The 57,671-nt window shown below is 41.6% G+C and carries 52 protein-coding genes and 1 tRNA gene; 36 read left to right on the top strand and 17 right to left on the bottom strand.

What is annotated here, in order from left to right; translation table 11 throughout:
• Positions 1–194: 194 nt before the first annotated feature.
• From H5163_RS07930 to H5163_RS07910, 5 genes are all read right to left on the bottom strand, one after another.
• A complete protein-coding gene (locus H5163_RS07930) occupies positions 195–1,490 on the bottom strand; it encodes an ATP-binding protein (protein WP_145239220.1) in 1,296 nt (431 codons plus the stop codon).
• 28 nt (positions 1,491–1,518) lie between these two features.
• Entirely contained in the window at positions 1,519–2,223 is a 705-nt protein-coding gene (locus H5163_RS07925; protein WP_145239217.1) for a response regulator transcription factor, read from the bottom strand.
• 13 nt (positions 2,224–2,236) lie between these two features.
• Positions 2,237–2,629 (bottom strand): DUF3019 domain-containing protein, encoded by a 393-nt coding sequence (locus tag H5163_RS07920; protein ID WP_145239213.1) that lies wholly within the window; start codon positions 2,627–2,629, stop codon positions 2,237–2,239.
• Positions 2,619–3,476 carry a MipA/OmpV family protein gene (locus H5163_RS07915; RefSeq protein WP_145239210.1) on the bottom strand — a complete coding sequence of 286 codons (858 nt, stop codon included), beginning with the start codon at positions 3,474–3,476 and terminating at the stop codon, positions 2,619–2,621. The genes H5163_RS07920 and H5163_RS07915 overlap by 11 nt, the downstream gene beginning before the upstream one ends.
• Before the next feature lie 104 nt (positions 3,477–3,580).
• A complete protein-coding gene (locus H5163_RS07910) occupies positions 3,581–4,384 on the bottom strand; it encodes a hypothetical protein (RefSeq protein WP_145239591.1) in 804 nt (267 codons plus the stop codon).
• Between the two features lie 116 nt (positions 4,385–4,500).
• On the opposite strand from H5163_RS07910, the gene H5163_RS07905 reads away from it, so the two are divergent.
• Positions 4,501–5,679: a serine hydrolase gene (locus H5163_RS07905; RefSeq protein WP_145239207.1), complete on the top strand. Its 1,179-nt coding sequence runs from the start codon at positions 4,501–4,503 to the stop codon at positions 5,677–5,679.
• Positions 5,676–6,152 (top strand): histidine phosphatase family protein, encoded by a 477-nt coding sequence (locus H5163_RS07900; protein ID WP_145239204.1) that lies wholly within the window; start codon positions 5,676–5,678, stop codon positions 6,150–6,152. Before H5163_RS07905 ends, H5163_RS07900 begins: the two co-directional genes overlap by 4 nt.
• Positions 6,153–6,245: 93 nt before the next feature.
• Here H5163_RS07900 and yhbY read toward each other — a convergent pair whose 3' ends face one another.
• The gene (gene yhbY, locus H5163_RS07895; protein WP_016707974.1) at positions 6,246–6,542 is read right to left on the bottom strand and encodes a ribosome assembly RNA-binding protein YhbY; all 297 of its coding nucleotides are present in this window, start codon (positions 6,540–6,542) and stop codon (positions 6,246–6,248) included.
• An 88-nt stretch (positions 6,543–6,630) separates the two neighbouring features.
• Between yhbY and rlmE the strand changes: the two genes are divergently transcribed.
• The 27 genes from rlmE to H5163_RS07760 all read left to right on the top strand — a co-directional run bounded on the left by rlmE (position 6,631) and on the right by H5163_RS07760 (position 41,868).
• The gene (gene rlmE, locus H5163_RS07890) at positions 6,631–7,260 is read left to right on the top strand and encodes a 23S rRNA (uridine(2552)-2'-O)-methyltransferase RlmE (RefSeq protein WP_145239201.1); all 630 of its coding nucleotides are present in this window, start codon (positions 6,631–6,633) and stop codon (positions 7,258–7,260) included.
• Positions 7,261–7,326: 66 nt separating this feature from the next.
• On the top strand, positions 7,327–9,270 hold the full coding sequence (ftsH, locus tag H5163_RS07885; protein ID WP_145239198.1) for an ATP-dependent zinc metalloprotease FtsH: 1,944 nt from the start codon (positions 7,327–7,329) through the stop codon (positions 9,268–9,270).
• 102 nt (positions 9,271–9,372) lie between these two features.
• Positions 9,373–10,227: a dihydropteroate synthase gene (gene folP, locus H5163_RS07880; protein ID WP_145239195.1), complete on the top strand. Its 855-nt coding sequence runs from the start codon at positions 9,373–9,375 to the stop codon at positions 10,225–10,227.
• A gap of 2 nt (positions 10,228–10,229) precedes the next feature.
• Positions 10,230–11,579, top strand: a complete 1,350-nt coding sequence (gene glmM, locus H5163_RS07875) for a phosphoglucosamine mutase (RefSeq protein WP_145239192.1) — start codon at positions 10,230–10,232, stop codon at positions 11,577–11,579.
• Between the two features lie 72 nt (positions 11,580–11,651).
• Positions 11,652–12,401: a triose-phosphate isomerase gene (gene tpiA, locus H5163_RS07870; RefSeq protein WP_145239190.1), complete on the top strand. Its 750-nt coding sequence runs from the start codon at positions 11,652–11,654 to the stop codon at positions 12,399–12,401.
• Position 12,402: 1 nt separating this feature from the next.
• Positions 12,403–12,753: a preprotein translocase subunit SecG gene (secG, locus tag H5163_RS07865; protein WP_169019853.1), complete on the top strand. Its 351-nt coding sequence runs from the start codon at positions 12,403–12,405 to the stop codon at positions 12,751–12,753.
• Positions 12,754–12,835: 82 nt separating this feature from the next.
• Positions 12,836–12,920 (top strand) — tRNA-Leu (locus H5163_RS07860).
• Between the two features lie 215 nt (positions 12,921–13,135).
• The gene (locus H5163_RS21465) at positions 13,136–13,855 is read left to right on the top strand and encodes a Crp/Fnr family transcriptional regulator (protein WP_182734903.1); all 720 of its coding nucleotides are present in this window, start codon (positions 13,136–13,138) and stop codon (positions 13,853–13,855) included.
• Positions 13,856–14,058: 203 nt separating this feature from the next.
• A complete protein-coding gene (locus H5163_RS07850) occupies positions 14,059–22,650 on the top strand; it encodes a GH36-type glycosyl hydrolase domain-containing protein (protein WP_182734902.1) in 8,592 nt (2,863 codons plus the stop codon).
• 97 nt (positions 22,651–22,747) lie between these two features.
• Entirely contained in the window at positions 22,748–24,466 is a 1,719-nt protein-coding gene (locus H5163_RS07845) for a diguanylate cyclase domain-containing protein (RefSeq protein WP_182734901.1), read from the top strand.
• Positions 24,467–24,932: 466 nt separating this feature from the next.
• Complete coding sequence (locus H5163_RS07840) at positions 24,933–25,643, top strand: Crp/Fnr family transcriptional regulator (protein ID WP_182734900.1); 711 nt, start codon at positions 24,933–24,935, stop codon at positions 25,641–25,643.
• A 164-nt stretch (positions 25,644–25,807) separates the two neighbouring features.
• A complete protein-coding gene (locus H5163_RS07835) occupies positions 25,808–25,981 on the top strand; it encodes a hypothetical protein (RefSeq protein WP_182734899.1) in 174 nt (57 codons plus the stop codon).
• Between the two features lie 302 nt (positions 25,982–26,283).
• Positions 26,284–27,483, top strand: a complete 1,200-nt coding sequence (locus H5163_RS07830) for an acetate/propionate family kinase (RefSeq protein WP_182734898.1) — start codon at positions 26,284–26,286, stop codon at positions 27,481–27,483.
• Between the two features lie 171 nt (positions 27,484–27,654).
• Positions 27,655–28,470 carry a PRC-barrel domain-containing protein gene (locus H5163_RS07825; protein ID WP_182734897.1) on the top strand — a complete coding sequence of 272 codons (816 nt, stop codon included), beginning with the start codon at positions 27,655–27,657 and terminating at the stop codon, positions 28,468–28,470.
• A gap of 2 nt (positions 28,471–28,472) precedes the next feature.
• Complete coding sequence (gene corA / locus H5163_RS07820; RefSeq protein WP_182731034.1) at positions 28,473–29,672, top strand: magnesium/cobalt transporter CorA; 1,200 nt, start codon at positions 28,473–28,475, stop codon at positions 29,670–29,672.
• A 311-nt stretch (positions 29,673–29,983) separates the two neighbouring features.
• On the top strand, positions 29,984–30,220 hold the full coding sequence (locus tag H5163_RS07815) for an SHOCT domain-containing protein (protein ID WP_182731035.1): 237 nt from the start codon (positions 29,984–29,986) through the stop codon (positions 30,218–30,220).
• Positions 30,221–30,294: 74 nt separating this feature from the next.
• The gene (locus H5163_RS07810) at positions 30,295–32,688 is read left to right on the top strand and encodes a phosphoketolase (protein ID WP_182734896.1); all 2,394 of its coding nucleotides are present in this window, start codon (positions 30,295–30,297) and stop codon (positions 32,686–32,688) included.
• Positions 32,685–34,205, top strand: coding sequence for a F0F1 ATP synthase subunit beta (gene atpD / locus H5163_RS07805; protein WP_182734895.1), 1,521 nt, complete (start codon positions 32,685–32,687; stop codon positions 34,203–34,205). Before H5163_RS07810 ends, atpD begins: the two co-directional genes overlap by 4 nt.
• On the top strand, positions 34,189–34,584 hold the full coding sequence (locus tag H5163_RS07800) for a F0F1 ATP synthase subunit epsilon (protein WP_259398191.1): 396 nt from the start codon (positions 34,189–34,191) through the stop codon (positions 34,582–34,584). The genes atpD and H5163_RS07800 overlap by 17 nt, the downstream gene beginning before the upstream one ends.
• Positions 34,585–34,608: 24 nt before the next feature.
• A complete protein-coding gene (locus H5163_RS07795) occupies positions 34,609–34,965 on the top strand; it encodes an AtpZ/AtpI family protein (protein WP_182731038.1) in 357 nt (118 codons plus the stop codon).
• Positions 34,955–35,323: an ATP synthase subunit I gene (locus tag H5163_RS07790; protein ID WP_220494558.1), complete on the top strand. Its 369-nt coding sequence runs from the start codon at positions 34,955–34,957 to the stop codon at positions 35,321–35,323. The genes H5163_RS07795 and H5163_RS07790 overlap by 11 nt, the downstream gene beginning before the upstream one ends.
• Positions 35,313–36,005, top strand: a complete 693-nt coding sequence (locus tag H5163_RS07785) for a F0F1 ATP synthase subunit A (protein ID WP_182734894.1) — start codon at positions 35,313–35,315, stop codon at positions 36,003–36,005. The genes H5163_RS07790 and H5163_RS07785 overlap by 11 nt, the downstream gene beginning before the upstream one ends.
• Before the next feature lie 78 nt (positions 36,006–36,083).
• Positions 36,084–36,365 (top strand): F0F1 ATP synthase subunit C, encoded by a 282-nt coding sequence (locus H5163_RS07780; protein ID WP_145242870.1) that lies wholly within the window; start codon positions 36,084–36,086, stop codon positions 36,363–36,365.
• Positions 36,366–36,368: 3 nt separating this feature from the next.
• Positions 36,369–37,274 (top strand): F0F1 ATP synthase subunit B, encoded by a 906-nt coding sequence (locus H5163_RS07775; protein ID WP_182734893.1) that lies wholly within the window; start codon positions 36,369–36,371, stop codon positions 37,272–37,274.
• A complete protein-coding gene (locus tag H5163_RS07770) occupies positions 37,267–38,907 on the top strand; it encodes an alternate F1F0 ATPase, F1 subunit alpha (protein ID WP_182734892.1) in 1,641 nt (546 codons plus the stop codon). The genes H5163_RS07775 and H5163_RS07770 overlap by 8 nt, the downstream gene beginning before the upstream one ends.
• Positions 38,904–39,821: a F0F1 ATP synthase subunit gamma gene (locus H5163_RS07765; protein ID WP_182731042.1), complete on the top strand. Its 918-nt coding sequence runs from the start codon at positions 38,904–38,906 to the stop codon at positions 39,819–39,821. Before H5163_RS07770 ends, H5163_RS07765 begins: the two co-directional genes overlap by 4 nt.
• 421 nt (positions 39,822–40,242) lie before the next feature.
• Complete coding sequence (locus H5163_RS07760; RefSeq protein ID WP_182731043.1) at positions 40,243–41,868, top strand: methyl-accepting chemotaxis protein; 1,626 nt, start codon at positions 40,243–40,245, stop codon at positions 41,866–41,868.
• Between the two features lie 70 nt (positions 41,869–41,938).
• Here the strand turns inward: H5163_RS07760 and H5163_RS07755 are convergent, their stop codons facing one another.
• The 3 genes from H5163_RS07755 to H5163_RS07745 form a co-directional block, all read right to left on the bottom strand.
• On the bottom strand, positions 41,939–42,346 hold the full coding sequence (locus tag H5163_RS07755) for a phosphate ABC transporter substrate-binding protein (RefSeq protein ID WP_145242880.1): 408 nt from the start codon (positions 42,344–42,346) through the stop codon (positions 41,939–41,941).
• 10 nt (positions 42,347–42,356) lie between these two features.
• A complete protein-coding gene (locus H5163_RS07750) occupies positions 42,357–43,502 on the bottom strand; it encodes a porin (RefSeq protein ID WP_182734891.1) in 1,146 nt (381 codons plus the stop codon).
• Positions 43,503–43,798: 296 nt separating this feature from the next.
• On the bottom strand, positions 43,799–44,167 hold the full coding sequence (locus H5163_RS07745) for a hypothetical protein (protein WP_182734890.1): 369 nt from the start codon (positions 44,165–44,167) through the stop codon (positions 43,799–43,801).
• Between the two features lie 95 nt (positions 44,168–44,262).
• Between H5163_RS07745 and H5163_RS07740 the strand changes: the two genes are divergently transcribed.
• Together H5163_RS07740 and ggt are read left to right on the top strand one after the other, a co-directional pair.
• Positions 44,263–44,799 carry a GNAT family N-acetyltransferase gene (locus H5163_RS07740; RefSeq protein ID WP_145242886.1) on the top strand — a complete coding sequence of 179 codons (537 nt, stop codon included), beginning with the start codon at positions 44,263–44,265 and terminating at the stop codon, positions 44,797–44,799.
• A gap of 92 nt (positions 44,800–44,891) precedes the next feature.
• Entirely contained in the window at positions 44,892–46,562 is a 1,671-nt protein-coding gene (gene ggt, locus H5163_RS07735) for a gamma-glutamyltransferase (protein WP_182734889.1), read from the top strand.
• A 429-nt stretch (positions 46,563–46,991) separates the two neighbouring features.
• Here ggt and H5163_RS07730 read toward each other — a convergent pair whose 3' ends face one another.
• Together H5163_RS07730 and H5163_RS07725 are read right to left on the bottom strand one after the other, a co-directional pair.
• Positions 46,992–47,327 (bottom strand): hypothetical protein, encoded by a 336-nt coding sequence (locus tag H5163_RS07730; RefSeq protein WP_182734888.1) that lies wholly within the window; start codon positions 47,325–47,327, stop codon positions 46,992–46,994.
• A 114-nt stretch (positions 47,328–47,441) separates the two neighbouring features.
• A complete protein-coding gene (locus H5163_RS07725) occupies positions 47,442–47,768 on the bottom strand; it encodes a hypothetical protein (protein WP_310736642.1) in 327 nt (108 codons plus the stop codon).
• Positions 47,769–47,929: 161 nt separating this feature from the next.
• Here H5163_RS07725 and H5163_RS07720 point away from each other — a divergent pair, with 161 nt between their 5' ends.
• Positions 47,930–49,084: an IS110 family transposase gene (locus tag H5163_RS07720; RefSeq protein ID WP_182734884.1), complete on the top strand. Its 1,155-nt coding sequence runs from the start codon at positions 47,930–47,932 to the stop codon at positions 49,082–49,084.
• A gap of 409 nt (positions 49,085–49,493) precedes the next feature.
• Here the strand turns inward: H5163_RS07720 and H5163_RS07715 are convergent, their stop codons facing one another.
• The 6 genes from H5163_RS07715 to H5163_RS07690 form a co-directional block, all read right to left on the bottom strand.
• Positions 49,494–50,042, bottom strand: coding sequence for a hypothetical protein (locus H5163_RS07715; RefSeq protein WP_182734882.1), 549 nt, complete (start codon positions 50,040–50,042; stop codon positions 49,494–49,496).
• Positions 50,043–50,169: 127 nt separating this feature from the next.
• A complete protein-coding gene (locus H5163_RS07710) occupies positions 50,170–50,601 on the bottom strand; it encodes a hypothetical protein (RefSeq protein WP_182734880.1) in 432 nt (143 codons plus the stop codon).
• Positions 50,579–51,058, bottom strand: coding sequence for a hypothetical protein (locus H5163_RS07705; protein WP_182734878.1), 480 nt, complete (start codon positions 51,056–51,058; stop codon positions 50,579–50,581). Before H5163_RS07705 ends, H5163_RS07710 begins: the two co-directional genes overlap by 23 nt.
• 266 nt (positions 51,059–51,324) lie before the next feature.
• Positions 51,325–51,537 (bottom strand): hypothetical protein, encoded by a 213-nt coding sequence (locus tag H5163_RS07700; RefSeq protein ID WP_182734876.1) that lies wholly within the window; start codon positions 51,535–51,537, stop codon positions 51,325–51,327.
• A 929-nt stretch (positions 51,538–52,466) separates the two neighbouring features.
• Complete coding sequence (locus tag H5163_RS07695; protein WP_182734874.1) at positions 52,467–53,018, bottom strand: hypothetical protein; 552 nt, start codon at positions 53,016–53,018, stop codon at positions 52,467–52,469.
• 141 nt (positions 53,019–53,159) lie between these two features.
• Positions 53,160–53,489: a stress response translation initiation inhibitor YciH gene (locus H5163_RS07690; protein WP_145240330.1), complete on the bottom strand. Its 330-nt coding sequence runs from the start codon at positions 53,487–53,489 to the stop codon at positions 53,160–53,162.
• A gap of 157 nt (positions 53,490–53,646) precedes the next feature.
• Here H5163_RS07690 and H5163_RS07685 point away from each other — a divergent pair, with 157 nt between their 5' ends.
• From H5163_RS07685 to H5163_RS07670, 4 genes are all read left to right on the top strand, one after another.
• The gene (locus tag H5163_RS07685; RefSeq protein WP_145240332.1) at positions 53,647–53,952 is read left to right on the top strand and encodes an STAS domain-containing protein; all 306 of its coding nucleotides are present in this window, start codon (positions 53,647–53,649) and stop codon (positions 53,950–53,952) included.
• Positions 53,952–55,610, top strand: coding sequence for a fused response regulator/phosphatase (locus H5163_RS07680; protein WP_182734873.1), 1,659 nt, complete (start codon positions 53,952–53,954; stop codon positions 55,608–55,610). The genes H5163_RS07685 and H5163_RS07680 overlap by 1 nt, the downstream gene beginning before the upstream one ends.
• A gap of 53 nt (positions 55,611–55,663) precedes the next feature.
• Positions 55,664–56,323, top strand: a complete 660-nt coding sequence (locus H5163_RS07675; RefSeq protein WP_182734871.1) for a histidine kinase — start codon at positions 55,664–55,666, stop codon at positions 56,321–56,323.
• A 79-nt stretch (positions 56,324–56,402) separates the two neighbouring features.
• The gene (locus H5163_RS07670; RefSeq protein ID WP_149983417.1) at positions 56,403–57,593 is read left to right on the top strand and encodes an amino acid aminotransferase; all 1,191 of its coding nucleotides are present in this window, start codon (positions 56,403–56,405) and stop codon (positions 57,591–57,593) included.
• Positions 57,594–57,671 lie beyond the last annotated feature (78 nt).

Below are 57,671 nucleotides of genomic sequence, written 5' to 3'. Positions count from 1 at the left end.
AGTGACGGCGCTGACAATCTACTGTAAATGTTAAAAAATAAAAAGCCCTTATTTTTAGCTGCAGCCGTGCAGAATTAACGCATGACTGTATTTACAAAATTTAGAATGCCAATGCTGTTAACATTGTTTGTTTAAGTTATTGTTATCTAATCATAATGAGGTGGTTTATGATGCTGTAAACTGTAACATAAAAGTTACAACTGTTCCGGGTTATGTATTTTAAGGGTAAGGCATGCCCCCGTTAGGTGTTTACTACGATTTACGCTTACACTGCCATGATGCCAATCAGCTACTTTAGCAACAATGGCAAGTCCTAGGCCATAACTTTGATCGGCCCGATTGCGATGACTCTGTTCTTGAAAAAAAGGGCTAAAAACTTTGTGCCAATTTTGCTCTTCGATACCTGGGCCATCATCCTCAACGGTAATAATAAGTGTTTGCTCTTTAATCGATGCCGTGAGAATAATTTTTTGTTTGGCAAAGTCACAGGCATTGCTAAGCAGATTAGTGATTGCGCGAGCTAACCAATGTAAATCTGCATAAATATGAGAATTATCATGACAGATAAGCTGTAAATCAAGTTGTTGCTGTACTAACTTAGGCTCTAGTTGCTGTATTAGGGTGCTTAGGTAGCTGTTTAACTCAGTGTGTGAGTAGGTCAGTTGGTTGGCTTTTTGCTCAAGCGTGGCAAATGCTAAATAACTTTTCAACATTGATTCCATTTGGTCTAAATCAGCTTCCATACGATTTAAATAATGTTTTATTTTTTCTTCGTTATGACTATCTAGTGCCGCATCTAAGCCAAATCGTAGGCAGGCAATGGGGGTGCGTATATCATGAGATAAACTCGAGGCCATCAGTTTATTTTCATCGAGTAATTTTTCGATTTGGCTTGCCATGCGGTTAAAAGTAAGCTCAACATCTTTAATGTAAGTGAAATGGGATACCCGAATGCGAGCATGTAAGTCGCCACTGGCAAACTTTTTAGCTGCGTCATTAACCACGCCTAGTCGTTTAGCTAATGGTGCAATAATAAACCCCATAAACACACATAACCCAGCGTAAAACATTAAGGTAAGTAACATATCATTTTGTTGATCTTGTTCGTGGGATTTTTCCAAACGTAATTTAAGATGAAAAGGCGCAAGCAAATCATTACTGTAGAGTAGGTAATACCCTTCTTGATCTTCTAAAATCAGTCCGCCTTCAGCATTGATCTCTTCTAGCAGTGATGGTGGCAGCGCTAAAGATTGCGTGGCTCGATAACTTAATCCCAACGAAAACTGTTGTGCAAGTAAGGCGGTGTAGTCTGCTCTTTGCATGAAGGGTTGGCTGGCAATTTGCTGGCTGAAGCCCATTAAAAGTTTACTTTGAAAGCCAAACTCATCCTGCGAGGTATGAGTTTGCTGACTAAAAGCATCAATTAACCAACCTAATATTACGATCGAGAGCAGGGCACTGGCTAATAAGGAGAGATAAAACTTTTTCATAGCATTTGCCAGTATACCTTAGCGGCGATCACCAAGCGCTTGCGACGAGTAAATAGCCTCGCCCCCAAATTGTTTTAATTTTTTCAGGTTGCTGCGGATCATCATTAAACTTTTTGCGCAGTGCAGAAATAAGCACATCGACACTACGATCAAGGCCATCGTATTCACGACCCTTGGTTGCTTTGAATACAGCATCTCGCGACACAACCTGCCCGGCGTTACAGGCTAAATAATGCAGTAATAAGTACTCGGCGCTGGAAACTCCTTGATCAATATTATTAATAAAAACGTTGCGAGATTGTGTATCAATTTTTAAAGAGCCAACTTGAATAATGGTATCATCCGTTTGCGACTCCGAATTGTCGTTATTGGCGCGCAGTGCCGCTTTGATCCGCGCAAGCAATGCACGCGGCCTGACCGGTTTCATTATGTAATCACTGGCACCGACTTCAAGACCAATCACTTCGTCCATTTCTTCGTCTCGAGCGGTTAGCATAATAATAGGGCTTTGGTAAAATTGACGTAGTTCACGACAGACACTAATACCGTCTTGGCCGGGGAGCATAATATCGAGTAAAATTAAGTCAGGCTTGAGCTCTTTTACATGACTGACAACTTGGTCGCCTCGCTCACAAATATGAGTTGTGTAGCCTTGCTCAGTTAAATACTCCGCCACCCACTGGGCTAAAGAGCCGTCATCTTCAACAAGTAATATTGTGCCGTAATTATCCATGCTTTATCTCGTTTTAAAAAAGCCGCCAGCGGCGTTTCTTTTGGCGATTTTGATACACCCATTGCAACTGTACTTGTGTTGATGCAATGATCTTACCGGTATCGCTGTTTATTAACTCAAATGAAATGCTTTCAACAGAATCAAAAGCATAATTTAACTTTCCGCTATTTTGTCTAAGCCAGCATTGCATAATATGCTTCGATGTTGCATCACGTAAACAGTAATTACCGATGCTAGTTTGTTGCCAGCTTAGCTCTATATCAGCATAGCAACTGCGTCCTTCACGCAGTGCAACACAGGTGTCGGGCAACGCAATTAAACTACTGTCATGCGGTTCTTCACCATTGGCTAGTATTTGTTTTGCGTTTAGTAACAGTAATAAAATTACTGTGGTTTTAAAATACATAGCGCACGCCTACCATGGCTTTATGCTGATAACCCTGAGATACAATGGGACTGTTGGAAATTTCACTTGAAAACCAGGTTGACAGCCAGCCACCTAAAAATACCCAGTGTCGATTAAGTGGGTACTCGGCGTGGAATTCAAAAATCATACTCATTGCGCCGTCTGTTTGATAGACAGCACGAGTAGCGGTGGCTTCTTCTGATGTTATGCCAAAATAGTAATTGCTGAAATCTGCTGAGTAAGCGCTAATGCCAACACCGGTGCGAAACTCCCAGTTTTGCCACGGTAAAATATGGCTAAAAAAGCTATTTACGACCCAACCATTATGAGCATTAGAAATATCATGTAAGTATTCAAAGGAAATCTGTGAGTTTTCAAAGCGACGGGTAAGGCGTAAGCCGGTATCAAAGTCACTTTTTCTGGTTCGTATACCTTTAAGTTCAGGCACCACCCCACTGCTATAAAAGTCGAGTCCTGTTTCATCAAACCCAGCTTGCATATTGGTACCAAGAATATCAAGATCCCAATTATACTTATTGATGATGCTATAACCAATAATGATGCCGCCACTGAGTTGGCTGTGATCAATATCTAAATAAAAGCGTTCGTAAGAAACAGCAAGGTTAATATCAAGTTCTAGACCGTCACTGTAAGAATCCATTCCAACTAGATAAGAATCTTCAACATAATAGCCCGCACCCGCGCTCCAATCCCAAGCAAAGCCTGAGGTTGGCTCTAAGGTGTTATCAGCATAATAGCGATTACTGGCATTGCTAGAGGTGCTCCATAAACTCACACTGATCAGTAATAACAGTAGTTTCTGTAGAGTGTGTTGTTTACGTTGCATCCATGATCCAAATAAATTAAGCAGTTGTTAAGTGTATTATATTGTCAAAGAGTTCCTTTGATCTGTAAAAAATTGTAGCCAGTAGTCATTCTGTGGACATTGACTTAGTGTACTTTTATTTTATCGATCAAAATACTACTTAGATAATAGTGCATCATTGGTGTTAGAGCACTCACTTCAGTGCGATTACACGGTCCTTGAAGTTTAGTTAAGCTGGTCATTTTTGAAATGGTTTTATAGCTTGGTATACTGATCTCCTGATTGGCGCGGGCAAGACGTGCTTGATCAGTATTTTGTTGATGGATAAAAGTGGCTACTTCAAGTTCATTACTGATCACTTGTTCATCACTGAAGCTGTAAATAAGTGGTTCGCGATGGAAGCTCGCACTGTCGATTGAGGATTTTCCAAACCACACTACATCACCCGATGCACGATGGATCAGGCGCATGCTAACCTCTGCATTGATGGTTGAGCATTGTTGGATCGGATACAGTTGTGTTATTTGCGCAAATAAAGGATACGCTTTATTTGGTGGTTGTATTTGATATTCGGTATCTTCAATAAAGTTGAGCTCTAGCTGGTGTATAGCTAGGGTATAATCACTATTACCTTGATCAACGACACGTAAGTTCATAGTCGTTAATGCATCAGTTATTTGTTTAAATAGGGTATCCGTGACACTTGCTTTATCGGCAATAACTTGCACAGTTTGGTTACGAGTAATTTTATGCGCTGGTAATTGTACTGATTTTACTTTCGGTGAAGCATGTTCGGTTTCATAGGCTACTTGATAGCTTTGGCTTTTTAATTGCGGCTTGAGTGGCATTTCTAAAGGCGCAGCAGGTGGCGGCGCAGTCACACAAGCTGTTGTAATGAAAGTGAAAAAAACTATTGATAAATAACGTATAAACACTGTAAAACCCTTTGAAAGCTCGATAATCGGAATATTGTACGTTAGTCTTAATAAAACTTCATGGTATTATAAAGCTAAGAATGTCTTAATCTAGATAAAAATAATAAAAAATGAAGTCCTTTGTGTCGTTAATCAACTCCTTTTTTTTCGTTATCACGTTAGTGTTATTTCAATCGCAGGTTCATGCCAGCGAGCAACAGTGGCAAGAATTTGTCAATGATTACACACAACATCTCGAACATAAATTAAAAAGCAAAGGGATCCCAGGGGCTGCGTTGTCGATAGTTAATGGCCCTGATGATACGCATATACAAGGGTTTGGGGTAACAAAGCTAAATAAGGGCTTAGCAGTCAATGCCCATACTCGGTTTCGCTTAGCATCGGTATCTAAAACGTTTGCAGGCTCACTCAGTGCAAAGTTAGCCAATGAGGGGAAGTTTTCTTTAGACGACCCTGTCAGTAAATTTATTCCAGCCTTCGCCAATACGGATTACAAAAATAATTTAAAAGTTTTTCACTTACTCAGTCACTCCAGCGGTTTAGTACCTAATGCGTATGATAACTTGATTGAATCAAGAATGAGTTACCCTGATATAGTGCAAAAGTTGTTGAGTGTGGAACCTATTTGCCAGCCAGGGCAGTGCTATGGCTATCAAAATGTGATGTTTAGCTTAATTGCTGAAGTGATCAAAAGCAGTACTAAATTGGATTACTCTCGGTGGATGAGTGAATTTATATTTTCACCATTAAATATGAATGATGCAAGCCTGGGTTATACAGCGATGGTAACAGATGATAATTATGCTCATCCCCATGTAAGAGGGCGCAAACGCTGGCATACCGCAAAATTGAAAAAAAATTATTACAAGGTACTTCCCGCAGCCGGCGTTAATGCTAGTGCCAGTGATATGGCTATTTGGTTAAAAGCGCAGTTAGGATATTACCCAACGGTATTATCCAGTGCAGTGTTAGCCAGTCAAACTCGTCCTTATACGCATACAAAAAAAGAGTTACGGCGTCGAGTGTGGAAAAAGCACCTTAGCGAGGCCTATTATGGCTTAGGCTGGCGGGTTTACGAATATGATAATGAAACCATTTACTATCATAGCGGCTGGGTGCAAGGATATCGCAGTGACCTTGTAGTAATACCGCACTTAAACATAGGTTTCAGTCTGATCCTTAACGCCGAAACCGGTATCATTAATGAATTAACGACAGAGTTTATTGATCGTGTGTTGCTATTCAAACGCTCACAACAACTAGCAATGTATAAAGAGGAAGACAAATGAACTATATTTTAGCGAGCTTAATATTACTGTTTACTGCGAATTTAACAGCAGCACCGCAAAGTATTTTTTTGTTTCGCCATAGTGAAAAATTAACAGGCAACGATCCCCATCTTACGGATGCCGGCAAGCAACGGGCGCAGCAGTTAGTGAGTCTGCTTAGTAAAGTCCAGCCAACAGCAGTTTTTAGTACGGACTATAATCGCACTATCGAGACCGCAACTCCTATTGCTGAACATTTTAATATTACAATTCAAAGCTACGACCCTCGTGACTTAGCCGCATTTAAACACACTGTTTTAGCGCAAGATGGCGTAGTGGTGATTGTAGGCCATAGTAATACCACGCCAGAATTGGCAAAATTAATAGCGCAAATAGATGTTGAAAAGATGCCTGAAACTGAATTTAACCGCTATTTTATCTTACAAAGCGAAGCGCAAGGTTATCAGTTGAGTGATATGAAGATGAATTTTTGAGCAATGTAATATATTTATTTACAATTTATTGCAGTTGCGTCGCAGATATAAAAAAACCAGCAATTGCTGGTTTTTTTATAGCGGAATAGAAAATTAATTACGTGGTAATTGGATCTTCTTTTCTTCGCTTTGGCGATAAAGCACAAGGGTGTGGCCGATTGACTGTAATTTCTCAGCACCGGTTTCACGAATAATAGCTTCAAAAATCAGTGCTTTAGTCTCACGATCATCAGTAGGTACTTTTACTTTAATAAGTTCGTGGATTTCTAGAGCGCTTTGAATTTCAACTAATACACCTTCAGTTAAACCGTTAGAACCAAGAAGTACAACTGGTTTTAGAGAGTGTGCTTGACCTTTTAAAAACTGCTTTTGTTTGTTCGATAATTTCATGTTGTTACAAATTTTGCTGAATATGGCTTGAATTAAGGGTATTCTAACGCCATCTAGAGAATATTACTAATTAGTTGCGTGTTAATTTATGACGAATAAGAAACTTTCGGCCAGTTCACAGCGATGGTTGAAGGAACATTTTGATGATCCTTATGTTCACGAGGCACAAAAGAAAGGTTGGCGCTCTCGTGCGATTTTTAAACTCGACGAGATCCAAAATAAAGATAAATTACTACGCCCAGCCATGACTGTTGTTGATTTGGGAGCTGCGCCGGGAAGCTGGTCACAGTATTTAGCAGAAAAAGTAGGCGATAAAGGGCAGGTGATCGCTTGTGATATATTACCTATGGATTCATTGGCCGGCGTTGATTTTTTGCAAGGAGATTTCCGAGAAGAAGCTGTTTTAGATGCGTTATTAAATCGCATTAATGGTAAAAATGTTGATGTGGTGCTCTCTGATATGGCACCAAACATGAGTGGTAATAGCTCCGTTGACCAAGCTGGAAGCATGTATTTAGTGGAATTAGCATTAGATATGTGTAGCCAAGTTTTAAAGAAAAATGGTGCATTTGTTGTTAAAGTATTCCAAGGTGAAGGCTTTGATGAATTCTTAAAAACAGTGCGTGATAGCTTTAAAACTGTAAAAATCCGTAAACCCGACGCCTCACGTGCGCGATCACGTGAAGTATATATAGTAGCGACAGGCTACAAACTGTAGTACAGTTGTCAGGCGTTTAGTTGAATTTAAATTAATTGGATACAAGAGGTTAACCCCTTGAGCGATATGGCGAAAAATCTAATACTCTGGCTGGTCATTGCAGTTGTGCTAATGTCAGTATTTCAGAGCTTTAATGGTGGCGATCAAACAGACCGTCAAACTAGTTACAGTCAATTTGTAAAAGATGCCCGAAGTGGCGCTATACAAGAAGTGGCAATCGAAAGTACCAGTGGCACAATTACTGGCACTAAAACCAATGGCGATCGCTTTCAAACGATCATGCCTATTTATGATAAAGACATTCTTAATGACTTATTAAAAAGTGATGTGAATGTAAAAGGTGTGAAGCCAGAAGAGCAATCATTCTTAGCGAGCATCTTAATTTCATGGTTCCCAATGTTATTACTAATTGGGGTATGGATTTTCTTCATGCGTCAAATGCAAGGCGGCGGTGGCAAAGGTGCTATGTCGTTTGGCAAGAGTAAAGCACGCTTAATGAGTGAAGACCAAATTAAAACCACCTTCGCAGATGTTGCCGGTTGTGATGAAGCTAAAGACGATCTAACAGAGCTTGTTGATTTCTTACGTGATCCATCTAAATTCCAAAAACTTGGCGGTAGTATTCCTAAAGGCGTATTAATGGTTGGTCCTCCAGGTACGGGTAAAACCTTGCTTGCTAAGGCCGTTGCTGGTGAAGCGAAAGTACCATTCTTTACGATTTCAGGTTCAGACTTTGTTGAGATGTTTGTTGGTGTGGGTGCTTCGCGTGTTCGTGATATGTTTGAGCAAGCGAAAAAAGCAGCGCCATGTATCATCTTTATCGATGAAATTGATGCCGTAGGCCGTAAACGTGGCGCAGGTATGGGTGGTGGTCACGATGAGCGTGAGCAAACACTTAACCAAATGCTAGTAGAGATGGATGGCTTTGAAGGCAATGAAGGTATTATCGTTATTGCCGCGACTAACCGCCCAGATGTACTTGATCCAGCATTACTTCGTCCTGGTCGTTTTGACCGCCAAGTAGTGGTTGGCTTACCTGATATCCGTGGCCGTGAACAGATCCTTAAAGTACATATGCGAAAAGTGCCATTAGGCGATAACGTAGAAGCTTCTGTTATTGCGCGTGGTACACCGGGATTTTCTGGTGCTGATCTTGCAAACTTAGTCAATGAAGCGGCTCTATATGCTGCACGTGGTAATAAACGTGTTGTTAGCATGGCTGAATTTGATGCTGCTAAAGATAAAATCATGATGGGCGCAGAGCGCAAGACCATGGTGATGAGCGAGAAAGAAAAAGAAATGACTGCGTATCATGAAGCCGGACATGCAATTGTTGGCCGCATAGTACCAGAGCACGATCCTGTTTATAAAGTATCGATTATTCCACGTGGCCGTGCCCTTGGTGTAACGATGTATTTACCAGAGCAAGACCGTGTTAGTCACTCTAAAGAGCTATTGGAATCAATGATTTCAAGCTTATATGGTGGCCGAATTGCTGAAGCGCTGATTTATGGTGAAGATAAAGTAACTACTGGTGCTAGTAACGATATTGAACGTGCTACTGACATTGCGCGTAAAATGGTTACACAGTGGGGCCTAAGTGAAAAATTAGGGCCATTACTATACGCTGAAGATCAAAATGAGATGTACATGGGTGGCGGCGGTGGTCGTGCCATGAGCATGTCGGATGAAACGGCAAAAGTAATTGATGCTGAAGTTCGTTTGTTCTCAGATCGCAACTATCAACGCGCTGAGCAAATCTTGAAAGATCATATTGATATTCTGCATTCAATGAAAGATGCATTAATGAAATATGAAACGATTGATGCTAAGCAAATTGATGATCTAATGGCACGTCAGCCTGTACGTGAACCACGTGATGCGCATGACCGCCGTGATACTGCTGATAAAAAACCAGCAGTTGAAGAGAGCAAAGCAGAGCCAGTTGCTGAAAAAGACGACAAGCCAGCTCAAAAAGATGAAACAAATCTTGATGATAAAGCTGAATAACAGTTAAAATAGCTAAACGAAAAGCCCCGATTGTCGGGGCTTTTTTGTAACTGGTTAAATAAAGTATATATATCAATGCAATGGATGTATTGAAGGTGATAGATGACCACAGTTAAGTTACCTAGAGGTCGCAGTTTACACCTCGACACCCCAGTTATAATGGGGATCTTGAATGTCACTCCTGACTCTTTTTCAGATGGCGGGCGCTACTATCAAACAGACAGCGCTGTCATACAAGCTCAAAAGTTACTCGCAGATGGTGCTACCATATTAGATATTGGTGGCGAATCAACACGTCCTGGTGCGCCTGATGTTAGCCTTGAGGATGAATTAGCCAGAGTAATACCCGCAATCGAGGCAATTCGTGCTCACAGTGATAGCGCCGTTAATGATTGCATCATTTCGATTGATACCAGTAAAAGTGAAGTAATGCGTCAAGCTATTCTAGCTGGTGCTGATATTGTTAATGATGTGCGTGCTTTACAAGAGCCAAACGCACTGGTAACAGTTGCTCAGTATCCAGACGTTGCGGTGTGTTTAATGCACATGCAAGGCCAACCTCGAAGTATGCAAAACTCTCCACATTACGATGATTTATTCAGTGATATAAATGATTTTTTTGTACAGCGGATCAATGCCTGTAAAACAGCGGGTATTCAGCGCCAGCAACTTATTTTAGACCCCGGGTTTGGCTTTGGTAAAACCCTCAGTCACAACTACCAATTACTGGCGCGGTTTAATGAATTTAACCACTTTGGTTTACCTGTTTTAGCAGGACTATCGCGCAAATCAATGATTGGCAACTTATTAAATAGACAAACAAACGAGCGCCTTGCTGGCAGTTTAGCAGGGGCATTAATTGCAGCGCAAAATGGCGCAAAAATTATTCGTGTACATGATGTAAAAGAAACCGCAGATGTGCTTGGCGTGTGGCAAGCTTGCGAACAAGGAATTTAAAAATGAAAGAAAGAAAGTATTTTGGCACCGATGGTGTACGTGGCATGGTGGGTGAATACCCAATTACACCAGAATTTGCACTTAAATTAGGTTGGGCTGCAGGCAAGGTACTATCAAAAAATGGCACTAAGAAAGTCATTATTGGTAAAGATACTCGCATTTCTGGTTATATGTTAGAGACATCACTTGAAGCAGGTTTGATCGCCGCAGGTATCGATGTGGTGTTACTTGGCCCGATGCCGACGCCAGCCGTTGCGTATTTAACGCAAACATTTCGTGCTGAAGCTGGAATTGTGATCAGTGCATCTCATAACCCATATCATGACAACGGCATTAAGTTTTTTTGTGGCCGAGGTTTGAAGTTAGCTGATGAAGTAGAGCTACAAATTGAAGCAATGCTTGATGAACCAATGACCTGTGTAGCATCTGATAAGCTAGGTAAAGCCCGCCGTTTAGAAAGCGCTGATGGCCGTTATATTGAGTTTTGTAAAAGCCAATTCCCACAAGGCCTGTCGTTAGAAGGTTTAAAGATTGTATTAGATTGTGCCAATGGTGCAACTTATCATATCGCACCATCAGTAATGCGTGAATTAGGCGCGCAGATAATCAGCCATGCTTGCGAGCCAAATGGTGTAAACATCAACCTAGAGTGCGGTGCTACCCATGTTGATGCATTAAAACGCAAAGTATTAGAACATAATGCTGATGTCGGCATTGCCTATGATGGTGATGGCGACCGTGTAATGATGGTCGATCACAATGGCCGTGTCTTTGATGGTGATGATATTGTTTACATTATTGCCTGCCAAGCTGCCAATGATGACATGTTAGGCGGTGGTGTTGTTGGCACGGTAATGTCTAATATGGGTCTTGAAAACGCGCTTAAAGCGAAAGGTATTGAGTTTGCTCGCAGTAAAGTGGGTGACCGTTATGTAATGGAATTACTACAAGAAAAAGGCTGGAAAATCGGCGGTGAAAGCTCAGGGCATGTATTGAATCTGGATTTGATCAGCACCGGTGATGGCATCATTTCAAGCCTACAAGTTTTGGCTGCTATGGTGGCGCAAAATCGTACGCTAAAAGATCTTGGCGCAGGGTTTGTTAAATACCCGATGAAGATGATTAATGTGCGCTATAAAGCGGGCACAGATCCAACACTTGCACCAGAGGTTATTGCTGCGGTTGCTGATGTTGAAAAACAACTTGCTGGTAAAGGCCGTGTGTTATTACGTAAATCTGGCACTGAGCCGGTTGTTCGCGTGATGGTAGAAGCCGAAGAAGAGAAAATAGTCCTTGATAGTGCACAAAAAATTGCTGCAGTTGTCGAATCTATGAGCAAACAAACTGATTAAGAACAATAACCTCTTGTAACTTTGGGCGAGTCGAGTTACTATCTCGCCCGCTTTCTAATGTGGAGTGGAAAAATGGCAATACGCAAGCCAATGGTCGCAGGCAATTGGAAAATGAACGGCTCGAAAGAGTTAGTACAGCAATTATCTGACGCTATCAACAACGTAAAATCAGATCAGATAGACGTTGTGGTATTTCCACCTTACCCATTGTTACCTATGCTAACAGCAACAGGTGTAACAACTGGCGCACAAACGGTTTCTGAAAATGAACCGGGTGCATTTACTGGTGAAGTTGATGCGCAATTAATTAAAGATTTAGGTTGCCAATATACGTTAGTTGGTCACTCTGAGCGTCGTAGTATCTACGGCGAAAGCAATGACACTGTTGCAGCTAAGTTTGCTCGTGCACAACAAGTGGGTTTAACACCTATCTTATGTGTTGGTGAAAGTGAAGAGCAACGCGAACAAGGTCAAACTGAATTAGTCGTTGCTGCACAAATTGATGCAGTAATTGATAAATTAGGTCTAGCAGCACTGAAAGATTCTGTGATAGCATACGAGCCCGTTTGGGCCATTGGCACAGGTAAGACTGCATCGCCTGAACAAGCACAACATGTGCACAAATTTATCCGTGATAAAATTGCTGCTAACAGTAGTGATTTAGCACAAGGGCTGACCATTCTTTATGGTGGCAGCGTAAATGAAAAAAATAGCGAATTATTATTTGCACAACCAGATATAGACGGCGGCCTGATTGGTGGCGCTAGTCTAAAAGCAGAGTTATTTACTGCAATCTGCGAAAGTGCAAAAGGGACCGTATAAGATGTACGAAATTTTATTAGTAGTTTATTTAGTTGTTGCTTTAGCGCTTGTTGGTATGGTTTTAATTCAACAAGGTAAAGGCGCGGACATGGGTTCATCATTTGGTGCTGGTGCCTCTGCAACCGTTTTCGGTTCGTCAGGTGCAGGTAACTTTATGACAAAAACAACTACAATCTTAGCCAGTGTTTTCTTTGTGCTAAGTATTGTACTAGGTAACTTAACTGCAGGTCAGATCAAAAAGACTGATGAGTGGGAAAACCTAGAAGCAGCACCAGCAGTTGAAACAATTGCTCCTGCAGCTGACGATGTTCCAGTAACATCAACGAAAGAGAAATCTGACGTACCAAATTAATACTTATTAAAAGTATCGTTAAACGATTTATCATCCTCAAATAAATCATATGTTTAACACCTAAAGCGAAAGCTTTAACAATGCGGTTGTGGTGGAATTGGTAGACACGCTACCTTGAGGGGGTAGTGCTTTCGGGCGTGGGGGTTCAAGTCCCCCCAACCGCACCATCTTATAAAAACCAGTAACAGCGATGTTACTGGTTTTTTGCTTTTTGTGGTCTGCAATTAGCACAGACTCTCACCTCGATTAGCTTCCCCGTTTATTTAAATTAGCATCACTTCAAGTATAGCGCTGTAGCGCACAGACGAAAAACGACGGTTAGTCCAAGTTATCAATAACTATTACGTTCTTTGATATATGGATTTATCCATTGGAGGCCTGAGTGACTGCAACGTGCACCTTACCAGTTGTAAGCAATCATTTATTAAACTATTTACCTAGACTCGAATACCAATGGTTTGTTGAAAATTGCACGCCAGTAGAGCTGTTTTTTGGCGAAACACTCAATATTGCTGATGAAGCGATAAAATATGTTTATTTTCCAGTAACGGGCTGTATTTCATTACTTATCGAGGTTGTCGAAAAACAGTCTTTTGCGATGGGATTAATTGGTAATGAGGGCATGCTAGGTGCCACGCTTGCGCTTGAAAACTCAAACGCTGCTATGAAGTCGATCGTCCAAAGTTCAGGACGTGCGCTACGAATGGACGCCGCAAAATTTAATCACAGGTTAGAAAGCAATCCGCTAGTGAGAAAATTAATACTTAATTATCTCTACGTGGTGATGCAACAACTCGCTCAAACGGGCGCATGTAATAACGCTCATGAAGTGAAGCAACGCCTTGCTCGATGGCTATTAATGACACAGGATCGTACTCATTCAGATCATCTGCAGTTAACACATCAGTTGTTAGCGAAAATGCTGGGTGTAAGGCGCAGTGCAGTGACGATTGCGGCAGGTTATTTACAGCAGCAGGGAATTATAAGTTATAACCGCGGACAGATTAGTATTTTGTCCAGAGCTGGCCTCGAACAGTCATCCTGTCAATGCTATTTTGCAGCGGTGAATAGTTACCAAAAAACATCAGCTATTTATAAATAGCAGACAATGCTCTGCGCTATATCGCAACAGATAGTGACTATGTGCGTTGTCGTACCGAATCATAGAAATTTTCCAGTTACATTATCTCTAATGAAACACAGAAAGTATGGCTCTGAAAGTTAAGCTGTTCACACACATGAGCTCATTTTAAAAATAGTACTCTCAATTAGCGATCACCAATCAGCAGAGAATTAGGGACAACTATGTCAAATATCATTTCTTCACTATTTTGCTCTCAACTTGCAAAACCACCGTGGAATAGTGTTCAGCCTGTTCGCGAAGAACTCTTCGGAGTTGAGCGATTAGAGCAGCATGCAATCAGTTTGGCTCAAGCACAAGAAGTGTCAAAATCAACTGCCAGAGTTGTATCATTACAGGTTCGTCTCAAACAAAATGCATCAGTATTGTTGGCGGCCTATCATGCTAACGCCAAAGCATTGGCTGCAGGGCACAGTGTCGTTCCTGCGGCGGAATGGCTACTGGATAATTATCATTTAATTGAGCAACAAATTCGTGAAGTCAGAGATGATCTACCAGATGGTTTTTATCGCCAATTACCAAAGCTAGCCAGTGGCCCTTTCGTGGGGTATCCACGAGTTTTTGGTTTGGCGTGGGCGTATGTTGCCCACACGGATAGTCATTTTGACGAGCAGAGCCTTTGTAAGTTTATAAAAGCCTATCAAACCATCAATATTCTCACCATTGGCGAACTATGGGCCGTCGCGATTACGCTGCGTATAGTATTAATTGAAAATTTACGTCGACTTGTTGACCAAATTTCTGTTGGGCGCATTGACCGTGATGATGCGGATCAGCTTACTGACCGTCTTATGGTGTCCGGCAGCGCTGATACTGTTTTATTAGCTGAGCTCCAAACGCGTTCATCAGCCCCTTTATCGGAAGTTTTTGCTGCACAACTTGCGAAACGATTACGCGATCAAGACCCACATATCACTCCCGCGCTGAAATGGTTAGAACAAAAATTAAATGAACAAAGCCTTAGCGTTGATGATGTAGTTCAACATTCGCAGCAACGCGAAGGTGCGTCCAATGTGACTGTTCGAAATATCATAACCAGTATGCGGTTGATCACCGATATGGACTGGACTGATCTTTTTGAAAAGGTCAGTCTCGTTGATGAAAAATTGCGTTGTGCAAGTGCATTTGGTGACATGGATGCCGTTACTCATAACCTATACCGCAATGCCATTGAGCAATTGTCACGAGGCTCAAAGCTTTCTGAAGTTAAGGTCGCGAAACTGGCACTGCAGGCGGGCAGAGATGCAAAGAAAAATACCCACAACCAGCAAGAAGCCGAGCGCCTTGGTGACCCCGGTTATTACTTAATCGACAAAGGCAGAGCACAGTTTGAACAATCACTAAAATTTCGGCCTAATTTAGGGCTTTGGCTCAGCCGATTACATGTCAAAATCGGCTTAGTAGGTTATGCCGCATCAATTTTACTCTTAGCACTTGGATTAGTGATTGGGTCTATTTCTTTATTTGGTTTTCGCCAGTTGCCACTCGATTTATTCTTAGTATTAATAATTATCGGGTTTTTACCCGCCACCGAAATTTCAACCGCAATTATTAATCGTTCGGTAACTTGGCGGCTAAGAAATGGCACGTTACCTGGGCTTGAATTTAAAACAGGTGTGCCAACGTCATTACGTACTTTGGTCGCGGTGCCAACATTATTGACTAATTCAAGCGATCTTTGTCAACAAGTAGAGCGTTTACAAGTGCACTATTTAGGTGGGGTCGACGGCGATTTAACATTTGCATTATTAGTTGATGGTTTAGATGCCGATCAACAAGTGTTAGAAAGTGATAATCAAATGCTGACAATAGTGGCAGAACAAATCGACCGTTTAAATCATACTTATCCATCCGGTCCTGCGGGTAAGCGATTTTTATTACTGTATCGGGGTAGACAATTTAACCCCAGTGAAAATAAATGGATGGGGTGGGAGCGCAAACGAGGCAAATTACATGAATTAAACCGTTTGCTGCGAGGAGCCACTGATACTAGTTTTATCCCCTTGGCTGGCAGAACATTAGAAGTCCCAGAAAATGTTCGCTATGTGATCACACTTGATGCTGATACACGGTTACCGCGTGAAACTACCTTACGACTTATTAGCCGGATGGGGCATCCGCTTAACCGTCCTCGCTTTAATGTTAAGACACAACGGATTGAAGCCGGTTATGGCATTATTCAACCTCGTGTCACGCCTTCATTGCCTATTGGTGCACAGGGGTCTTTTTATCAACGTGTTATTTCCAGTCCGGGAGGAATGGATCCTTACGCAGCGGCAAATTCAGATGTTTATCAAGACTTGTTTGGCGAAGGTTCTTATACCGGAAAAGGCATTTATGATATTGATGCATTTGAAGCAGCCCTTGCTGGGCGAGTAAAAGAAAATGTAATGTTAAGCCATGATTTATTTGAAGGTATATTTGCGCGTGCGGCGTTGGTGTCGGATGTTGAGGTTGTAGAAGAGTTTCCTGCTCGCTACGATGTATTGGAAAAACGGCAACATCGTTGGACTAGAGGAGACTGGCAACTATTACCTTGGATATTCGGTAAATTTTCTGGCGCAGATGCCGTGTCGTGGGTTGGTCGTTGGAAATTATTGGACAACCTAAGACGTTCTTTAATTGCACCAATCACCTTTTTGGCATTGCTGTTATGCTGGCTATTGCCATTACCATTAGCAGCAATAAGTACGGTTTTATTATTAGCTACCATCGCCATTCCAGTATTTACTCCCTGTTTATTTTCACTTATCCCACCAAGACCTAGTGTCGAATTTCGTCACCATATTAGAATGTGGTTTGGTGATTTGCGTCTAGCATCAGCGCAAGTGTTTTTTAAAGTGGCATTTTTACCTGATCAAAGTTGGCGAGCCATGGATGCCATCGGGCGAACATTGATCCGCTTATTTGTCACTCGTAGTCATCTATTAGAATGGACCAGCTCGGCGCAATCCAATGGTGATCCGCGGCTGAATATTCTCGGCTTTTATAAAACAATGTACCAAGGCACACTCGTTAGTCAGCTAATATGCTTTGCGATACTGATCAATATGCCAGCGACTTTGCCGCTCGTGTTGCCATTTTTATTACTATGGCTAACAGCTCCTCTATTAGCTTATTACAGTAGTCGTCCTATTGCGACAAGCGACCTTAATAACGCAGAACCATATGCTGATATGCTTAGATTGACCGCTCGTCGAACATGGCGTTATTTTGAAACCTTTGTGACTGATGAAGACAATATGTTGCCGCCAGACAACTTTCAACAAGAGCCAGAACCGGTGATCGCGCATCGTACATCACCCACTAATATTGGACTTTATTTATTATCAGCCGTTGCTGCGCGAGATTTTGGTTGGATAGGTCTGCACGCTGTCGTTAATCGTTTAGAAGCAACCTTTGCCACCCTTAATAAGTTAGCTAAGTGCAAAGGGCATTTTTATAATTGGTATGCCACCCAAAACTTAGCAACGTTAAATCCAGCGTACGTTTCCTCAGTAGACAGTGGTAACTTTGCCGGCCACTTGATCACCTTGGCGAACGCTTTAGATGAATGGCAACAGATGACCACAGATCATCATTTCAACACGGGGATGCAAGATAACCTTAGTTTGCTGAGTGAGGCCATTACAACGAATACTTTAATTCACTCACAAGATTCCCAAGTACTGAATGCTATTGTGGCCGAAATAACCGCGCTGATTGATACTGCGGGTACGATAGAGCATATCAGCCCTAGCATAATTAAATTAGTTAACCACGCCTTCGAACTCCCCATATTTGAGTTAACTGCGGATGCTACCTTTGATGATATTAGGTTTTGGCTGCAAGCTATAGCGACCTTGGCTGGTGAGCAATTACAAGATCATCAATTGAAAGTTTATTCGGCTCAAGCAGATGTTAACCTAATGCACCAACTGAAAAAATTAGCAAAAACAGCGCGAGAGATGGCTAACGGGATGAACTTTGCTTTTTTAATTAATCAAGAAAGAAAGTTGCTATCGATTGGTTATTCGCAGTCTGACAATAGTCTTGACGCTAACTGTTATGATTTACTGGCATCTGAAGCGAGATTAGCCAGCTTGTTTGCTATTGCCAAAGGCGATGTGGCTACTAAACATTGGTTTCATTTAGGACGCACAGCAACGCCATTAGGTAAAGGCTCTGCACTGATCTCTTGGTCAGGCTCGATGTTTGAATACCTCATGCCGTCTTTGATCATGCGAGCGCCAGTAGGAAGTTTACTTGAACAAACCAACCGCTTAGTGGTTGAACGCCAACAAAGTTACGCGAGTCAACTGGGGATCCCATGGGGGATCTCTGAGTCAGGTTTTAATGCCCGAGATATTGAATTTACCTATCAATACTCTAATTTTGGCGTGCCAGGTTTGGGCTTAAAGCGAGGGCTGTCAGAAAATAGAGTCATTGCCCCCTATGCAACAGGCTTGGCAAGTATGATTGATCCAGCTGCTGCGGTAGAAAATTATCAACGGCTACACAGTATTGGAGCATGCGGGCGTTATGGTTTCTTTGAAGCGTTAGACTTTACTCCTTCACGTGTGCAGTCGGGCAGCGACGTTGCCATTGTTCGCAGTTTTATGGCGCATCATCAGGGCATGACCATTGTCGCTATTTTAAATTGTTTACGCGATGGCTTAATGCGTTCGCGTTTTCATCGAGAGCCATGTATTCAAGCCTGTGAGTTACTGTTGCAAGAAAGAATGCCCAGAGATGTTGCAATAGGGCATCCTCGCGCTGAAGAAGTCAGGGAATCTGCCAGTGTTGATGCCAGTGAAGTGAATACAGTTAGGCACATAAAGGTTGCAATGGATGTGGAGCCGACCACGCATCTATTATCAAATGGACGCTATACAGTCATGTTAACGGCAACCGGCACAGGGTATAGCCGTTGGGGGAATTTTGCTATTACGCGATGGCATAGCGATCCGAGCTGTGATACCAGTGGTTCATTTATTCTGCTACGAGATGTTGAAACCGCCAAGCACTGGTCAAGTACTGCGCAACCCTTTGTGAGCTCTGGTGGTGAGTTTAATCCGTGTGTTTTTAGCGAAGATCACGCAAGGTTTATGAAAATAGAAGGAAACTTAACCACCACAATGGATGTGTTAGTGTCGGGGGAAGATGATGGTGAAGTAAGAAAAATAGCAATAAGCAATCAAGGTCATTTCAGTCATGAAATAGAGCTTACCTCATTTGCAGAATTAGTACTTGCAACAGCTGCGAATGATAACGCCCATCCCGCATTTGCTAAAATGTTCGTGCAGACCGAGTTTAATCAAGAATATAAAGCGATTATCGCGACGCGGCGCAAACGCTCTGCAGATGACGCTGATATTTGGGTTGGCCATTTTGCGATTATAGAGGGGGAGATAACGGCAGAGCCACAATATGAAACCAGTCGTGCCGAATTTATCGGGCGTGGTAATAACTTAGTCAGTGCACAAGCCATGACTTTAACCGCATGCTCTTCGAGTAAGGAGCTATCAAATACGGTGGGGTGTGTACTGGATCCCATATTGTCCTTACGATATCGTATTAAAGTGCCTGCGCAAGGAGCCGTGAACATCGCATTTTGGACCGTGGTGGCGCCGTCCAAAGAAAAACTAATAGCGATGATAGACAGGCACAACGATGCTAATGCTTATGATAGAGCAAAAACGCTGGCCTGGACCCAAGCGCAAGTACAGCTTCGTCACTTAGGTATTGAATATACCGAGGTGGCAGATTTTCAACGCTTAGCAGCCCCAATTTTATATGCAGATCCGCGCTTTAAAGCGTCATCAGCAGACATCATAAAAGGGATTAAGTGTCAGTCTGAACTGTGGGCGCAGTCAATTTCTGGTGATCTCCCCATCGTGTTGTTATTAATTGATGATATTGAAGATATCGCAAAGGTTAAGCAGCTTTTACGGGCCCATGAATACTGGCGAATGAAGTGTCTAGCGGTCGATCTGGTGATCATCAATGAACACCCCTCGGGTTACATGCAAGACTTACATAATGCAATAGAGACGGCTGTGCGCAGTAGCCAATCTCGACCATCTTTTAATCGTGATTATTTGGCAGAGCAGAGCATTGGGGCAGTGCATGTATTTCGTGCTGACATGATAAACAGCGAGACTCGCGATATGCTGCATGCTATTGCCCGAGTGGTTTTAGTCGCTCGCCATGGCTTTATAAATAAGCAATTTTTTCTACGTACAGCAAAAACGCGCAATCACGCGGTAACTAGCATGCTAAATCATCAACCACGAACGTTAAACGCGAATACACAATTGCCAAAAGCGAACTTACCAGAGCTGGAGTTTTTTAACGGTTTAGGCGGTTTTGCTGATAATGGGCGTGAATATGTCATTCGTTTGCACAATGGTGAATGCACGCCTGCACCTTGGCTCAATGTTATTGCTAACCCGAGTTTTGGTTTTCATGTTTCGGCTGAAGGCAGTGGCTATACGTGGTCAGAAAACAGCCGAGAAAACCAACTGACCACCTGGTCAAATGATGCCGTGTCAGACCCCATTGGTGAGATTGCTTATGTATGTGATAAAGACAGTGGTGAAATTTATACTGCAACGGCTCAGCCCGCACAGGACAAGGGCAGTTATATAATACATCACGGTTATGGTTTCAGTCGGTTTAAGCATCAGGTTAGCGGACTATCATTAGATTTATTGCATTATGTGCCACTGGACGATGCAATTAAAATCTCTCGATTAACCATACACAACGAGTCAGGTCGAAAACGTCGGCTGTCAGTAACGGCTTATGTGGAATGGGTCCTTGGCACATCGCGTAGTACCTCTGACTGTTTTATTACCAGCTCGTTAGATGCAAACAGCAATACAATTTTATTGCATAATCGGTGGGGAATGGCATTTCCAAAACGTGTTGCTTTTGTTGATATGGCAGGTGCGCAAACCGCATGGACAACCGATAGGAGCGAATTTATTGGCCGCAATGGCACTAAGGCAGCGCCAAGGGCTCTAAGTCAGCAGGTATCTTTATCTGGTACTGTTGGTGCAGGTTATGATCATTGCAGCGCTTTACAAACTGATATTGAGCTTGCTGATGGTGAAAGCCGTGAAGTTATCATGTTTATTGGCCAAGGCGATTGTGAGCAACATGCCTTAGAATTGGTTAGCAATTACCGACAAAGAGATCTGGATGAGGTGTTTGCCGGTGTACAAAACCATTGGCACACCCTATTAAATAAGGTGCAGGTAAAAACCCCGGATCGCGCTATGGATATTATGCTCAACGGCTGGCTGATGTATCAAACTATAGCGTGTCGAATATGGGCGAGATCTTCTTTTTATCAAGCCAGTGGCGCTTATGGATTTCGTGATCAACTGCAAGATGGTATGGCCATAACCTTAAGCCAGCCTGCAATAACCAGAGCGCATATTTTACGTGCGGCGGGTAGGCAGTTTGTTGAAGGTGATGTACAACATTGGTGGTTGCCGCATTCCGGACAAGGGGTACGAACTCATATCTCAGATGATCGCGTTTGGTTAGCACTGGCGACCGCAAACTATATAAAAGTAACGGGTGATAAAGCGATATTAACGCAAGCTATCCCATTTTTAGAGGGCAAGCCGCTTGGCAAAGAGCAGCATGATGCCTACTTTAAACCGAACGTTAGCGAAGAGTCTGCCAGTCTATTTGAACATTGTGCTCGCGCACTGGATCAAAGTATTCAGTTAACGGGTGAACATGGGCTGCCATTGATGGGAACTGGCGACTGGAACGATGGCATGAACTTAGTAGGAGCGGCTGGAAAGGGCGAGAGTGTATGGCTTGGCTGGCTGTTGATACGTGCTATAGACTTATTTGCCGTTTATGCGCTTGAACAAGAAACTGAAGCGGATCGACTACGAGGCAAGCATTGGCAAGAACATGCTGAAAAAGTGCGTATTTGTATTGATGAACAAGCATGGGATGGACAGTGGTATCGTCGAGCAACATTTGATGATGGTACTTGGCTTGGGTCAAAAAGTAATGATGAGTGTCAAATCGACTCTATTGCTCAATCTTGGGCGGTATTAGCAAATGGTACAGATCAACACAAAGTCATGACAGCCATGTCTGCCGTTGAAACTCATCTTATCAAGCAGCAAGAACGGTTGGCCTTGTTATTTACCCCGCCTTTTGATCAAACCACTCATAATCCCGGATATATTAAAGGTTACCCTCCCGGTTTAAGAGAGAATGGTGGTCAATACAGTCATGCTGCTATGTGGTTTATTTTAGCGTTAGCTAAGCAGGGCGAAGGTAAAAAAGCCGTGGATTTATTTGCCATGGTCAACCCGATTAATCACGCCAGCGATAGCGAAAAAGTCCAACGTTATAAAGTTGAACCTTATGCCGTAGCCGCTGATATCTATTCAATTTCACCTTATATTGGCAGAGGTGGTTGGACTTGGTATACCGGTGCTGCTGGTTGGATGTATCAGGCGGGGTTAGAAGGTATTTTAGGTATTCGTCGTGAGGGTAAAAATTTAATTATTCAACCCTGTATCCCCGATCATTGGCCTGAATTTAGCGCTGCAATAAAAATCGCGAATAGCCACCTTGATATAACAGTAAATAATCAAGTACCGCTTGCGAATAATCTATTGCATGCAGAGCTTAATGGTATTTTATTAGCTAACCAAGGGTCATTGGTGAGTGTGGAGCTCAAAGACGGCTATCATCGTTTGATGATATCGGCGAGCGTCAAGTCAGATAAGCATTAGCCGCTGCAGATTGATTAACCGAAGCTCAGGTTAATTAGTCGACCGCCTAAGGGCATCAGAGCTATAAACTGAAAATCCAACAACCCGTAGGTTAACTATGATAATTAAGACGATAACAGTGCTATTGCTTGCACAGAATTCATCTTTAGCAAAACGTATACGTACCTCTTTGTATTATTCACAACTACGGGTATTTAAAGTGGTTTATGCAAAAGAGCAAACAAAAGCGCTTGAGCTAATAAATAGTAGCTCGATTGATGTCGTGTTGTTAGATTTATCAGTAGCGAATGCTAAAAGCGCAGAGTTTGTAAATCGACTTCGACATAACTCTCCGAAGACGATTATTATGTTACTGTGCAACGCAAATGATAATGCAATTGTATCGCAAGCGATGGCTCAAGGTGCACATGGGTTTATTGATAAGCATAGTTTAGGGCAGCACTGGCTTATGCGGTTGTTGGGCTTTAGCCTTTTACAAACACAGCCTTTAAAATTACAAAAACGCAGTATTAAAACCTTACATGCAATTTGCGACAGCTCACTGCTCGGGATCATGGCTACTGATTGGTTCGGCAATATTATTTATACCAATCAGGCTTTTAACACCATAACGGCATATAGCGCAGCAACACCGCAAGGCTGTCATTGGATGGCGCAAATCTATGATGATGATAAGAATCGTTTACTAACGGATTTACAAGCAGCTCAGAAAAATAACACAATTGTTTGCTCTGATGTGTGTATCATTTATCAAAGTAAGCAGCTGTGTCAGGTCCGTGTAACCGCGACGCCGATAGCAAAAAATAAAAAATCATATGGCTACATAATTACACTAGAAAAGCTTAGTAAACGAGATAATAAAGCTAAGTTAACCGCTGCAGTTACTAAAACTAGGCGTGATTTACTGCCCGCAACTACGGCGCAATTGACCCTAGATGCTATGAGTGATGCGATATTAAGCACCGATATTAATGACAAGGTATTATATTTAAATCAAGCAGCATCAATACTTACTGGCTGGGACTGCAGTGAGGCTGTTGGTTTATTGTTGTGTGATATTTTCAAGATTAAAGAGTCTGCTTCAGCGGTTATCGCGAAGTCGACGCTTGCACAAAGTCAGCGAGAGCAACGGCCTTTCGATTGTATATTAGTGCGTAAAGACGGTGTTGAGATCCAAATCGAAGAATCTGCTCGTACTATCTTTAATGAGCTTGGTGAAACCATTGGGGTGGTTTTTATATTTCGAGATATCTCGCAGTCGCAACTAAAAGCAATCAAAATGAAATACTTAGCGCAGCATGATCCGCTAACCGGATTACCTAACCGGTTACTTTTTCAGGAGCGGCTAAATCAGGCTCTCGTGTTAGCTAAACGACATAATAAGCGATTGGCGGTACTTTATTTAGATATTGATTTATTTAAAAAAGTGAATGATCTACACGGTCATGAATTAGGAGATAAGTTGCTTTGTTCGATTGCTAACCGAATGACTGATGCGGTGAGACAAAGTGATACTGTCTGTCGACAAGGTGGTGACGAGTTTTTGATATTGCTCTCTGAAATAGAGCACGCTGATGATGCAGCAACATTTACCAGTAAATTACTTCACACGCTGATTAATCCGCATCAGCTTAACGGCAAAAAAATATCCGTGCATATGAGTATAGGTATTCGTATTTTCCATCATGATATTGAGGCTCCGCAACAGGCTAGTGAAGGAAAATTAAGTGATGTTCTTATCGATAATGCTGATAAAGCAATGTATCAGGCAAAATCACGAGGACATGATGGCTATCAAATTTTTAAACAAGCTTAACCCATTGAAGTTTCTTTAAAATTTTAATATAAAAATTAGAAACCATAAATAGCAGCACGCAATAAGCGAAATTTAATAATTTGTCTTGGCAAAGCACTGATTAGCGCGCAAGATGTATATTTACTTTTCGCTAACAAAATGGCATAACGATTTTGTTATATTAATTTTAAGTTAGATGCTAAAAAATGACGTTCAAATCATTTTCCACACATATCAGTTATATAAGCGGCTAAGCTGGAAACATAATGGCCGATAGTCCAATTAATATTCTTTATAATGTTTAGAAATCAGCTTTTGAGGCGAGTTCACACTAAATAAAATAACCCGCAAACTATAATGGCTAATCTAGATCAGTAAATACTAAAAGATGATAGAGTATAATAACGTTGTAGCAATCATTCAGTGCCTTCTGCATTGAGTGTTTACTGCATAAAGAGCGCCTATAATAAAGCGCTCAAGGAATAATATGAATAGTCCAATCGCTAACAAGTTATTAAATTTCTTCCCTTTAGCAGCTAAAAATAAAGTATTTTCTCAACTTAAACTCGTCATGTTGCCTTTGGGAAAGGTGATATATGAGTCTGGGCAAAATCTTACTTGTGTGTATTTTCCGATAGATTGTATTGTTTCGCTTCTTTATGTGACTGAAAATGGCTCATCAGCTGAAATATCAGTTGTCGGAAATGAAGGGTTAGTGGGAATTGCTGTTTTTATGGGGGGAGAAAGTACTCCTAAAAGGGCGGTTGTACAAAGTGCAGGGTACGCGTATTGCCTACCAGCGGCGATATTACGTAGCGAATTTAATAATGATGCCACAATTCGCATGTTGCTATTACGGTACACCCAAACATTAATTGCGCAAATGGCACAAACTGCGGTTTGTAATCGTCATCATTCGATTGACCAACAACTTTGCCGATGGCTATTACTCTCTCTCGATCGGCTGAGAACCAATAACCTAACGATGACTCAAGAGTTAATTGCAAATATGCTAGGCGTTAGAAGAGAAGGCGTCACTGAAGCTGCGGGTAAACTACAAAAGTTAGGCGTGATCACTTATAAGCGAGGTCATATAACGGTGACAGATAGATGCAAACTTGAGACGCTGTGTTGTGAATGTTACGCAGTGGTTAAAAAGGAAACAGACAGATTAGGAGAAATTCCAAGCATGGTATAATTTTTAATCTTACATGTTCAGCACCTATTAACCGCCTTAATCGCAATTGATACAAATTTCAGCATGTAAAGTGCCCTAGCGTACAGATAGTTAAATGAGCTCACCTTAAACTCATCTTGTTAGCCTTTTACAATGACGTAATGGGCAAGATGGTAGAGGTCATTATGAAAATTTCAAATACTCAGGAACAGTCTGTTAAACAAGTGCCAAGTGAACAAAAAGCCGCTGCAGTAGAGACCAGTTATAGCGGGCAAAAACCACAATTTAAACAATCCGCTAATAAACCCAAAAAGACATTAGCAGAGCACCGTAAACACTCAGACATAAGCGATATATAAAGTGTATTACAGCAGCAAGTACACTTACCGTCGACTCTAACGCTTACGTTTTTACACGGAGTTATTAAGAGATTAAGACAATCATAATCCAGAGGTAACTATGAAAAAATTAGCTCATACTGTCAAGCCGAGAGATAAAAAATCAGCTAAAGCTAAAGCCGCTAAAAAAGATTTACCAGATATCATTTACCTAGGTCAACAAAGATTAAAAAGCTAAAAGCCATATTCACCAATCACTAATTTACGCGGTAATAAAGCGAGCATGCAGTTCACTTTACTACCGTTATGCTCAAGGAGTCATAATGTCAGTTGTGAATATGCAGATCCTTACTATTAATGCGGGTTCATCGAGCATCAAATTTGCTGTATTTACTCCTGCGGGTTTAGCAACGCCATTGTTAAGTGGAAAAATTGAGCGCATTGGTATGGCAGGGACTTTATTAACCTTTGTTGATAAGCAGCGTAATCTGGATGGTCGCCTTCAACCTGATTGTGATGATCATCAAGAAGCAGCCAAGTTTCTAATCAATTGGTTGCAGCAACACATTGGTTTTGAAAAAATAACTGCTGTAGGCCATAGATTGGTTCATGGCTGGCAACATGCAAAGCCGGAGCTTATAACGCCTGCACTGTTGGCTGAGCTACGAGATATAATTCCTTATGCGCCAGAGCATTTACCGAATGAAATATTGCTGATTGACACTCTGCAGCAACAATTTCCTAAACTACCGCAGGTCGCTTGCTTTGATACCGCCTTTCACCATTCATTACCACCAGTAGCAAAGTTGCTGCCAATTCCGCGTCGGTTTGATGCATTAGGTATTCAGCGTTATGGCTTTCATGGTATCTCCTATACATATTTAATGACCGCATTGGCTAATAACTATCAAAACACTCCATTGCCGCAACGAATTATTCTCGCCCATTTAGGCAATGGTGCGAGTATGGCTGCAGTACTTGATGGTCGTTGTATTGACACCAGTATGGGGTTTACACCTTGTGGTGGGTTAGTCATGGGGTCACGTTGTGGCGATTTAGATCCTGGTGTTATCCACTACATTAAGCTGCATGAAAATATCAATAGTCAACAATGCAATCATCTCCTTAATCATCAATCCGGTCTGTTAGGGGTATCTGAAATTAGCGCAGATATGCGAGATTTATTACCACTTGAAAATACCGATCAACGCGCAGCACAGGCAATCGAACTATTTTGTTATCAGGCTAAAAAATGGCTCGGGGCTTATAGCGCCTCTTTGAATGGACTAGATACTTTGGTATTTAGTGGGGGGATTGGTGAAAATGCGGCAAGTGTACGGGCAAAAATTTGTGCAGGCATGCAGTACCTTGGTATTGAACTCGACCAAACTCGTAATAATAACCACGAAAGTATAATTTCCATTGCTGGTGGGGCGGTAACCGTCCATGTTATTCATACCGATGAAGAGCAAATGATTGCCAGTATGGTGTGTGAGTTACTTATGCTGGATGGATCTCAGTAATTGTAAGCTGCAATTTTGCCGCGCTATAAGCTGATTTAGGGTATCAGCTAAAGTTAAAACCTCTAGTAAAGCTAACTCTTTCGCTAATGTATGCTATCGAACGGAACATCTGATTATTTATCGTAAAATCACGTAAAGAATATCGAACTTTATGCTACTAGGAGTAAATTTATGTTGCACAGCGCAGATGACTTGAAGGCATGTAAGATCCAATCAGTTGATGGCGATTTAGGTAAAATTAATGATTTATATTTTGATGATGAAGGTTGGGCTATTCGTTATCTTGTGGTTACCACTCATAATTGGTTTTTTAAACGCGAAGTTTTAGTTTCACCCATCGCATTAGATACACCTGATTGGCTAAATAAAATGATGCCGGTGAATTTGAGCCAAAAACAAGTCGATCATAGTCCTGACATTAGCGCCCATAAGCCGGTTTCAAGACAACAAGAAATAAAATATTTTAGCTACTACAGTTACCCTATTTATTGGGGCGGCACTAGTATATGGGGCAATGGTCTTTATCCTGTCGCGGGGATGCTAGAAAACGACACCACTAATCAACAACCCAATACCAGTGAAGCCAAGCAAGATAAAACATCTCAAAACAATGATCCACATTTACGCAGTTGGCAAAAGGTCAAAGGATTCGTCGTTAATGGCTCTGACGGTGAAATAGGACATATACAAGGCTTATTAATTGATGAGCACACCTTTGCCATACGTTATGTCATTGTGCGAGCCAACGATTGGTGGATAGGTCATGATATTTTAGTGGCTCCGCATTGGTTTAATGACCTGAAGTGGGCTGAGTCATCCGTCAAAGTGAATCACACTCGTGCAGAAATTCAAGGCGCTCCCGCTTATGATCCTTTGGTTAAAATGGACCGTGATTGGGAAATTGCTATGCACGATCATTACGCAAGGGAAGGATATTGGAGTAAGGAATCCGACTTACCAGTAAAACAAAGCACAACCTCACCATAACCATGAAGCGGATTAAAAAAACAATCAAAGGGCAAGTTTCAAAAGAGCAGCTAGTCGCTTCATTACTTGATTCTACACTTGATTTATCGCGAACTAATTCAGTCAATAAACAGAACCATCAAATTGAGCCGGGAGAATTACCCGGCATTGAGCATGTTGCTGATGCCCAGAATCCGCCCGCCCCCGGGACTGTACTAATTACTTACACGGATTACTCACCAACACGAATCGAAACCAATGAAATTACTAACCTTGATGAGTTCCTGAAAAAGCCGATGCCCAAATGGGTTAAAGTCAGATGGTTTAATGTCAGTACAATCCATCCGTATATTATTAGTTTGTTTCAACAACATTTTGCCTTTCATACATTGATTGCAGAAGATGTTTTGCACATTCCGCAACGACCCCGCATTGAGTTTTTTGATGATCATTTGTTTGTGGTTTTGCGCATGCTCAAGCCTTCAACACATAAGTCTGACGATACGTTAATAAACTCGGTGCCAGATATCGAACAAGTAAGTATATTTGCGTATGACAAAGTACTCATTTCTTTTCAGGAAGCCCCAGACGATGTTTGGCAACCGATCCGTGATCACCTGCAGAACGAAAATCGTCGCATTCGAAAAAATGGTAGCGGATATTTGCTCTATACCTTGCTTGATGCTGTCGTTGATTATTGTTTTCCCGTACTAGAAAAGTACGGCGATATCCTCGAAGATCTCGAGCTTTTGACCTTAGAAAGTCCATCACCACCAGTGCTGCATCGTATTTATTGCATCAAACGAGAGCTGATACTGCTGCGGCGTATTATTTGGCCACTACGGGAAGTTGTTGATCACTTATACCGTGAAGAGGGCGGCAGAATTGATGAGACCACACGGCCATATTTACGCGATGTTTATGAACACACGATTCAAATTGTTGAAATTGTTGAATCGTATCGAGAGATCGCAAGTGGTTTAACTGACCTGTATATGTCAGCTATCTCTAATCGGATGAATGAGATCATGAAAATGTTGACTATTATGGCGTCGGTATTTATCCCATTAACATTTATTTCCGGAGTTTATGGTATGAATTTTCAATTTATGCCGGAGTTGACGTGGCGTTGGGGTTACCCGCTTATTTGGGCTGTTTTTATTATGATTACTATCGGATTACTCATATTTTTTAGGCGCAAAGGCTGGCTCGGCAATAGCTAATCTTAGCTGTGTTAAAGCTTGTTTTAATGGAGTCTAAATGCCTATTAGTTATCTTTAAATTGTTGTAACTGTAATTTAAATACATGTACTTAGGGTAAATGCCAAAGCAACGACGATAGCGAAAAATCTTGTATATTCTTGATTTAGTTTATTGCTCAGGGCAATACCTTTAAGCCTTATAGTATTTCAGCAAAGATTAATGGTGATGAGTACGCTATCGCACAGAGCTTGAAGTTATCTCGTTTTACAATGGTATAGAAGGCGGCAGCAACGTTGTTGTCTTATTTTGATTATTCAATAGGAGAATACAAATGGATCATGGCTATTGGAACGATTGGTATATTGGTTGGGGTTGGTTTTTATGGATCGGTATATGGTTTTTGTTAATTTCGAGTTTTAGCCATTGGGGTTACAGTTATCGCACACATCGTCGTTATGTTGCGAACACTGATAAAACGGCGCTCGACATTCTTAATGAGCGGTATGCGCGTGGTGATATAGAGCAACAAGAATTTGTCAAAATGAAGGAAGAAATCAATAAAAGTTAGTCTTTTAATTGAATAATTTTAAGACTCCTTATGTCTTTATGAGCGTAGCACAAACGCTCTTTGGAGCAGCAAAGATGCAAGCTAAGGATAAGAGTAGAACACTGACATCTGAACAATTATATCTGATTGATGCTTATTGGCGAGCGACTAATTATTTGTCGGTTGGTCAAATTTATTTGTCTAACAACCCTTTGTTAAAACGTCCTTTAGAACTCAGTGATATAAAAGTTATGTTACTTGGACACTGGGGGACAACTCCAGGTCAGAACTTTATTTATGTGCACTTGAATCGAGTGATCAAACAACACGATTTAAATATGATTTATGTTTCAGGTCCTGGTCACGGCGGACCTGCTGTGGTTGCGAATACTTACCTTGAAGGAAGCTACAGCGAAATCTACCCAGACATCAGTCAAGATGAAGCAGGATTACAAAAGCTGTTTTTACAGTTTTCTTTTCCAGGGGGGATCCCTAGCCATGCGTCACCCCAATGCCCTGGCTCGATCCACGAAGGTGGTGAGTTGGGTTATTCCCTAAGCCATGCTTTTGGGGCGGCGTTTGATAATCCCGATTTAATTGTTGCTTGTGTGGTTGGTGATGGTGAAGCTGAAACGGGGCCGCTTGCAACTGCTTGGCATAGTAATAAGTTTCTCAGCCCTGCCACTGACGGCGCTGTATTGCCAATACTGCATCTCAATGGTTATAAAATTGCTAATCCAACAATTCTTGCCCGTATTCCTAAAGACGAATTAACGCAGTTAATGCGTGGTTATGGTTGGACGCCTATTTTTGTTGAGGGTGATGAGCCAACTCTGATGCACCAAGCGATGGCGGCAGCCCTTGATAAAGCCGTGCAGCTTATTAAAAAATTCCAACAAAATGCGCGTGAAAATGGTGACTTAAATCGTCCAGCGTGGCCGATGATCATACTTAATTCGCCAAAGGGCTGGACCGGTCCTAAAGAAGTCGATGGATATAAAATTGAAGGAACCTTCCGCGCTCATCAAGTGCCAATTTCAGCACCGGTGAATCATCCCGGACATTTGGCGTTATTAAGTGACTGGTTAAGTAGTTACCGACCACAAGAACTATTTGACGAATGTGGTTGTTTGTTACCAGAGATAGCCGCGTTGGCGCCAACAGGTGAACGCCGTATGGGGGCAAATCCTCATGCTAATGGCGGTTTATTACTACAAGATTTAAAAATGCCCGATTACCGAGATTACGCCTGCGAGGTGACAACGGCTGGTGTACGCGGTGTGGGTGATACCCGAGTGCTTGCGCCATTTCTGCGTGACGTCACTAAGTTAAATGATAAAGAGCAAAATTTTCGGGTGTTTGGTCCCGATGAAACTATTTCCAACGGTTTGGCTGCCTTGTTTGAAACCACCCGTCGACAATGGGATGTGACCACGTATGCGAATGATGAATATTTAGCACCGAGCGGCCGAGTGGTCGAAATGCTCAGTGAACACCAATGTGAAGGCTGGCTTGAGGGTTACTTGCTGACTGGCCGTCACGGGTTGTTTAACTGTTACGAAGCGTTTATTCATATTATTGATTCTATGTTTAACCAACATGCAAAATGGTTAAAAGTATCATCGGCATTGTCGTGGCGGCCTAAAATTGCCTCGCTTAATTATTTATTGGCATCTCATGTTTGGCGTCAGGATCATAATGGTTTTACCCATCAAGATCCGGGTTTTATTGATGTTGTAGTCAATAAAAAAGCGGAGATTGTTCGCGTTTACTTACCACCCGATGCGAATTGTTTATTGTCTGTGATGGATCATTGTTTACGCAGCCGTCATTACGTCAATGTGGTGATTGCAGGCAAACACCCAGCTCCGCAATGGTTAACAATGGAAGAGGCTGAAAAACATTGCGCACAAGGAATTGGTATTTGGCATTGGGCTGGCAATCTTAGTGACGATGCCATTGAGCAAACGCCTGATGTGGTTATGGCTTGTTGTGGTGACGTGCCTACACTCGAAACATTGGCGGCAGTATCAATTTTGCGTGAATATTTGCCAACGCTTAAAGTGAGGGTGGTTAATGTGGTTGATTTAATGCGTTTACAGCCAGAAACCGAACATCCGCATGGATTAAATTGCCAAGATTTTGATGCGTTGTTTACCACCGACAAGCCAGTAATATTTGCTTTTCATGCTTACCCATCACTTATCCATCAACTTACTTATCGTCGCACTAATCATCACAATATCCATGTTCGCGGCTATAAGGAAGAAGGCACAATTACGACCGCCTTTGATATGACGGTATTAAATGAAATTGACCGTTTTCACTTGGTTATTGATGCACTCGAACGATTACCGCAAACCGGCGCTAAAGGCATCGAGCTTAAGCAGTTATTACATGAAAAGTTAATTGCGCATAAAAAATATATCAACAAAAATGGCCTTGATATGCCAGAAATTCGTGATTGGCACTGGACTTCATCAGTATGACCACATCTGTCCTGCAACCCGCTGATAATAAGTTAAATGTTGGCTGCATAATAGCAATACGTGGCAGTGTCATTGACGTCAGTTTTGCGACAAAATTGCCGCGTATTCATTCAATACTGACCGTCGATCTGAGTGATATCGCGCTAGGTGATACAGAGCAAGTCGTTATTGAAGTGTTAGAGCAACGCAATGCCAAGCAGGTACGGTGTATAGCTTTAACACCAACGCAAGGGCTCGCCCGCGGAATGCAAGTTAAAGACAGTGGTAACCCTTTGTTAGCACCGGTTGGCAGCGGTATTTTATCGCGGATGTTTGATGTGTTTGGTAAACCGATAGACCGTCAAGGCAGTTTAACAGATATTAAATGGCGCTCGGTACATCGAGCACCACCAACACTTAGTGAGCGCTCTACACAGTCGCAAATTTTCACAACTGGTATCAAAGTAATTGATGTACTCGTGCCGCTCGAAAAAGGCGGCAAAGCAGGGTTGTTTGGCGGTGCAGGGGTCGGTAAAACAGTTTTACTCACTGAAATGATCCATAACATGGTAGGCAAGCATAAAGGGGTGAGCATTTTTTGCGGTATAGGTGAGCGCTGTCGAGAAGGTGAAGAGCTTTATCGGGAAATGAAAGCGGCAGGTGTATTGCCTAATATGGTGATGGTGTTTGGTCAAATGAATGAACCACCAGGGAGTCGGTTTCGGGTTGGTCAAGCGGCATTAACCATGGCTGAGTATTTTCGCGATGATGAACACCGTGATGTATTGTTATTGATTGATAATATTTTTCGGTTTATTCAGGCAGGCTCTGAAGTATCTGGTTTGATGGGACAAATGCCGTCACGACTCGGTTATCAACCGACGATGGGCACCGAGTTGGCCAGCTTAGAAGAACGTATTGCGAATACCAATAATGGGGCTATTACCTCTATTCAAGCTGTATATGTGCCTGCTGATGATTTTACTGATCCGGCTGCGGTACATACGTTTTCTCACCTATCTGCGTCCATTGTATTGTCGCGACAACGCGCCAGTGAAGGACTATTTCCTGCTATTGATCCCCTACAGTCAAACTCCAAAATGGCCAGTCCAGGTATTGTTGGTGAACGGCATTATCAACTGGCGCAAAAAGTGCGTAGTACTTTGGCTCAGTATGCTGAGCTTAAAGATATTATTGCGATGCTTGGCTTAGAGCAACTGTCGCCGGAAGATCGTTCCGTCGTTGGGCGTGCGCGTCGGCTGGAACGTTTTCTTACTCAGCCATTTTTTACCACCGAACAGTTTACTAATCATAAAGGTAAACTTGTTAGTCTTGATGAGTCGTTAGATGGCTGCGAGCGTATTCTTAACGATGAGTTTAAAGATTATCCTGAAAGCGCGCTTTATATGATAGGCAATATCGACGAAGCAACACTAAAGAGCACACCAAATAAACAGGCATCAAGTACCACTGACACCGCAAGTACAGTGAAAAACGCCGCCAAAGCGGCTGGAGCAGACAATGAACATGCACCTTAAACTGCTTTTACCCTCACAGATCTTTATTGATAAAACCGATATCAGCAACATTATTGTTGAAACGAGCAATGGGTCGTACGGCTTATTACCGCATCGGCTTGACTGTGTGGCGGTGCTTACGCCGGGTATTCTGACTTTCTCAACCATCGCCGAGGGCGAAATATTCGTAGCCGTAGATGAAGGAGTGTTGGTGAAAACAGGACTCGATGTTTTGGTGTCTGTGCGGAATGCCCTAGTTGATAGCGATTTAACTAAGTTACGCGCCGCTGTAGAGCAAGACTTTCTCGCAATCAATGAGCAAGCCCTGCAAGTGCGTGCAGTAATGGCAAAATTGGAAAGCGGTTTTCTGCATAAGTTTGTTAGCTTTAAACAACAGTAAAGCGCCCTCAGCAAGGCAAATAATATGAATGAGCGTAAGTTGAAAACAGCTACTAAGGCAAAACCGACATTAGCGACAAAAGTCGGCATTAAAGCCACGCGCAAGTTAAAAGCGCGCAGTCATTCGCAGCAACGAGTGTGGTTTGGCTTAGGAATGATGGGGTTAATTGGCTGGTCAGTCGCGATACCTACCTTAGTGGGAGCAAGTATCGGAGTCTATGTTGATGGTCATTATCCCAGTGAAAGATCTTGGACACTAGCCTTGTTAGTCGCAGGTTTGGCACTTGGTTGTTTTAATGCATGGCATTGGATAGAGAAAGAAGATCTGGCAATAGGTGAAGAGCACAAAGTCACCGCAGAGAAGGAACATAATGATGAGTGATACAGTGAACTTAATGCTGATCTGGTGCTTAGGTTTAGCACTGGGTGGTTTTTTTTTCGTAGGTCTTTGGTGGACGGTACAAAAAAGTATCCGTTCAGCGCATCCGGCGTGGTGGTTATTAAGCAGTTTACTGGTGCGTATGACAGTAACTATCGCAGGCTTTTACTTAGTTGTAAGTCATGAAATAGCTAATGCGTCATTGCTACGTTTACTGATCTGTTTGTTTGGATTTATTTGCGCAAGACTTATCACAGCCCGCGTGGTTGCGAAAATGACAGCTAGATTGGATACACCAGTACAGCAAGTAGCCGTTATTGAGCAGCTTAATCCACATGAAGGATCGCAACATGCACCTTAGTCCCGATGTAGTGATTTATTGGCAGCTTGGCTTTGTGAAAATTAATGCAACCATTGCTTTTACATGGGCACTGATGCTGCTGTTGACCCTTGGCTCTATGCTGATCACTCGAAATATATCAACTAACTTGCAACGTTCGCGCTGGCAAAATTTTTTAGAAATTATAGTCACGGGGATTGAAACGCAAATAGAAGAAGTTGGTTTGCAACAGGCGAAAAAATACCTCTATTTTCTTGGTACCTTATTTTTATTTTTGGTTAGTGCAAGTATCTTCACTATTGTTCCCGGCTATGAGCCGCCCACAGCGTCACTATCAACGACAGCGGCACTGGCACTTAGTGTATTTATCGCGGTGCCAATGTTTGGCATTGCACAGCAGGGCGTTGTTAACTATCTCAAATCTTATATGGCGCCGACTATGATTATGTTGCCATTTAATATCATTAGTGAATTGTCACGCACATTGGCATTGGCTGTGCGCTTGTTTGGCAACATGATGAGTGGTGCGATGATTATTGGTATTTTGTTGACCATCACCCCTTTTATTTTCCCTATCGTGATGACGGCACTAGGGCTACTAACTGGCATAGTGCAAGCCTATATTTTTACTATTCTTGCAGCCGTCTATATTGCGGCCGCAACACAAACTCGCCAACCGGATCACAGATCAGACAGCAAGTGAATGCCACAATAATGAACATCAATTAATCTTAACATTACATTTTTGCTTACTTTAACAATGAAAGATTTTGGAGATCACATGGACAGTATGACAATGATTGCAATCGCCTCGATAATTATTTCGGGCATCACTACCAGTATTGGGTGTATAGGTCCGGCTCTTGGCGAAGGACGTGCAGTAGCTGCTGCACTGAGTGCCTTAGCTCAACAGCCTGATGCTTCAACGACCATCACGCGCACTTTGTTTGTTGGTCTGGCGATGGTTGAATCCACAGCGATTTATTGTTTTGTGGTATCGATGATCTTACTTTTTGCAAACCCGTTTTGGAATTATGCCATCGCGCAAGCCACAGGATTGTAAGCCATGTTAATTGACTGGTTCACTGTAGCAGCACAGGCTGTTAATTTTTTGATCTTGGTATGGTTGTTAAAACGTTATCTTTACCAACCTATTTTGCATGCTATTGACGACCGTGAGCAACGCATTGCCGATGAGCTCGATGTTGCTGCGGCTAAACAGCAACAGGCCAGCGCTGAGCGAGCTATATTTGAAGATAAAAATAACCAATTTGCTCAAGAGCGTGACACGTTATTACAGCAAGCAAAAGATGATGCTGATGCAAAACGACAGCAGTTACTGGCTCTGGCACAACAAGACGTTGCTGCATTACATGATAAACATCAAGCAATAATCGCCGCAGATGCTAAACATCTGACCAATATACTGAGGCGTAAAACCAGTGATGAAGTATTTGCTATCACCCGCAAAACCTTACACGACCTTGCAAGCGCAAGTTTAGAGCAGCAAGTCACTCAGGTATTTATAGCGCAATTAAGTGAGTTGCAGCCAGCGGCAAAAACGACGCTAGTAAAAGCACTCAAAGACAGCAAAAAACCGGCATTATTAACGAGTGCATTTGAGTTGCCTGATACAGAGCGCGCTGCTATTGATAAAGCGATTAAAGCAACATTTGGCGCTGACATTGACTTAGAGTTTGCCACCTCAGCAGAGCTTATTAGTGGTATTGAATTGAGTACTAATGGCCAAAAATTAGGCTGGAATATTGCTGACTACCTGCAGTCGCTTGAACAAGACGTTGTGGCGCTGCTAAAACAAAATGGCAAAGCTGTTGAGCAGGGAGCAGCTGACAACAAAACCAAGCGCAGTAGTGATAATAAACCAAACGATGAGCTGCCTGAACAAGAGCAAGATAAAGGCAAAGTACTTACTAGCAAACCCATTACTAACATTGAAAACCACCATGAGTGATGCAACTAATACAACTAATACAACTAATAGCAGCCAATCTTCGGCTTTAATTCGCCAAGCAACAACAGCCTATCATAGCGAAACACTCGATAATATTTTCGACAGCTCATTCGCCCTAATCGAAAAAGCTCGTAAGGCATTTTCGCCTCAAATGAAATCGTATGAGGTGGGTATAATTACCAATATTGCAACCGGTATTGCCAAAGTATCAGGATTACCCAGTGCCGGTTTTGAAGAGATGTTGATCTTTGCTGGCAATGTGCGAGGTATCGTGTTCAATGTCGATATAGATGAGTTAGGCGTGGTATTACTTGGCGATTACGCACATTTACAAGCTGGTGATGAGGTTCGACGCAGCGGTCATGTTATGGATATCGCTGTGGGTAATGAGTTATTGGGGCGCGTTATTAATCCTCTTGGTCAGGTGCTAGATGATGGGTTGCCTATTCAAGCCACGCAGCATTTACCAATCGAACGAACGGCAACGGCGATAATGGATCGCGCTGCGGTGACAGTGCCGTTACAAACGGGGTTGATTGTTATTGATGCCTTGATCCCAATAGGACGAGGGCAACGGGAGCTTATTCTGGGTGATCGACAGACCGGAAAAACCGCGATTGCTATTGACACTATTCTCAATCAACACGATAAAAATGTGCTCTGTGTTTATTGCGCAATAGGGCAGCGGGCTTCGAGTGTGGCAAAGGCTGTGGCGACATTACGTGAACAAGGCGCAATGGCTTATACTGTGGTGGTGGTTACCGAAGGCAATGAACCGGCGGGCTTACAGTACATTGCCCCTTATGCAGCGATGAGTATCGCGGAATATTATATGCAACAGGGGCAAGATGTACTGATTGTTTTTGATGATTTAACCAAACATGCGCGCGCATACCGTGAACTGTCGTTGCTGCTTCGTCGTCCACCTGGGCGTGAAGCATTTCCTGGCGACATTTTTTATATTCACTCACGTTTACTTGAGCGCGCCACTCAATTAAATAAAGCACTTGGCGGTGGCTCACTTACTGCACTGCCTATCATTGAAACAGAAGCACAAAATATCTCAGCTTACATACCCACCAACTTAATTTCGATCACCGATGGGCAAATATATTTATCCCCATCGTTATTTGAATTGGGTGTTTTACCCGCTGTTGATGTTGGTAAATCTGTTTCGCGTGTTGGCGGCAAAGCTCAACTGGCAGCGTTTCGGGCTGTAGCGGGTGACCTAAAATTGACTTATGCACAATTTGAAGAGCTAGAAACATTTGCTCGCTTTGGTGCGCGTTTAGATCAAGATACCGCAAAATCAATTGAACATGGCCGCCGTATTCGCGCCAGTTTACGCCAGCCAGAATCATCTCCGCTTCCAGTCGCTGAACAAATCATATTATTACTTGCTTTGACTTCGGGCCTATTTGATACCATTGCATTAGCAAAAATGAGCGCAGCAAAAAATGCTTTACGAGGTATTATCAATCGTTTGCCTGCTGAATTATCAACGCGATTAGCAACCTCAGGATCATTAAGTGACGAGGATCATCAAAATATCATTGCCCTATCAAAACAAGCGCTGGCGAGTATTGAAGATAGTAATGCGCCATTGCTGGCTGACGGCTCTGAACAACCATGAGTAATACCGCTGCTAATTTGCGTCATAAAATCGACAGTGCCAGCGATTTAAAAGGAGTTGTGCGGACGATGAAGGCGCTTGCCGCATCGAGTATTAGTCAATACGAAAAATCTGTCAGCTCATTAACTGATTACTATCGAACGGTAGAATTAGGATTAAGCGCTACGATACAGGCGGTTGATGTTAATTTACCTGCAGTGGGTGCAATATCGAACACAGATAAGCAGGGCGATAATATAGTCAGTGCTATTGTGTTTGGCTCCGATCAAGGTTTAGTTGGGCAGTTCAATGAAGATATTGCTGACTTTGCAATTAAAGCACTGGCCGATTTAGGCGCGCAATCTCAGACCACACAACTGCAAGTGTGGGCGGTGGGTGAGCGAGTCTACTCACGACTCGCCGATGCCGGTTTATCTATGGAAAAAAGTTTTACGGTGCCCACGAGCATAAATGAGATCACCGCGTTGGTTGGGCAAATTCAAATTGATAGCGAAACACACCTTGCTAATGCAAGCGCTGCACGTGTTTATGTATTTTATAATCAGATGCAATCGGGCGCTCAATATCAGCCAATATCACAACGATTACTGCCGCTTGATCAAAAATGGCAACGAGAGTTAGCACAAATCCCTTGGCCGACAAAACGATTACCCGAAATTTTAGGTAGTAATGATATGACACTACGGGCATTGATCCGCGAATACATATTTATTTCGCTTTATCGCGCCTGTGCCGAGTCGTTGGCCAGTGAAAATGCTAGCCGGCTTGCGGCGATGCAGCGTGCAGAAAAAAACATAGAAGAATTATTAGACAATCTCGGTAAAGAGTTTCATGTGCTAAGGCAAAGCTCTATTGATGCAGAGCTAAGCGATGTACTGGCAGGTTATGAATTACTTAACTTGAATGCTGATTAAATAATCTATTAAGCCTTGTAACTCAAAATGAAGTTAGAACTAAGATATTTGCGTATTTCGCATCTTAATTTGTTGAGTTATAGAGTAACACGTTTTTTATAGTCAAGGTGATGTAATATTTGTTGATATTTCCAGCATAGTGTAGCCATATTTCAGCTCTTTTAACGATAACTTCTGCTATATTGAAATAAAGAGAGTATATATTGCTAATATTAGTTAGTGATTGTGTGCTCAAATAATAACCTTGCAAGCACAAAAACAACAGATTGCTCTAATTATCTAGTTTTTATCGGGCGATTGATTTATTTTTTGTGCCTTTTGTGAACTTTTATGGCAATAAAGCTAGATAAATTAAAAATATAGTTAACACTTATAACTAATAGGCCGATAATACACATAGTTAAATAATAAGGTAGATCGCATGGCTTCAAGTTTGTCTTTTCAGGACCTAAGCATAAGTAAAAAAATTCACGCTATCACGAGTATTGCTGTTATCGCTTTTGTGGTTATTGTATTAATCAATTATATTTCGATGGTGGACAATCGGGGCTCATTAGACGAACTTGAAAAAACATCTTATCAAGTGGTAAAACTAACATCAGCGAACGTCGGGTTACTTGAAAAATTAGATGAGCTTTATACACAAGCAGTTACATTTGGCGAACAAGATATTGTTGATAAAGCAAAAGAGACGCTGACAGCATTAACTGAGAATCTTGACGCAATAAATAATATTAATAGTACCTACATTGATAGGCAAACACGCACACAGTTAACCGAATACGCTGCTATATCAACAAAAATTGCTAACGATATGATCAGTGGAACTGCTGATTTTAGTAAAATCCAGCAGCAAGCACAATCTAAAACCAATATGTATAACTCGGTGTTGCAAAGTCTTAAAGCTGCTCAGCAACGTGCCGATGCGCGCTTTTTTGAGTTGGTAAAAAATACCAAGTCACGCTCTGATCATGCATTAACGTTAATGCTGGTTGTGTCATCTGTTTCATTGTTATTACTATTATTTATGGCTATTTGGATTGCTCGTGGAATTGCTGCCGCCGCCAGTGATGCGGCTGGCAATTTACGCTTATTAGGTGAGGGGAAAGGCTCTCTTAGCACGCAGCTTACAGTTCGTAGTGAAGATGAAATCGGCCAAGTTGCAATTAACTTCAATACATTTATAGCCTTGTTAAGAGAGTCGGTACTCGAAGTAATGGCGGTGTGTGAACCCTTGATGGAAAACTCAACGCGCTTAGTGCAAGGCATGGAACAAGCAGAAAATGCGACCAGCAAGCAAACCGCAGATGCTGAAATAGTTAAACAGTCGATGGAAGAAATGAAGCAAAGTGTAGGAGACATTTCACATTCGGCAGCAAGTGCCTCACGTGCAGCGCAAACGGCTGAGCAAGAAGTGGAACAAAGCCGTTCACAGATCCGAACATCGGTCACTGAATCTCAGACGTTAAGCGCTGAAATTAATCGTGCCGCTTCGACAATTAACAAGCTAGCGGATGATACAAAAAATGTAACTCAGATACTTAATGTGATCACTTCGATTGCAGAGCAAACCAACTTGTTAGCACTTAATGCTGCTATAGAAGCTGCGCGAGCGGGTGAACAAGGACGTGGTTTCGCTGTGGTTGCTGATGAAGTCAGAGAGTTGGCATCGCGTACGGCTAAATCAACCAATGAAATTCGTGAATTATTAAACACTTTAACCAGTGCTGCAAACGAGTCGGTTAGCGCTATGACATCGGCGCGTGATATGGCCAGTAATAATGCAACAGCTGCAGAAAATACAGGTATTTCAATTGAAAAAATTGCAGAGCAAATGCTTGAAATTAATGGTATGAACTCACAAATTGCAGCAGCCACTGAAGAGCAAACATCAGTTGCGGCAATGGTGGTCGAAAATGTATCTAATATGCATACATCATTCGAAGATACTATGGCTTCGCTTACTGCAGTTCGTGATGTGGCGAAGAACTTACATTACTTGTCTGATAATCTATTGGATGCGACGGCTAAATTTAAAGTCGAATAACCTTGTAGTTATAATAAAAAACGCCTTGTGGTTAGATACCACAAGGCGTTTTTTATTTAAGTTATAACAGCTAGAAAGTTGCGATTACTTTCACTGCATCACTCACTTTACTGCTATCAATATAGCCAATAGCATCGGCATTACTCGAAACAAAGTCGATCACCGCTTGGTCATTATCTAGTTTTTCTGGCGGTGTACCTTTACCAGTAAAAACCAATTTTGACCAATAGGCATTAAGTTGGCTACTTGATTTACCAACCACTTTGTCATTGAATTCATCAGCAATACTGTTGCCGTTTTGATTTACTGGATTTACTTTCACACCATCCGCGAATGACTTGCTTTTGCCAAGGTAGATTTTTTTGATTTCATCTTGGTCTATCGCGTTGGCATTACCTGTATTTACGATCACAGTAACGCCTGCAAACGCACTAAATGAACAGGCAGACATAAGACCCGCTAAAATTAGTTTTTTCATAACCATCCCCTTAAAAAACCAAATCAACAGCAACGGCAATAACATCCGTTTCAGTATCTGAGATATCATCATTAAAACGGCTAAAATCAACTTTTAGTGCCGCAGATGGGTGAAAGTCGTAACGAGTTCCGATAGTGTATACATTACTTTGTGCACGAACACCATCGAGTGCCTGATTAATCCCATTATTGAGAGGAGGCACTTGGGTTACTTGATCAAAGCGAGATTTGTCATGTTTGTCGTCATTATCTTCATAGGTAAAATGAACGATCCACTCATCCATACGATAACCAATCGACGCATAATATTGTGATTGTTTTGCTAAGATACTTTTTTCAACTTCAAACTGTGTATATTCGGCATCAAATAATATGTTGTTATAGTCAATCGAAAAACCCACACCAATAAATGTACCGTCATCTTCATTTATAGCAATATCATCAGCTTGAGTTATTAGGCCGTTGTCGCGCAGTAATTGTTCAAGGCCATTAATAGCTTGTCCGCCAGCTTCACCATTGCTTAAATCAATAGAGGTTTCAGCAACTAAGTAAGCAGCGCGAACACTAAACCAATCATACGATAGAGTCCAGTTAACCCCTGCGATGTCGTTTAGTTTGGCTTCATCATTGTTTGTAACTGCTGCAATGTCACCATCAAAGCCACCATAAATGACTTGTAAGGTTGAATCCCAATCTCCTATTTGTGAAGTGTGCAGTAGGCTCAAGCCTTCATAGGTAGAAAATGGAATACTATAAACAGACTGCGGTGGTCTTACCCAGCGATAAGCATAGCCAACATCTAAGAAGTCAGAGTAGCGATAAAAAGGCACACGCATTTTACCCGCACTGAGTTGCAGCTCATCGGTAAATTCGTATGTTAAATAAGCCCATTCAAATTCGGCATCAAAGCTATTGTTACCACGGGCTACAATTTGTGCAGTTGCACTGAGCTTATCTTGTAAATCAGCCGATAATTGTAAAGCAAAAACGCTTTCATTTTTAAATGAAATGTCGTTGTCGTACCCGTATCGAGTTGTATTATCATCCAATGTTTTGCCACCAACAATAGAGGCAAAACCATTAATACGCACTTCTGCAAATGAGCTTGCCGATGCGCATACAGCACATAAAGCAATTGCGAGAGGAAGTTTTTTCATTGTGTATCCTAAGTTTTTAGTATGTTGATTTCAGCTAGAGTATAGGAGTAAATATGTGAATTATCGACAATTTAACAGTATCATTTTGATTTTATATATGTATTTTTTAAAATGAGGTAAGTGTGGTAGGTAACTTGAAAACAACCCGTACGATCAGCCGAGCTGATCTAATTATATTGCGAATGTAGGCTGCCCTAATAGCAGCCTAATCAGATAAAATAGGTGTTAACATCAACTCTGACGAGAAATTCAGTAATGCAGCGAACTATAAAAATAGCAGTTTAAAGTGCAGGGGGTTAGTTATTACTTTCTTTGTCATGTTCTTCACGTGCGGCTTGTAATTCTTCAACGAGCTGTTGGGCTTTTTGCTTGGTTTTTTCGGTTAACTCGCCTGCTGCTTCTTTACTTTCAAGCCAGGCATCTAAAGCCACCTCTTTGCCATCATCATACATATCAAGGCCAAGTTTTTTACTTTCTTGCAGTAGCTCATCAAGTGATTCACCTTTAAATTGATTGCTGGTTTCTTTTACTTCATCCCATGCATCATTAAGTGCTTTTTTAACCTCAGCTTTTGCTTCAGCCGCTTCTTTTTTTGCTTCGCTGGCGTCTTCGCAACCGGTTAGTGCTACACAGCCGAATAAAACTAAACTTGCTAATTTGTTCATATTTGTTCCTTTGTATAATAATTATGTCCCGAGGAATATTTCCTCTGGTACAGTATTGATGGCAATCTTAAAACAAGCAATATACAGGCTAGAAAATGAATATACCTCGAACAGCACGACTTAATTTTAAATTAATGGATGAAAATGACAGTGCGCTACTGTTTGAACTCGATAACGACCCACAGGTTATGGAGTACCTTACTCGTGGCAAGACGACGACCATGAGCACCATCAAAGACGTTTTTATTCCGCGCATGCAAGCCTACCGCAATCCACAACAGGGCTGGGGGCTTTGGCAAGTTAACCTTAATGATAATGACAGCTTTATTGGTTGGATATTAATTCGGCCAATGGGGTTTTTTACTGCAGAGCCTGATTTTAGTGATATTGAAATTGGCTGGCGTTTTAAACGCACAAGTTGGGGTAAAGGTTACGCCAGTGAAGCCGCGCAAGCCGTTGCCGATGTGATCACCGCCAATGCTGAGATCAAGGCACTTAGCGCCACTGCACTAAAAGACAATAACGGCTCGATTAAAGTGATGGAAAAGCTGGGTCTGCAGTTTATTGAACACTATACCCATAGCGACGAGTTCGGCGAGTTACCAGCCGTGTTATATCGAAAATTTGTGTAAAGCTGTTTATTGTAGTTTGACCCTTGTTAACTGAATGTGTATTAATGGGGTTAATAAAATAATCAAAAAATAAAATCAACAAGGAATTAAATATGTTTGCAGGTGTAAAACATTTACTGATTTTTAGTGTCATTGTAATGCAGTTACATATAACTGCATTGGCAGCTAGTGGCAAAACAGCCCAAGCAGCAGTAGCTATGCCCGATAGTTACAGTAGTGACGTAGCAAAAGCCATTTTGGAGCAGGGCGGTAACGCGGTTGATGCAGCCATTGCTGCGCAGTTTGTATTAGCCGTAACTTTGCCTGAAGCGGGAAACATTGGCGGTGGTGGTTTTATGCTGATCCAAAAAGACGGGCAAGGCGACTTTATAGATTACCGCGAAACAGCTCCAATTGCCGCCTATCGCGATATGTATTTGGATGACAAAGGTAATGTGGTTGCAAATAAATCGATATACGGCATTCACGCCAGTGGGGTACCCGGTAGTGTGGCTGGTATGTGGCTTGCTCATCAAAAACACGGCACACTTGATTGGAAAACCCTTGTTGAGCCTGCAGTAAAGTTAGCCGAGCAGGGTTTTATTGTTCACCCGAAATTAGCCAGCAGTATTGAGCGCTACATTGCCCGCATGGCTAAAAAAGACGTAACAATTAACTTTGCTGATTATTTTGCCAGCGCTAAAGCTAATCAAAACTTTAAGCAACCTGAGCTTGCAGCCACGTTAAAACGTATTCGCGAGCAAGGTAAGGCAGGATTTTATGAAGGAGAAACTGCTAAAATCATTGCCGATTTTATGGCTGAACATGGCGGGATCATTACGCAAGCGGATTTAAAAGCCTATCAAGCAAAATCACGTACCCCGATGAAAGCCGCTTGGAACGGTTACCAAGTACTCACATCACCACCACCAAGCTCCGGCGGTATTGCAATAATACAATGGTTAAAAATGTACGAGCTGACTAAACCCAAAGCAGGGCTTGAGCACAACTCCACAGCATATATTCATTTATTAGCAGAAATTGGCAAACGCGTATTTGCTGATAGAGCAGAGTACTTAGGTGATCCAGACTTTTTTGACGTGCCAAAGAGCGAATTAATCGCCATGGATTATCTTAAAAAGCGCAGTAGCAGCATCACACTCGATAAAATATCGACGACTGAAAACATTAAACCAGGGTTATATGAAAGCGAACAAACCACGCATTTTTCTATAGTTGATAAATGGGGTAATGCAGTATCGAATACCACCACCATTAATTTAGGTTATGGCAGTGGTGTAGTCGTTGCTGGCGCGGGCTTTTTGCTTAACGATGAAATGGATGACTTTAGTGCCAAACCAGGGGTGATGAATGTATTTGGCGCGCTCGGTGGTAAAGCCAATGAAATCCAGCCGCATAAGCGTATGCTTAGTTCAATGACGCCAACTATCTTACTCAAAGGCAATAAAGTTAAAATGGTTACCGGCTCACCTGGCGGCACCACCATAATAAGCTCGGTGTACGAATCTATTTTAAACGCGGTTGAATTTAATATGAGCGCCGATGAAGTGGTAAATAGCCCGCGTTTTCATCATCAACTTTGGCCTAAAAATGTCATACGTCATCATGCAGGGTTAGATGCAAACGTTGTTAAAGCACTAGAGAAAATGGGCTACACCTTAGACGAGCGCCATTTTGGTGATATGCATGTTATCATCGAACGTGATGGCAAACTAGATGCCGGCTCAGAAGCGTCAGGGCGCGGTAAGGCGATGGTGTTTTGATTGCAGCTTTAAGCGGTAAGTCATAAGTTGTAAGATTGCTTGGTGATAAATCAAGCGATTGTAGTTGGGGTGAGGGTAACGAAGCCCAATTACAAAAAGGTTTTAGGAGCTAGGTAACTAGGTGTTAGGGGAGTGACTCGTAGGCGCGAGTTTACCTCGCGCAGTACGCAGTTTAATGAAATTGGGTGTAAACGAACGACTCGCCGTAGCATGTGGTATCACCAGCACCAAAAGTAGGCGTTTGGAAGCGAAGACCCTTGTCGAAGCTCAAAAACAAAAGGAATTAACATTGCGCTGAGCAATAACTATTTAGCTTCACAAGGTTTAGTGTCATTGAAAGATATTTGGATCAATATTGATAACGGGAGATGAACCGCCTATAGCACTTCCTGTTAATGAAAAGTGCATGATGGGTAGTGTGGAGGGAGGTTAGAGACCTCCAGTTACCCGATTAGGTGTACTTTTATAACTAGCTTTAAGGTCATTTATTTCTTTTGAACAGTATTTGGAAGCTATTTTATATAATTCTCTGAATTCTTTTTGCTCGTTATCATTTGTGCCTAATTCAAGAGTAATATTTTCAATTACGCTAGTGATTAAAGATAATTCATCGTGTTCTTGATTTATAATTTTTTTGCTGGGAATATTCCTTAAACACTCAGAAACGCCCAAAAATAAATCAATCTCCTTTTTCACAGCAATATCGTTATTAGATTGTACAAAGAAAGAGATACTCGAAATGAGAAACAATATCCATATTTTCATGTGAACTCCTTGTACGGCTAACGCTTTGCCAAGAGGCAAATGCGAACGTTGTTGGGCTTTGCCCAGAGAGTATTTGTCCCAGCCGCGCTTTTTGCGGCGAACCTTGGCGGCTTGTTAGTTTTCGATACTTTCATACGTCCCAAGCCAGTCTGTGTGTTCTGGGTATTTAAGTTTATAAGCATTTATCTCAGCTTTAGAAGAGTATTTAAAATACAAACCGAAATAATCAGCTAAATAATCCTCACCGTTCCCCATTCGCCAAAATATATCAGTTGGATGACGATTAGGATATTTAATCCAGGGAGGTTTAGGTGGAGTATGCTTTAACTCATTATCATAACGATCCTTAAGCATTTTATCCCAAGTGGCTTTATGCTCAATATACTTGTTCCATTGTTCATCAGTAGTACCATCAGGTTTATCACTTGCCAATATTGCCACCGATACAAAAATTAAATTTAAAAATAATATGCGATATATAATCATAGAAAACTAGACATAATGACTCCCACACGGTGTTAGCCTCCGCTTTTCGTGGGTTAGCTTAATTCAAAGCCAAAGCCATAATTAGTTTGTCAATTAACTAAACAGCAGAGGCTAACATGAATAAACATAGCATACTTTTTATCGGACTTGATACACATAAAGAATTCAATGAAGTCGCCTATATTGAAGAACATAGAGGTGCACAACCTGTTCACCTTGGTCGAGTTTCGTCTTCCAAAATTGCCGTTCAAAAGCTTGTTCGTCAGTTTGAATCTAAATACCCTGGCGCAACGCTACACTTTGTTTATGAAGCAGGCCCTTGTGGTTATTGGATTTACAGATTAATCACAAGCCTTGGCCATTGCTGTTATGTGGTTGCCCCGTCTCTTATTCCTAAAAAACCAGGCGAGAAGATTAAAACCGATAAACGTGATGCCCTTAAGCTCGCTAAATTACTTAAATCTGAAGATTTAACACCTATCTATGTTCCCGAGCCTGAAGATGAAGCTGTACGTGATTTATCTCGCGCACGCGAAGTAGCCATGAAAGATTTAAAAGATGCTAAATATCAATTAAAAGCACTGCTGCTTCGTAATAATATTAATTACAAAGGCACTGCAAATTGGTCACAAAAACATTTACGTTGGCTCACTGAGCTTGTGCTTCCACACCCAGCACAGCACATCGTCTTACAAGAGTTTTTACAAACAATTACCGAGCAAATAAGCCGACTTGAACGATTAGATAATGAACTTACACATCACGTCCATCAATGGCGTTATTATCCCGTTGTTAAAGCAATACAAGCAATGCGAGGTGTTCGTTTGTTGGTCGCCACCGGTGTTGTTGCTGAGCTTGGCGATTTAACGCGCTTCGATCATCCCCGTAAATTAATGAGTTATCTCGGTCTTGTACCCAGTGAACACTCGAGTGGTGGCAAACGCCATATTGGCGCTATCACAAAATGCGGAAATGGCCGAGCAAGACGCCTCCTTGTTGAAGGCGCGCACACTTATCGCTATGCAGCAAATATATCGACAGATATGCAAAAACGACAAGAAGGTTTATCAAAGGACATTATTGATATTGCGTGGAAAGCACAACTTAGGCTCTGCAAGCGCTATAAAAAAATGATAGCCAAAGGGAAACACTACAACCTGGTTGTCACTGCAATTGCCCGAGAAATGATTGCGTACATATGGGCCATTGCTAAAGAAGTGGTGCTTACGCCAGTGAATACAAAACTTAGATTGGCAAGAGTACCCGCATGATAAACGAATTAGAGTTAATGCATGGGATCAAGCATCGGGTGTGGCACAACCACCGACGGCGTTGCCTACATGGATGTAGGTAAGGGGCGTGAGCAGGACGCGGAAGCTTTAGGATGGCAATGCAGCTAACGCTGCATTGAACCACGAACATAGACTGAAGACAGGTGCCACGACGAAATAAGTAAGGTCTGCTCTGTTACTAGAAATAGTAATAACCAACGAATATCAGCAAGATAACCGACGAAATTACTTGCTTCATCCTATGTATTAACTCGCTCTAATTCGAGCTGAAGTAATTATGGCTTAAAAAGTTAGGCAAGGATCTGTGTGTTTAACTTGACAGTGGGAGTCATACCAACGTTGCCAACAGGGGCGCGCTATAAGCGCGTCCCTAGCCTGCTTGGCCTTGTTATAGCGCATTGCGAACCAACTCCTTTATCTTAAAGGTTAGCTCTTTTGACTCTAAACTCATGGGCAGCTCAGTTAAGGCCTGATGCTTTATCGTTGCAACAACAGGGAACCCAGGCACATTGTTCTGTAGAAGGCGAAACAGCCGAGGGAGAAAAGGGTAGGACTCCACATATTTTGTGACTTTATAGACCCCAGGCTCGATCGGCTGAAAATCTAGACGATGAATGTCCGAACCAAGAATGACGGAATATTCGTAATTGAGAGCGTCATAGTGGGTATCATGAGCAAGCCTGACACCGAGCTCCTTGCCCACCCTCTCAAATGGAACTCGATTCTCTTGATTTCTCTCAATCATGCCCATTCTGAGCCCTATAACGCCTTGCATTTGCGGCGGTTTGTAGCGAGGTACGAGCGGAAAACCGTCCAAACCACGCAGTGGTTTACGCAACATGCATTTGTTATGTGATTCTATCCAATATACCAACAAATGCATCATCTGCTTTTTTCGAAACAAGCTCAAATGGTGATCTTCTATGGTATTTTGCAAACCAGAACACCGTTAAATACAGCATCAAACCAATAGCAATGTTTGGCCATGCATTAAGTTCCCATTGGAACTGCCAATTCAAATTTATAGAATCTGAGAACGGTTCAAAATAAGAAATAGGCCACTGTTACCCATCAGGCCCTTTAGAACCAATTAGGTCACAAATTAAATGTAAGTGGAATAAAAGGAATGCCATACCAGCAACTTTAAATTTATTCACAGTAGCAACTAAATATGCTGTAACTGTCACTAGTAAGAAAAATCCTAAATTATGAAGAGAATGATGAAACTCACCCCATAAATTTGAACTGTACCCTAGCATTCTTAAGATTGGATCGACTAGCAACCCAAACCCATCTATATCAGGAGCAATTCCAGAAGCAGTAATTATACGACGCTCCCTAACATTGCCAGCAATTAGATTAGATGAAAGCCAACTCATTAATATATGACTAGTAGGACTAATTATTAACACTCCAATCGCATAACGCCAACAGCAAGCGCGCCGCTTTTTGGCGTCGCCTTGACTGTTTTTGTTATGTTTTTTTACTAAGTTCACTTATAAATTCTTTCGGATTAGTTACGAACTTAGCCGCATTTGATTTTTTAATGGCATTTTTTAACTCAAACTCATTAGCCTCAGCCACTGAGCTAAGTTCCGGAAAGAAAAGAGAACAGTTGAGGGCTTTGGCTGCTTTAACCACTTTGATTATAATTTCATTTAAATTCTGATTCAGATCTAAACGAATGTGTATACCATCAATTGCTTCATTCTCGACCCAAACTTGAATGTCGTGCTCTTTTTCATTACCCCAAGTCAGTAATTCTTTATGCCATGACTTTGATGGAGAAAGAATTTCACCAAGCACAGTTTTAAACTCTGAATCAGGCTGCCTATCTTTCCAAGCACACTCGGTATCGTAACCTTCTTCATCGTAAAGTGCAGATGAACTATAGCTATTTTCTTCTACCCAAGAGGCTGGAATTAATACTACTGAAAATTGCCAAGTAGCCATGACTCTCCTGAAACATAACGCCCGGCTAACCGCGCAAATGTTTGATGCCGGCTTTTATGCGTTTCTTTGCATAAAAGGTTACAGCGAATATTTGTCCGTTTGAGCCGCTGGTTATGCTTCATTGATTTTGCTAAGCCCCGTAACTTTTGTGACCACACCTTTTGCAACTTTTTTCGGCCCTTCCATGCTGAAAAATTTAGTCCCCACTGAAATTCGAACAGAATGAAACTCCATCATTTCCTTGGCCACGATATGCATTCTAGCTTTCAGTTTACCGGAACGCCGGTATCAATAGAATCACCGTTTTCGTCAATGAACTCTGGCCAAATCATAAACATTCGGCCTTCGGGGTTATTCTCTGCATAAGTTAAATCCCATCTTATACCATTTTTTGGTGGAGTTTTTCGTCCACCTTCTTGTTCGGTAAAAATGGTAATTTCCGCTTCAAAAGCGTCAGGATGATCGTAAAGTTTATTCATAATTTTTGTGCATAACAGCTTATTCAAAGGATCTAAACCCACAAGTTGCAGAGAGAAAATCCTTTGAGTTTTTTAATACTTTCAGTCTAACTCTGTATCTAAATGTAAATCAAGGGATTTATATTTGTTGTTTTTTTGTTGTTGTAAAATACAAGAAATAATCCCGCGAGTTGTTGAAAAAATCCAAATACAACGACTGTTTATATATGGCTATGTTGTAGTTAAGTGTGGCTAGGCGATAATTCATTTTATAAAGCCTCTTTTATCCATGTTTGATCTGAGAACTCCGTGTTATCTTCCATGGTTCTAAACCAAATCAGATAATTCTCAATATAGTCAGTACCTAATTCGTGTGAATCGCAATGTGGACAATGAGATATTGTTTCTTCATGGTCAGCAATGGCTTGACCCAGTTGGTTATTAGCAATATTAGATTCAAATTCATGACGGAGTTTTTTAGTTGGGAGTAGTTTAAGTTAATAACGTGACGTAATACATTTTGAAACTGCTTTGAAGCCATACAGCATCTGCCATTGTTGGGTTTCAGTACATTAAGTATAGTTCACCAACACCGAAAGGTAACATAGCCCATTTTGGACACCTGTAATACAACCAAATACCAACGTTAAATATGAGCACTCCGATTAATGCACCATAAAAAGGATTTAGAAACTCAATATCAAAATATTGAAGAGTAAAGCCACTTGAAAAGCATACAATAGTTAATAGCAATATGAGATAAAACCGTTTTTTTACTGATTTAAATTGCTTCGATACATCATCCATAATTGAGTGTTGCTCCAGTTAAATTAACGCTGCCGTTGGCGGTAAAATGAGAGTGGCTAAATCGCGAGGAACAAGCGAAGCAAGTTACCACGCTACTTTATTACTTTGTTTTATTGTATCAACAGCACCGATAAAGTTTTGTGCTATTCATATTCGCTGAATACTTGGTGTACCCTTGCTGGTGTTATTTTATTAAAGTCATCTTGGTAGTAGTCCTTCGCATACTCAATAAAATATTCTGGAGTTATAGTGATTGCAGGGAGCAGCCAATTAGCTCCGTTATCTTCATTGTTTTGGAAATTAACAGTTCCTTGTCGCCATGACCCTGAGTTGGAAGTACGCCAAAAACAAAAGGTCACATGAGCTATTTCGAAGAAATCGTTATCTAAAACGCCGAGCAGTTCTTCAGGAGCCCCTTCATACATCCCTGGCCAAATTCTAAACTCTTCTTGAGCATGAGGACTAACTTCTGATTCATGATCGAAGCCTTTAATTAAAATAGCATCACCTTTTATGACAATGACGATTTCATCACCACCACCATTTTCATATGAAGCAACGTCTATCCCTGGCGCCCAATTAGCTTTGTAAGAAAAGCACCTTAGGTATTCGTCTTCACAAAGCTCTATATCCAAAGCTGCACTAGCTTTTAGAGCAGAGACTAGTTTTTTATTGGGTAGATTATCTAATATCATTTAAGCTCTCTTTGTGTGGGTAGACAATTTTATCTCCAATGTTTTTCTTTGTATTACAATACATTGATCATAAATTAAGAAAGTACAGATATGCAATTAGGTCATCAAGTCTCTGCTTTTTATAGGCAAGCCGGCGGCTCATCACCCTCCGGCAATTTTTACTTTGAATTTAAGTGCTTCTAGGATGGCTTTGAGTTTTTCGCGGTCGTCGCCTTGTACTTCAATGATGCCGTCTTTTACCGCGCCGCCTTGGCCCATTTTACTTTTAATGGTTTTGGCGAGTTTTTTTAAATCGTGTTGCTCGCTGTCAATACCAGTTACCAACATAACACCTTTACCTTTACGGCCTTTGGTTTGGCGTTCGATGCGCAGGGCGCCGTCTTTAAATACTTTACTAGCCACTTCTGTGCTTGGTTTTGGTTGGCTGATACGGCCTGTTTCGGTTGAATAAACGAGATTACTATCACTCATGCTTAACCTGCATTTAAAAAGTTAAATAAACAATGGCCTAGATAATATCAAATCTAAAACAAATTTGTGCATAGGGTGTTTTATTTTTGGTGATTTATCATTAACAAGTTATATTTAATACTAATTAAGAATGGATAATCTGAGCAGGAGTTAACTAATGGGTCTAAGTAAGAGTGCATCAGCAGATGGTGCTACACTGACTATTCAAATTAAAGGGAAGTTCGACTTTAATTTAGTGCAGTCATTTCGACAGTCGTATTCCGATATCAATGAAAAAACCGCTAAGGTCGTAATTGACTTGCGAGAAACAGATTACATGGATAGCTCCGCCCTTGGTATGTTACTGAATATGAAAAAGACCTTGGGTACCTCAGTTGATGCAATTCAAATCAGTAATTGTCAGCCGCAACTGAAAAAAATCCTGCAAATATCACGTTTTGATAAAAAGTTTGATATTGATTAATGCATATTCTCGTTGTTGATGATCAGCCACTTAATTGTACGCTTTTGAAAGTAATGCTGGTGCAACAAAATTACGAGGTATCAACTGCCGCTAACGGTGTTGAAGCATTAGCAATATTAGCACAGCAAAGCATTGATATTGTGCTACTCGATGTAATAATGCCAGTAATGGATGGCTATGAAACAGCGACAAAAATTAAGCTGTTATACAACGATGTTCACCTACCAATTATTTTTATAACCTCTTTGGAAGATCAAAACAGTTTTGAACGTTGTTTAGAGGTCGGTGGTGATGACTTTATTCATAAACCGTTTGATAAAGTAATTTTAACCGCGAAAATAAAAGCTCATAGCCGCACCCGCAAGCTGAGTTTAAAAACCCACGAACAAAATAAATTATTAGAATATCATTACAATCAAACCGAGCGCGAGCACGAAATCGTTGAGCATATTTTTAATAATGCCTTAGAAAACCAACATAAGTTTACCAACAACATTGATTTTCATCTTTCACCGGCTTCTATGTTTAATGGTGATATGTGTTTGGTTGGGCAAAGTCCAATTGGTAGTTTGTATTGTATGCTGGGGGATTTTACCGGCCATGGCTTAGCGGCAGCGGTAGGGGCATTGCCGGCGTCGAAAGTGTTTTACACTATGGTTAATAAAGGCATGGCGGTCAGTGATATTGCCGCAGAAGTTAATGCCGTATTAGTACAATTATTGCCCGGGCATATGTTTTGTGCCGCGACAATTATTGAGTTAAGTAGCTCCGGGAAAAGTGTTTCTGCTTGGCTTGGTGGCTTGCCTGACGCTTATTTAATTGATCAACAAGGAAGCGTATTAAAAACCTTAGAGTCACAGCACATGGCTTTAGGGATTTTAGAAGGCGATGAATTTGAGCGTGAATTAATTCATTTTGAAGTCGATAGCAGTATGCGTTTGGCACTGGCCACCGACGGTATTATAGAAACTACCAATGCAGACGATGAATTTTTTTCAGAGCAACGCTTTATAAAGGCACTTGCAAGCAAGCCCCAAGTCAGCTGTAAAGATGTGATCAATCAAGTGACCAAGTTTGCTCATGGCAGTAAACAACAGGACGACCTTAGTTTAGTGCTTTTTAACTGTATGGCGGTTCCTGCTGCGGCTGAAGAGCAAGCCGCTTACTCTCGATTACCGTTCAATTTTTCTTTAACGCTTAATTCACAGCAAATAAAACAAACCGATCCAGTGCTTGAAATCGTCGAAGTGATCACCCAAGTTGGCGGGCTAAAAGAGCACCGCTCTGATATTTTTTTACTGCTCTCTGAGGCATATAATAATGCACTTGATCACGGTGTATTAGGGCTCGATTCAGCGATTAAAAATAAAGAGGATGGTTTTATTGAGTATTATCAACTTCGAGAGGCAACATTAGCCAAACTCGTTGATGCATTGATCATTGTAGATATACGTTATTGTCCTGATACATTGAGCCTTTATTTTACAATTTGCGATTCAGGCAATGGTTTTGCAAACACCGACAGTAATGCTAACAGTAATAATCGCGAGCACGGTCGTGGGCTATCTATATTAGAAGAAATAGCAGAGCAGGTGACTTATAACTCATCGGGTAATCAAATTGAAATGTGTTATCGATTAGCGCAGCAACAAAGCTAGTCGTGGTTGATTAGCCATGCTATGATTCGTTTTTTAGATGTTTGGATGGCTAAATGGTTTCTTCTTATTTATCTCTTGCGCAGTTAGATGTGCCTGCTCAGTTAGTCTCTACTGAGCTTACTAAGCTCGAAAGCTATTTATCAAATCAGTCGCATCCTGAGGTACGCTGGCAATATCAAATACCAGAACTGGGTGAAGGCGGGGCGTGCAGTTTATTTGGCTATTTACAAGATGAGCCGTTTAAACTCACTGATTTTTTACCGCAAGATCAGCACACCACGCAAAAGCTTGCTCAATTACAACTAATTGTTGATTACGTTGTAGCGCAAACTAAGGTTGATTGGTACGGCATTTACCAAAGTACAGCAACACCTGAGGGTCAGCAATTACTTAAACTGACTTACTTTGGCGCGCCAAGCCGACCGCTTTTTCCGCTTACTGAAGCATTTGCTGCTGGTAGTAATAATGTGCAGGTGGCACTGAGTAGTAAAGGGCGAGTGATCAACAACGTTGAGCAGTATTTGGCTGCGGGTGGTGAATATTATACCTGTGACCCTAAAGTAAAATCAGAAGCCTGTTTACCGCTTTTTGACAGTGCAAATCGCTGCGTTGGTATTGTTGATGGCGAAGCCTTTAATAACGATTTTTTCAACCAGCAAACATTAGCGCTATTAATTGCGTGCTGTATTAAAATTCCTCACTTTTTAGTGTAAATAACACTAGTCAATCTAGTGAGCTTTTATGTTAAGCTAAGTGCAACAGCTAACCCCTAAATAATGAAAGAGATAGTCAATGTTCTCAGTATTAAAACCATTACCCACTGATCCTATTCTTGGCCTTATGGCGGCCTATAAGCAAGATACTAACCCAAATAAGATTGACTTAGGGGTTGGTGTTTATAAAGACGAATTCGGTAATACGCCGGTATTAAAAGCAGTTAAAAAAGCTGAAGCGTTTCGTCTTGAAAACGAAACTAGCAAATCATACATTGGTTTGGCGGGTAACTTAGATTACTGCCAAAAAATGGAAAACCTATTATTAGGTGAGCACCAAGCGTTATTAGCTAATCGTGTTCGTACAGCACAAGCTCCTGGCGGTACAGGTGCACTGCGAGTTGCAGCTGAATTTATAGTTCGCTGTAATCCAGGTGCGACAGTATGGGTTACTAATCCTACTTGGGCAAACCACATTAGCTTGTTTGAAGCCGCTGGCCTAACAGTTAAAGAATACCCGTACTACGATTATGAAAACAAAGACTTATTATTTGATGAAATGATCGAAACCCTTACCCAAGTGCCAAAAGGTGATGTGGTATTACTGCACGCATGTTGTCATAACCCAAGTGGTATGGACTTAAACGAAGCACAGTGGAACACGGTTGCTGAACTGGCAAAAGATGTTGGCTTTACACCGCTGGTTGATATTGCATACCAAGGTTTTGGTTCAAGCCTTGAAGAAGATGCAAATGGTTTACGTATTTTAGCCAATGCAGTTGATGAGTTAATCATTTGTTCTTCATGTTCGAAAAACTTTGGTTTATACCGCGAGCGTATTGGTGCATGTTCAATTATTGCTAAAGACAGTGCAACAGCAGACATTTCAAACTCTGTTATGTTAAGTGTGGTACGTAGCATTTATTCAATGCCACCTGCGCACGGTGCTGACATTGTAAATACCATTTTAAGCAGTACAGAACTGACACAACAATGGCACAGTGAACTTGATGAAATGCGTAACCGTATCAATGGCCTACGTACTTTGATCAAAGACAGTCTAGCGGCAAAAGAGATTGCTCAAGACTTCTCATTTATTGACCGTCAACACGGTATGTTTTCTTTCTTAGGTATTAATAAAGAACAAATTGAGCGCCTGCAAAAAGAATACGGTATCTACATTGTTGGTTCAAGCCGCGTTAACGTAGCGGGTATCAGTCAAGCTAATATCGATTACTTTGCAAATGCTGTTGCAGATGTTTGTAAATAATCTTATTTAAATAGCATTTATTGAAATAAAAAACCGCACTAACTTATTGTTGTGCGGTTTTATTTTTTAACCTAGAAC

The sequence above is a fragment of the Pseudoalteromonas sp. SG44-8 genome (assembly GCF_014164125.1).
In the GTDB taxonomy this organism is placed as follows: Bacteria; Pseudomonadota; Gammaproteobacteria; order Enterobacterales; family Alteromonadaceae; genus Pseudoalteromonas; species Pseudoalteromonas rhizosphaerae.
This window is presented reverse-complemented; position numbering and strand designations above follow the sequence as displayed.

Bases quoted from the DNA above. Each gene is read 5' to 3' on its own strand.
- H5163_RS07930 (WP_145239220.1), bottom strand. From the start codon at position 1,490: ATGAAAAAGTTTTATCTCTCCTTATTAGCCAGTGCCCTGCTCTCGATC.
- H5163_RS07925 (WP_145239217.1), bottom strand. From the start codon at position 2,223: ATGGATAATTACGGCACAATATTACTTGTTGAAGATGACGGCTCTTTA.
- H5163_RS07920 (WP_145239213.1), bottom strand. From the start codon at position 2,629: ATGTATTTTAAAACCACAGTAATTTTATTACTGTTACTAAACGCAAAA.
- H5163_RS07915 (WP_145239210.1), bottom strand. From the start codon at position 3,476: ATGCAACGTAAACAACACACTCTACAGAAACTACTGTTATTACTGATC.
- H5163_RS07905 (WP_145239207.1), top strand. From the start codon at position 4,501: ATGAAGTCCTTTGTGTCGTTAATCAACTCCTTTTTTTTCGTTATCACG.
- H5163_RS07900 (WP_145239204.1), top strand. From the start codon at position 5,676: ATGAACTATATTTTAGCGAGCTTAATATTACTGTTTACTGCGAATTTA.
- yhbY (WP_016707974.1), bottom strand. From the start codon at position 6,542: ATGAAATTATCGAACAAACAAAAGCAGTTTTTAAAAGGTCAAGCACAC.
- rlmE (WP_145239201.1), top strand. From the start codon at position 6,631: ATGACGAATAAGAAACTTTCGGCCAGTTCACAGCGATGGTTGAAGGAA.
- ftsH (WP_145239198.1), top strand. From the start codon at position 7,327: ATGGCGAAAAATCTAATACTCTGGCTGGTCATTGCAGTTGTGCTAATG.
- folP (WP_145239195.1), top strand. From the start codon at position 9,373: ATGACCACAGTTAAGTTACCTAGAGGTCGCAGTTTACACCTCGACACC.
- glmM (WP_145239192.1), top strand. From the start codon at position 10,230: ATGAAAGAAAGAAAGTATTTTGGCACCGATGGTGTACGTGGCATGGTG.
- tpiA (WP_145239190.1), top strand. From the start codon at position 11,652: ATGGCAATACGCAAGCCAATGGTCGCAGGCAATTGGAAAATGAACGGC.
- secG (WP_169019853.1), top strand. From the start codon at position 12,403: ATGTACGAAATTTTATTAGTAGTTTATTTAGTTGTTGCTTTAGCGCTT.
- H5163_RS07850 (WP_182734902.1), top strand. From the start codon at position 14,059: ATGTCAAATATCATTTCTTCACTATTTTGCTCTCAACTTGCAAAACCA.
- H5163_RS07845 (WP_182734901.1), top strand. From the start codon at position 22,748: ATGATAATTAAGACGATAACAGTGCTATTGCTTGCACAGAATTCATCT.
- H5163_RS07840 (WP_182734900.1), top strand. From the start codon at position 24,933: ATGAATAGTCCAATCGCTAACAAGTTATTAAATTTCTTCCCTTTAGCA.
- H5163_RS07835 (WP_182734899.1), top strand. From the start codon at position 25,808: ATGAAAATTTCAAATACTCAGGAACAGTCTGTTAAACAAGTGCCAAGT.
- H5163_RS07830 (WP_182734898.1), top strand. From the start codon at position 26,284: ATGTCAGTTGTGAATATGCAGATCCTTACTATTAATGCGGGTTCATCG.
- H5163_RS07825 (WP_182734897.1), top strand. From the start codon at position 27,655: ATGTTGCACAGCGCAGATGACTTGAAGGCATGTAAGATCCAATCAGTT.
- corA (WP_182731034.1), top strand. From the start codon at position 28,473: ATGAAGCGGATTAAAAAAACAATCAAAGGGCAAGTTTCAAAAGAGCAG.
- H5163_RS07815 (WP_182731035.1), top strand. From the start codon at position 29,984: ATGGATCATGGCTATTGGAACGATTGGTATATTGGTTGGGGTTGGTTT.
- H5163_RS07810 (WP_182734896.1), top strand. From the start codon at position 30,295: ATGCAAGCTAAGGATAAGAGTAGAACACTGACATCTGAACAATTATAT.
- atpD (WP_182734895.1), top strand. From the start codon at position 32,685: ATGACCACATCTGTCCTGCAACCCGCTGATAATAAGTTAAATGTTGGC.
- H5163_RS07800 (WP_259398191.1), top strand. From the start codon at position 34,189: ATGAACATGCACCTTAAACTGCTTTTACCCTCACAGATCTTTATTGAT.
- H5163_RS07795 (WP_182731038.1), top strand. From the start codon at position 34,609: ATGAATGAGCGTAAGTTGAAAACAGCTACTAAGGCAAAACCGACATTA.
- H5163_RS07790 (WP_220494558.1), top strand. From the start codon at position 34,955: ATGATGAGTGATACAGTGAACTTAATGCTGATCTGGTGCTTAGGTTTA.
- H5163_RS07785 (WP_182734894.1), top strand. From the start codon at position 35,313: ATGCACCTTAGTCCCGATGTAGTGATTTATTGGCAGCTTGGCTTTGTG.
- H5163_RS07780 (WP_145242870.1), top strand. From the start codon at position 36,084: ATGGACAGTATGACAATGATTGCAATCGCCTCGATAATTATTTCGGGC.
- H5163_RS07775 (WP_182734893.1), top strand. From the start codon at position 36,369: ATGTTAATTGACTGGTTCACTGTAGCAGCACAGGCTGTTAATTTTTTG.
- H5163_RS07770 (WP_182734892.1), top strand. From the start codon at position 37,267: ATGAGTGATGCAACTAATACAACTAATACAACTAATAGCAGCCAATCT.
- H5163_RS07765 (WP_182731042.1), top strand. From the start codon at position 38,904: ATGAGTAATACCGCTGCTAATTTGCGTCATAAAATCGACAGTGCCAGC.
- H5163_RS07760 (WP_182731043.1), top strand. From the start codon at position 40,243: ATGGCTTCAAGTTTGTCTTTTCAGGACCTAAGCATAAGTAAAAAAATT.
- H5163_RS07755 (WP_145242880.1), bottom strand. From the start codon at position 42,346: ATGAAAAAACTAATTTTAGCGGGTCTTATGTCTGCCTGTTCATTTAGT.
- H5163_RS07750 (WP_182734891.1), bottom strand. From the start codon at position 43,502: ATGAAAAAACTTCCTCTCGCAATTGCTTTATGTGCTGTATGCGCATCG.
- H5163_RS07745 (WP_182734890.1), bottom strand. From the start codon at position 44,167: ATGAACAAATTAGCAAGTTTAGTTTTATTCGGCTGTGTAGCACTAACC.
- H5163_RS07740 (WP_145242886.1), top strand. From the start codon at position 44,263: ATGAATATACCTCGAACAGCACGACTTAATTTTAAATTAATGGATGAA.
- ggt (WP_182734889.1), top strand. From the start codon at position 44,892: ATGTTTGCAGGTGTAAAACATTTACTGATTTTTAGTGTCATTGTAATG.
- H5163_RS07730 (WP_182734888.1), bottom strand. From the start codon at position 47,327: ATGAAAATATGGATATTGTTTCTCATTTCGAGTATCTCTTTCTTTGTA.
- H5163_RS07720 (WP_182734884.1), top strand. From the start codon at position 47,930: ATGAATAAACATAGCATACTTTTTATCGGACTTGATACACATAAAGAA.
- H5163_RS07705 (WP_182734878.1), bottom strand. From the start codon at position 51,058: ATGGCTACTTGGCAATTTTCAGTAGTATTAATTCCAGCCTCTTGGGTA.
- H5163_RS07700 (WP_182734876.1), bottom strand. From the start codon at position 51,537: ATGAATAAACTTTACGATCATCCTGACGCTTTTGAAGCGGAAATTACC.
- H5163_RS07695 (WP_182734874.1), bottom strand. From the start codon at position 53,018: ATGATATTAGATAATCTACCCAATAAAAAACTAGTCTCTGCTCTAAAA.
- H5163_RS07690 (WP_145240330.1), bottom strand. From the start codon at position 53,489: ATGAGTGATAGTAATCTCGTTTATTCAACCGAAACAGGCCGTATCAGC.
- H5163_RS07685 (WP_145240332.1), top strand. From the start codon at position 53,647: ATGGGTCTAAGTAAGAGTGCATCAGCAGATGGTGCTACACTGACTATT.
- H5163_RS07680 (WP_182734873.1), top strand. From the start codon at position 53,952: ATGCATATTCTCGTTGTTGATGATCAGCCACTTAATTGTACGCTTTTG.
- H5163_RS07675 (WP_182734871.1), top strand. From the start codon at position 55,664: ATGGTTTCTTCTTATTTATCTCTTGCGCAGTTAGATGTGCCTGCTCAG.
- H5163_RS07670 (WP_149983417.1), top strand. From the start codon at position 56,403: ATGTTCTCAGTATTAAAACCATTACCCACTGATCCTATTCTTGGCCTT.